The following is a 55,876-nucleotide window of genomic DNA, read 5'->3' as shown; positions in this document are numbered from 1 at the left end:
CTTGCCGCTGACGGTGGTGGGAATGGTGTCGATGGGGATGATGCGGGCGGGCCGCTTGTACGGCGCCAGCTGTGCGCGCAGATGTAGCATCAGCAGGTTGGTGTCCACGGTGGCGCCGGGCAAGGGCTCGACGAAGGCGATGACTTCTTCGTTCTGGTCGGCGGTGGGGCGCCCGACCACGGCCGACAGGCGCACGCCGGGGAACGCGTTGATGACGGATTCGACTTCCAGCGGATAGACATTGAAGCCGGAGCGGATGATCAAGTCCTTGGAGCGTCCTGCGATGTACAGCGCGCCCTGTTCGTCGACGTAGCCGATGTCGCCGGTGTTGAGCCAGCCGCCGGGCAGCAGCGCCTGCGCGGTTTGTTCGGGATTGCGGTAGTAGCCCAGCATGACGCCCGGGCCGCGGATCAGGATGTCGCCGCGCTCTCCGGGTGCGGGCGCGCCGTTGTCGGGGTTGCCGATCCGCATTTCCACGCCTTCGACCGCATGGCCGGCCGAGCAGTCGCTGCGCGGCGCATCGATGCGGGTGACAAACATGGAGCCCGCGTATTCGGTGATGCCGTAGCCGTGGTGCATGGCGACGCCGAAATAGCGCTCGGCGTCGCGCTTTAGCGTGGGATCCAGCGCGGCGCCGCCCGTGTACAGGTAGCGCAGGGCAGGGGCGCGCAGCTCCGCGCGCGGCGGCGCCACGGCCATCATGCGGCTGAACATGGTGGGCACGCCCTGCAGGATGCTGACGCCGGGATGGGCCAGGGCCTTGAAGGCGTCGGCGGCGTCGAAGCGGCTGCGCAGCACCAGGCTGGCGCCGGCGTGCACCGTGGCCATCAGCACGGTGGCGATGCCGAAGATGTGCGACATGGGCAGTGCGGCGTAGCCGATGTCCTGTGGCGTCAGGCGGCGCGAGGCGGCGGACACGCGGGCGAAATGCAGCAGGCCGCGGTGCGGCACGAGGACGCCCTTGGGCGCGCCCGTGGTGCCGGACGTGTAGATCACGGTGGCCACTTCCGCGGCCGTGTCGCCAGTTTCGGCCTGCGTGGGCGCATCCGCTCTTGCGGTCTGCATGCCTGGGCCCCAGACGTCCGGGTCGGCGTCGGCGGCGCCGGCGTGCTCGGCATGGGCTGCGGCGGCGGGCGAGACGCCGCTGGTGTAGAGCAGCAGTTCGGGCTGCGCGTGAACGCGGATGGCGTCGATCTCGCGCGCGGACAGGCGCGCGTTCACGCCCACCGGCCAGGCGCCCCCCACGCTGCAGGCAAACAACGCGGCGACCATGGCCGCGCAGTTTTCACCGGCGATCAGCACGCGGTGCCCGGGACGTACGCCCTGTTCTTCGAGCCATGCGGCCGCGGCCTGCACGCGCCGCCAGAACTGCGCGTAGCTCAGTTTGCCGCCGCCTTCCTCGTACAGAAAGGTGGCGTCGGGCCGCTGGCCGGCTTGCTGCGCCAGCAATTGATGGATGCGGGTAAGAGGGGCTGCCGGGGACATGGTTGCGTCGCTCAAAGCGTGGCCTGGGTGCCCAGGATGGCGGTGGATTGGCTGGACAGGGTGCCGCCGTTGCCGTGCACCAAGGCCAGATGCGCATCGGCGACCTGGCGCGCGCCGCATTCGCGGCGCAGCTGGCGGACGGCCTCGATCATGATGAAGACGCCGTACATGCCGGGATGCACGCAGCACAGCCCGCCGCCGTTGGTGTTGACCGGCAGCGCGCCGCCAGGGGCGATGGCGCCGCCCGCGATGAAGTCCTTGCTTTCGCCCTTGGCGCAGAAGCCCAGGTCTTCCAGGAACAGCAGGGTATTGATGGTGAAGGCGTCGTACAGTTCCACCACGTCGATGTCCCGGGGCGCAACGCCTGCCATCTCGAAGGCCCGCTTGCCGGACTCGGCCGCGGCGGTCACGGTCAGGTCTTCCATGGACGAGATCTGGCGGTTCCAGACCGCGGTGGCGTTGCCCAGCACGTAGACCGGCGGACGCGGCAGGTCGCGGGCGCGCTCGGCGCGCACCAGCACGTAGGCGCCGGCGCCGTCGGTGACCAGGCAGCAATCGCGCACGCTCAAGGGATCGGACACCATGCGGGCCGAGAGGATCTGGTCCAGCGTGGCGGGTTCGCGCAATTGCGCTTCGGGATTCAGCTGGGCCCATTGGTTGGCGGCCAGCGCCACCTGCGCCAGGTGCTCGCGACGCGTACCGTATTGATGCATGTGGCGCGCGGCCGCCAGTGCGTAGGAGGACAGGGGACTCAGCGGCTCGTAGGGCGTTTCGTACGGCTGTGGATCGAACTGCTTGCGGACCCGGCCGATCTCGGCGCGGCTCAAGGTGGAAGTGCGCTGCGTGCTGCCATAGCAGACCAGCACCGCGTTGCACTGGCCGGATGCCAGCGCGTGCAGCGCGGGCAGCAGGTGCGCGACGAAACTGGAGCCGCCCAGCATGGTGCTGTCGATGAAGCTGGGGCGGATGCCCAGGTGTTCGATGACCGGCATGGCCCACATGGGCGCGGCCACGCTGGCGGTGCAGATGCCGTCGATGTCGCGCATGGTGAGGCCGGCGTCTGCCACCGCGCGCTGCGCGGCCTGCACCAGGATTTCCATTTCGGTGTAGCCCGCGGCCTGGCCCAGGCCCGCGTGGCCCACGCCGGCCACCGCCACGGCGCCGCGCAGATCGTTCAGCGTCATTGCGCCTCCTGGTTGGGTCGGAAGATCAGGAGGCCGCGGCCGTCCTGCTGCGCCACCTGCGCGCGCACCGCCATGCCGATATGCACGGCGTCCGGCGCCACGCCTTCGACGCGGCTCATCAGCCTGACGCCTTCCCGCAGGTCTATCAGCGCCACGTTGTAGTCGCCGCCCGCCTCGGGCTTGCGGCGCACCACGGTGGTGGAATAGACCTCGCCGCGCCCGTCGGGCTCGGTCCAGGCGAGTTTGTCCGCGCCGCAATGCGGGCAGATCATGCGGGGGTAGAACACGGCGCGGTCGCAGCCCGCGCAATGCTGGATGAGGAAGCGGCCTTGGTCCAGCGCCTGGCGGTATTGCGCCTCGACGCCTTGCGGCGCGACGGCCTGCTGATCGGGAACGGTCATGATGCCTACGGGTTCCAGTGGATGACGCTTGCAAGTGTCGGCACTGGCGGCGGGTTCGGCCATTCTTCATTGCTGAAGCTGGCCTTCTGCCGGCCCGTAGTGGGGCGCCCTATGTCCTGCGCGAAGCCCGTCTTCGGAAGAGGCAGATTGTCCGGCGTGCCCCCGCGTGGCTAGATATCGGAAAAGGAGCCCGACCATGAATCTGACCTGGACGCCGCAGGAGCGGCTATTCCGCGAAGAAGTGCGCGCCTTCGCCACGGACAAGCTGCCGCAGGACATACGCGACAAGGTGCTGCGCCACCAGCGGCTGGAGCGCGAGGACTACGTACGCTGGCATAACATCCTGGCCGACCAGGGCTGGGGCGCGCCGAACTGGCCGGTCGAGCATGGCGGCACCGGCTGGAATGCATTGCAGCGGCTGATCTTCGAGGTCGAATGTTTCAAGGCCGGCGCGCCGCGCCTGTTGCCATTCGGCCTGTCCATGATCGGCCCGGTCCTGATGAAGTACGGCAGCGCCGAGCAGCAGGCGCGCCTCTTGCCTCGCATCATCCGCGTGGAGGACTGGTGGTGCCAGGGCTATTCCGAACCGGGGTCGGGGTCCGATCTGGCCTCGCTCTCGACCCGCGCCGTGCGCGACGGCGACGAATACGTCGTCAACGGCCAGAAGACCTGGACCACCCTGGCTCAGTACGCCGATTGGATGTTCTGCCTGGTCCGCACCGACCCCGAGGCCCGCGCGCAGCGCGGCATCTCCATGCTGCTGCTGGACATGCGTACGCCGGGCGTGACCGTGCGCCCCATCCGTACGCTGGATGGGGGGCACGACGTGAACGAGGTCTGGCTGGAGAACGTGCGCGTGCCCGTGGCCAACCTGGTGGGCGTGGAGAACCAGGGCTGGACCTATGCCAAGTACCTGCTGGGCCACGAGCGCACCGGCATCGCAGGCCTGGGCCATTGCCACCGCGAACTGGGCGTGCTCAAGCACATGGCGGTGCAGGCGCAGTCCCGGGGCAAGCCCCTGTTGGCCGACGGCCGGTTCCGCGACCGCATCTCGCGCATCGAGGTGGACATCATGGCGCTGGAAATGCTGCTGCTGCGCGTGGCCTCCAGCAACGACGGCACGCCGGGGCCGGAAGCGTCGGTGCTGAAGATCCGCGGCTCCGAGATCCAGCAGGACCTGGCCATGCTGCAGATGGAGGTGGCGGGGCCGGACGCCTGGCCCTATGACCCCGATTGGCTGCAGGCAGACCATGGATACAGCGGTCCTGGGCCGGAACTGGCGGCTGCGGCGGGCGCCGGCTATGCCGACATGCGCAAGACCTCGATCTACGGCGGCACTACCGAAGTGCAGAAGGGCATCATCGCCCGCCTGGTGCTGGGCCTGTAGGCCCGGCCTCGCGCAACCCGACAGGAAGACGACGCATGGATTTCATCTATACCGAAGAACAACGCATGCTGGCCGACAGCCTGCGGCGACTGGTGGACCAGGAATGGACGCACGCGCGCCGCCGGGCCCGGCAGGCGGCGGGCAAGCTGGATGCCGACGCCTGGGCCGCGCTGGCTGAACTGGGCGTTCTGGGCCTGACCATCCCGCAGGATTTCGGCGGCTTCGGCGAAGTGCCCGCCAGCCTGCTGCCCGTGCACGTGGAACTGGGACGCGGATTGGTGTCCGAGCCGGTCATTCCCAGCGCGGTCATGGGCGCGGCGCTGATCGAAGCCTGCGGCGGCGAAGCGCGCGGCTTGTGGCTGCCGGCCATCGCCTCGGGCGACGCCGTGGTCAGCGTGGCGTACCAGGAGCCCGGCCGCCGCTACGACACCGATCCGCGCGATTGCCGCGCCAGCAAGACTGCCGATGGCTGGCGGCTGGACGGCGCCAAGCATCTGGTCTGGCACGGCGCGGCGGCCACCGCGTGGCTGGTCAGCGCGCGCGGCGACGGGGGGGAGACCCTGTTGCTGGCGGTGCCGGCGGATACGGCAGGCGTGAGGATCACCGATACGCCCACGCTGGACGGCGCGCGCTGCGCCCGGCTGGATCTGAACGCGGTCAATCTGGCGCCCGAGGCCTTGCTGGCGCAAGGGACCGCCGCCGACCAGGCGCTGGCGCAGTCCTTGCAATGGGGCACGGCCGCGCTATGCGCGCACGCCGCGGGCGCAATGGAGCGGCTGCTGGAAATCACCGTCGACTACCTGAAGGCGCGCAAGCAGTTCGGCCAACCGCTGGCCTCGTTCCAGGCCTTGCAGCATCGCCTGGCGGAAATGCTGGTGGCCAAGGAACTGGCTTTGTCCATGGCTTATGTGGCGGTGGCGGCGCTGACCGAAACCGACGCTGCGCAGCGCCGCCGCATGATCGCCTCCGCGAAGTTGGAAGCCGCGCGCGCCGGACGCCTGGTGGCGCAACTGGCGGTGCAGCTGCATGGCGGCATGGGCATGACCGACGAGCTGGACGTGGGCGATTACTTCAAACGGCTGACCGTCGTGGACCAGCTGCTGGGCGATACGGCCGAGCAACTGGCGGTGCTGGAGGAACTGGCATGAGCGCAGCGGCGACGACACAGGTCGAAGGCGGCTACACCCAGATCCGCTTCACGCTGGAGCGGGGCGTGGGCGTCATCACACTGAACCGGCCCGACCGGTTGAACAGTTTCACGGAAGTCATGCATGCCGAGCTGGCGCGGGCGCTGGATGCCATGGAGGCGGACAGCGGCCTGCGCGGACTGATCATCACGGGCGCGGGCCGGGGCTTTTGCGCTGGGCAGGACCTGGGCGAGCGCAAGCCGGCTGAGGACGGAGCGCGTCGCGACCTGAGCCTGATTCTTGAGCAGTGCTACCGACCGCTGATCACCCGGCTGCGTAACTTGCCGGTGCCGGTGGTGTGCGTGATAAACGGCGTCGCGGCCGGCGCAGGCGCCAGCCTGGCGCTGGCTTGCGACGTGGTGTTCGCAGTGGAGTCGGCGCGCTTCATTCAGGCCTTCAGCAAGATCGGCCTGCTGCCGGATGCCGGCGGCACCTGGTTCCTGCCGCGTTTGGTGGGCTCTGCGCGGGCCATGGGCGCCGCGCTGTTCGGCGAAGCGCTCAGCGCCAGGCAGGCGGAAGCCTGGGGCCTGATCTGGCGTGTGGTGCCAGACGCCGCGCTGGCGGACACGCTGGCCGAAGTCGCCGATACGCTGGCGGCCGGACCTACGCGCGCCTATGCGGCTACCAAGGCGGCGCTGCACGCGTCCAGCGGCAACACGCTGGCGCAGCAGTTCGATCTGGAATGCCGCTTGCAGCGCGAACTGGGCTACACCGACGACTACCTGGAAGGCATGCGGGCGTTCGCGCAGAAGCGCCCGCCGGCGTTCACCGGCGCCTGAGCTTTGCAGACGGCCGTCAGGGCGTCCGCGCCGCCTGGATCTGTTCTATGAGTTCGCGCGCGCAACCCGGCAGAGCGTCGATGTCGCGCACCAGCAGCTTGCGTTCGCGCACCACCCAGGGCTCGTCCAATTCGACCACGCGCAGCTTCATGTCGGCGCCATAGCGCCGCGCGGCGGAGTCGGGGATGACGCCGATGCCCACGCCCGCCTGCACCATCCGGCAGATGGAATCGAAGCTGTAGAGCTGGATGCGCTGGGGCAGGCGCTGGCCCACCTGTTCCAGCTGGTCGCGCAGGAAGGCGACCAGGGTGGAACCTTCGTGCATGGTGATGAAGGGGTAGCGCACCGCCTCGGCCAGCTTGATCTTTTCCTGATCCTGCAGCGGGTGGCCATTGGGCACCACCAGCACCAGCTTGTCGGTGCTGAAGTGGATGGTCTGCAATTCGGGCGCATCCACCGGGCCGGCCACGATGCCCAGGTCGGTGGTGCCGTCCAGCACGCCGCGCACGATGTCGCGGGTCAGGCGTTCCTGCAGGTCCACGGTGACGCCAGGGTGGCCGGACAGGAATTGCGCCAGGATGTCCGGCATGAATTCCGTGACCGCCGTGGTGTTGGCGAAGATGCGGATGTGGCCGGCGTCGCCGTCGGCCTGCTCCTGGAAGTCATGTTTCAGGTGGTCCACCTGGCGCATGATGACGCGCGCGTGCTGCAGCAGCTTCTGGCCCGCAGGCGTGATCTCCACTCCGCGGCTGTCGCGGTACAGGAGGCGGGTATTGAGCTGGTTCTCCAGCGCCTTGATGCGCACGCTGACGGCTGCCAGGGACAGGTGCGCCCGCTTGGCAGCCTGGGTCAGGCTGGGGGATTCGGCGATGTGGATGAACAGGCGTAGGTCGGCGAGGTCGAAGTGCATGGGCCATATATTACGGCGCGAGGCGTCGGGCCGGGAGGCAGGGGTGCGATTCAGGCAGCGCAAACCCCGCCTTGAGCAAAAACGAATTCACAAGCGGGACGGCTTGCGGGCATGCTTCAGTCTGTAAAAACCCCAGCAGAGGATATCGGCATGACATCTACAGATCCGGCCGCCTGGATCGGCAGCGGCGAACGCAGGGCGGACGCCATGGATCCTGGCCACGCCGCGCGCATCGCGGCAACCCTGGGCGGTCCGGCGCCGGTCCAGGGCGATGCCTTGCCGCCGCTGTGGCAATGGGCGTTCTTCATTTCCACGGTGGACATGGGCGGGCTGGGGACGGATGGCCATCCGGCGCGCGGCGGCTTTTTGCCGCCGGCCCAGGACCGCAACCGCATGTGGGCGGGCGGCCGGGTCGAGTTCCGCCGGCCGCTGTTGGTCGGCGTGCCCGCGGAGCGCGAATCCACGGTGATCGATGTCAAGGAAAAGGCAGGGCGCACTGGCGCGCTGCTGTTCGTGACCGTGCGCCACGCGTTCCGCCAGGAAGGCGAGGTCGCCATCCATGAGGAGCAGGACATCGTCTATCGGCAGCCGACGCCGCCCAAGCTCACGGGCAGCGAGCCCGCGCCGCAGGCGCAGTGGCGCGATACCGTTGAGCCGTCGCCGGTGCTGCTGTTCCGCTACTCGGCGGTGACCTTCAACGGCCATCGCATCCACTACGACCATCCCTACGTGACGGGCACCGAGGGCTATCCCGGGCTGGTGGTGCACGGCCCGCTCATCGCCACCGAGATGGTTGCCGCCTTCTCCCGCGCCCATCCGCAGGCGCGCCTGACCCATCTGTCGTATCGCGGCCTGCGTCCGCTGATTGCGCCCGCACCCTTCCAGGTGGCCGGCCGCTTGACCGAGCCGGGCGTGGCCCAGCTCTGGGCTGAGCAGGACGGCACGCTGGCCCACCAAGCTGAACTGAGGTTTACAGAATGAGCATAGAGGCCCCCCGTCCCCTGGACGGCATCACCGTCGTCAGCCTGGAGCACGCGATCGCCGCGCCGTTCTGCACCCGCCAGCTCGCGGACATGGGCGCGCGCGTCATCAAGATCGAACGTCCCGGCGGCGGGGACTTCGCCCGCGGCTACGACGAGCGCGTGCGCGGCCTGTCCTCGCATTTCGTCTGGACCAACCGGTCCAAGGAAAGCCTGACGCTGGACCTCAAGCGCGAAGAGGCGGGTGGCGTCATGGAGCGCCTGCTGGAGACGGCCGACGTGCTGGTGCAGAACCTGGCGCCCGGCGCCGCTGCGCGTCTGGGACTGTCTTTTGACGCCCTGCACAAGAAGTATCCGCGCCTGATCGTCTGCGATATCTCGGGCTATGGCGAAGGCGGGCCCTATCAGGACAAGAAGGCCTACGACCTGCTGATCCAGAGCGAAAGCGGTTTCCTGTCCGTGACGGGTACCAGGGACGATCCGGTCAAGGCCGGTTGCTCCATCGCCGACATCGCGGCCGGCATGTACGCCTATTCCGCGATCCTGAACGCATTGCTGCTGCGGCAGAAAACGGGCCTGGGCAGCCGCCTGGACGTCTCCATGCTGGAGAGCATGGTGGAGTGGATGGGGTTTCCCATGTACTACGCCTTCGACGGCGCCACGCCGCCCGTGCGCGCGGGCGCGGCCCACGCCTCCATCTATCCCTACGGGCCGTTCCCCGTGGGCGACGGCGCCACCATCATGCTGGGCCTGCAGAACGAGCGCGAATGGCGCGTGTTCTGCGCCCAGGTGCTGCGCCAGGCGGAACTCGCGGAAGACCCGCGCTTCATCTCCAATTCGCTGCGCACCGCCAACCGCGACGACCTGCGCGCGCTGATCGTGGCCGCCTTCGCCGACCTGTCCATCGAACAGGTGACGCAGCGGCTGGAGGACGCGCAGATCGCCAATGCGCGCGTCAACGACATGGCCGGCGTCTGGGCCCATCCGCAATTGCAGGCCCGAGGCCGCTGGAGCCTGGTGGACAGCCCCGCCGGCGAGCTGCCCGCGCTGCTGCCTCCGGCCAGCAGCAACGCCTTCGCGCCGCGCATGGCCGCGGTGCCCGCGGTGGGCCAAAACACCGATGCGGTGCTAGCATCATTGGGATACGCGCCCGATCAGGTGGCGCAGTTCCATGCATCGGAGGTCGTGTGACGCATCCCGTTGTCCGTAGCGCGCTGTTCGTGCCGGCGTCGCGCCCCGAGCGCATCCCCAAGGCGCTGGCCGCCGGCGCCGACGCCGTCATCGTCGATCTGGAAGACGCGGTGGAGCATCTGGCCAAGGCGGCCGCCCGGGAAGCGCTGTGCGATTTCCTGGGGACGAATCCGCGCGCCCGGCTGTGGGTGCGGATCAACGACGCCTCCACTTCCTGGCACGACGACGATCTCAAGGCCTGCCGCGGCAAGCCCGGGGTGGCCGGCGTGCTGCTGCCCAAGGCCGAGAGCCTGGCGCAGGTGCGCCATGTGGTCCAGGCGGGCCTGCGGGTGATTCCCATCCTGGAAACCGCCCAGGGCATCCTCAACGTTGCGGAAGTCGCCGCCACGCCCGGCGTGGAGCGCCTGGCCTTCGGCAGTCTGGACTACGGCCTGGACCTGGGACTGACGCCCGATACGCCGGGGGCGCAAACCGTGCTGGACCAGGCGCGCGTGCAGGTGCTGCTGCACAGCCGCGCAGCCGGACTGGCGCCCGCGCTGGATGGCGTGTTTCCGGGCATCCAGGACCAGGCCGGGCTGGCGCATGCCGCCGGCCGCGCGCAGCAAATGGGCTTTGGCGGCATGCTGTGCATCCACCCCACGCAAGTGCCGGTGATCCACGCGGCCTTCGTGCCCGCGGCGCAGGAACTGGCCTGGGCGCGCCGCGTCATCGCCACGCATCGCGACACTTCGGCCGGCACCTTCATGCTGGACGGCAAGATGGTCGACGCCCCAGTCATCGCACGCGCGCGACTGGTGCTGGCGCAGGCGGGCGAAACCACCGGCATCTAGGCCGGTTCCGATCACTACTTTCCGGCAGCTCCATGGGCGAAGCGCTCTTCATCGGACACACTTATATCGACGTCACCGTGCTGGCGGACGAATGGCCTACGGGCGATGAAAAAAGCGTGGCGCGCGACTACGCGGTGTCCTTCGGCGGCAACGCGGTGACGGCCGCGTTCGCCTGCGCGCGGCTGGGCACGCCGCCGGACCTGATCTGCTCGCTGGCATCGGACTGGCTGGGCCACATGTACACGGACATGGCGGCGGCGCACGGGGTGTCGCTGCATGCGCGCAAAGTGAGCCGTTCGTCCCTGTCCTTCATCATGCCCAATCACGGCAAGCGCGCCATCGTGCGTGCGCGCGACGTGGACTACCTGAACGACTTTCCGCGGCTGGACATCGGCGGCTACCGTGCCTTGCACCTGGACGGGCATCAGCCCGACGCCGCCCTGCATTACGCGCAGGCATGTCGGCAGGCGGGCGTGCTGACCTCGCTGGATGGCGGCGGCGTGCGCGAGAACACCGACGAGCTGCTGCGCCACGTCGACGTGGCGGTCTGCGCGGAGCGCATGTGCGAACAATTGGGGCTTGCGCCGTCGGGCCTGCTGGAACTGCTGAAGGCGCGCGGCTGCCGCATCGGCGCGGTCACCATGGGCGAGCGCGGCATGCTCTGGTACGACGAGACGGGAACGGTGGATGTCCTGCCCGCGCTGGACGTGCCGGCCGCCAGCATTGTCGATACCTCGGGGGCCGGGGACGTGTTCCACGGCGCCTACGTCTGGTCCTATCTGAACCGGCCGGAACTGCCGTGGGCGGAGCACTTCACCTTTGCGCGCGCGGCTTCGGCCCACAAGATCCAGCATCTGGGCAATGAAGCGGGCCTGCCGCAGGTCGAGGACGTGGAGCGCGTGCTGATGGCCTACGCGCCGAAGGAATAGCGGGCGGGCTTGGCCGCCGGCGTTCAGTCCGCGATGCGCGTTATCGGCTGGTCGTGGATCGCGGCGATCCAGTCGCCGATGGGCTTGCCTTGCAGCGCCAGGCCGGGAGCCAGGTCGCGCAGGGGCAGCAGCACGAAGGCGCGCAGGTGCATGCGAGGGTGGGGCAGCGTCAGCCGCTCATGGTCCAGCACGGTGTCGCCGTACAGCAGCAGGTCCAGATCCAGCGTGCGCGGCGCATTCTTGTAGGGGCGCTCGCGGCCGTGCCGGTTTTCCAGCGCCTGCAGCGCATCCAGCAGGGCCAGCGGGGTCAGATGCGTGTCCAGCGCCGCCACGGCGTTGACGAAGTCGGGGCCGGTGGCTTCGACCGGCGCGCTGCGGTAGAACGGCGATGCCGCCACCGCGGCGATGCCGCCGGTTTCCTGCAATTCAGCCAGGACACTGCGCAGCGTGGCTGCGCCGTCGCCCAGATTGGCGCCCAGCGCGACGTAGGCGCGCACAGGAGCGGTCATGACTTAACCCGCTGCGGGCGGCGTGCCACGCGAGGGCGAACGGCGCGGACGGCGGCGCTTGCGCGGGGCGGAGGAGGCGTCGCCGGCATCGCGCGGTTGGCGGGACACCTCCTCGATCATCTCGCTGCGGGTGACGTCGTCGGCGTTGGCCAGGTCCATCCACCATTGCGCCAGCACGCTGTCGAACTCGCCGGCGGCGGCGCGCAGTTGCAGGAAGTCGCAGGCGGCGCGGAAGCGCGGCTGTTCGATCATGCGGTAGATGGTCTTGCCCATGCGGCGCTCGAAACGTGGCTGCATGAACCAGATCTCGCGCATGTCGGACGAGAAGCGGCGCTGGATGGCGAGCTTTTCGGTCTGTTCGTCCAGCACCGAATCGGCGGCTTGCGACAGGGCGGGGATGGTGTGCTCGCCCTGCGCGCGCAGCTGCTTCCAGCGCGCTTCCACCTGTTGCCATAGCAGCGCGGCGAACAGGAAGCTGGGGCTGATGGTCTTGCCCGAGCGCACGCGCGCGTCGGTGCGTTCCAGCGCAAGCTCCACGAAATGCTCGCCGCCGGGTTGCTCCAGCACCACGTCCAGCAGGGGCAAGAGGCCCTTGTGCAGGCCGTCGGCGCGCAGCTGGCGCAGGCAGTCCATGGCATGGCCGCAGGTCAGCAGCTTGAGCATTTCGTCGAACAGGCGCGAGGCCGGCACGTTCTCGATGAGCTCGGCCATGGTGCTGATGGGCTGGCGCGTGGCCGGGTCGATGGTGCCGTTCAGCTTGGCGGCGAAGCGCACGGCGCGCAGCATGCGGACGGGGTCTTCGCGGTAGCGCTTGGTCGGGTCGCCGATGATGCGGACCTGGCGCTTTTTCAGGTCGGCCACGCCGTTGTGGAAGTCAATGACTTCCTCATTGTGCGGGTCGTAGTAGAGCGCGTTCATGGTGAAGTCGCGGCGCGCCGCGTCTTCTTCGTGCGAACCGAACACGTTGTCGCGCAGGATGCGGCCGTGTTCGTCGGTCTCCTGGTCTTCCGAGGCGGGGGCGCGGAAGGTGGAGGTTTCGATGATTTCCTGGCCGAAGACCACGTGCACCAGCTGGAAGCGGCGGCCGATGATGCGGGCGCGGCGGAACAGCGGACGGATCTGCTCGGGCGTGGCGTTGGTGGCCACGTCGAAGTCCTTGGGCTCCAGGCCCACGATCAGGTCGCGCACGGCGCCGCCGACGATGTAGGCGTCATAGCCGTGCTGGCGCAGCACCTCGCAGACCTTGATCGCGTGGCGCGAGACGTTGCGGCGGTCGATGCCGTGCTTGTCGCGCGCGATGCGCAACGGCCCCCGGGCTGCCGGCGCGAATAGTCGGCCGACGAATTTTTTTATGGTTTCAGTGATCATTTAGGACTTCGAATCTTCCATGTGGTCGAACAAGTCGATCACCTGCCAGCCGCGCTCCTGGGCGATGCCGCGCAGGGTGGGGCTGGGGTTGGCTGCGATCGGACGGGTCACTTTCTCCAGCAGGGGTACATCGTTGACCGAATCGCTATAGAAAAACGATTCCGAAAAATCCGCAAGTCCCAAACCCATGCCGGCCAGCCAGTCGTTGACGCGCACCACCTTGCCTTCCTTGAAACTGGGCGTGCCCAGGATGCGGCCGGTGTAGCGCCCGCGCAGGTATTCCGCGTCGGTGGCCACGAGGTGGGGCACGCCGAAGGCGCGCGCGATGGGAGCGGTGACGAAGCTGTTGGTGGCCGTGACCACCGCGCACAGGTCGCCGGCTTCCAGGTGCGATTGCACCAGGTCGCGCGCGGCGGGCGTCATGGACGGGCGGATCACTTCTTCCATGAAGGCTTCATGCCAGGCCGCCAGGTCGTAAGGCGTGTGCGCGGCCAGCAGGCCGAGCATGAACTCGGCCGCCTGCTCGGCGGTGAGCTCGCCGCGGTTGTAGCGATCCATCAGATCGTCGTTCTGGCGGCGGGCTTCGGCGGGATCCCCGGCGCGGCCCGTGCGTGCCAGATAGTCGGCCCATTGGTAGTCGCTATCCAGCGGCAACAGGGTGTGATCCAGGTCGAACAGGGCGAGACGTCGGGAGGTCATGTGCGTTGTGAATCAGGATCTGCGAGCATGGCCCGCAGCAGAGGTAGGGTGATGGGACGGCCGGTGGCCAGGGAATAGCGGTCCAGCGCGTCGATCAGCTCCGCCAGCTTGCGGATGTCGCGCTCGTGGTGCGTGAGCATCCAATTGATGATTTCGGGCGCCAGGTGCATGCCGCGGGCAGCCGCCTGGGCCGACAGGGCGGCCAGCTTGTCGGCGTCGGACAGCGGGTCCAGGCGGAAAACCAGGTCCCAGCCCAGGCGCGTGCGCAAGTCCTCGCGCAGCGGCATCGACAGCGGAGCGCGGTCGCCCGCCAGCGCCAGCGCGAAGGCGCGGCCGGTGGCGGCGGATTCGCGCCAGCGGTTGTAGAGCGCGAACAGGGCGGCCTGGCGGCTGTCGTTCATGCGGTGCACGTCGTCGACCGCCACGAACTTGGGCATGGGCGACTTGGAATCGGCTTCGGCCAGGCGGCGCAGCATGTTTTCGCCAGTCTCGGCGTCGATATAGACGGCGTCGGGGCGGGCGGTCAGCGCGCGCAGCAGATGGCTGCGGCCGCAGCCCGCGGCGCCCCAGATGTACAGGGCGCGGCCAGGAAGCAGCGCGCGCACTGCCGCCAGCGCTTCCCCGTTGGGGCCGGCGATATAGTTGTTCAGCGATGGCGCTGGCGCGGGAAGAACGTCAAGCAGCAGCTGGCGGTTCATGGGAGCTTACAGGGTGCCGAAACGAGGCGGGTAGTACGGGTCAATACGGCTACAGGTCAGTACAGCGGGTCAAAACGTCGCTGGCCGGGCGCGAAACTCCGGGGTTTGCACCACGGAACCGACAAAATCAATACCGGCCAACCCTACACTTTAAACCACCTGGGGCCAGGGTGTCGCGTCGATGGGCCTGGGCTGGCTTGGGTTTGCGCCGATCCGGCCCCTCTTGCCCGCCCTGGCCGGGCGAGCCGGCGCGGTCGCCGTCCGGACCGCTTTGGCGGCGCCGATCCCTGCTAGTCCCCGCAACATCGTAAAATGCAGGGCGTTCCACCAAAATCCCAGCAATTGTTACATACCCCACGGCATTTCTCATGACGAATCAACCTACCGCCCCTATGACCTACCGCGATGCCGGTGTCGACATCGACGCAGGCGACGCCCTGGTCGACCGTATCAAACCGCTTGCGGCGCGCACCATGCGTCCCGGGGTGCTGGCCGGTATCGGCGGCTTTGGCGGCCTGTTTGAAGTGCCGAAGTCGTACAAGGAACCCGTGCTGGTCTCGGGCACCGACGGCGTGGGCACCAAGCTGCGCCTGGCGTTCGACTGGAACCGCCACGACACCGTGGGTATCGACCTGGTCGCCATGAGCGTCAACGACATCCTGGTGCAGGGCGCGGAGCCGCTGTTCTTCCTGGACTATTTCGGCTGCGGCAAGCTTTCGGTGGATACGGCGGCGGCCGTGGTGGGCGGCATCGCCAAGGGTTGCGAGCTGTCGGGCTGCGCGCTGATCGGCGGTGAAACCGCCGAAATGCCGGGCATGTATCCGGACGGCGAGTACGACCTGGCCGGCTTCGCGGTGGGAGCGGTGGAAAAGTCCGCCATCATCACCGGCCAGTCGATCAAGACCGGCGACGTGGTGCTGGGCCTGGCTTCCAGCGGCGCGCACTCCAACGGCTATTCGCTGCTGCGCAAGATCCTCGAACGCGCCAACGCCAAGCCCGACGACGATTTCCACGGCCAGCCGATGGTCGACGTGGTCATGGCGCCGACGCGCATCTACGTGAAGCAGGTGCTGGCCGCCCTGGCCAAGCACGGCACCAGCATCAAGGGCCTGGCCCACATCACGGGCGGCGGCTTGCTGGACAACGTGCCGCGCATCCTGCAGCCCGGCCTGTCGGCCAAGCTGCACCGCGCCAACTGGGAAATGCCCAAGCTGTTCCAGTGGCTGCAAGAGCAGGGCCAGGTCGAAGATACCGAGATGTACCGCGTTTTCAACTGCGGCATCGGCATGGTGCTGGTGGTGGATCCGGCGCAGGCCGAAGCCATCGCCGCCACGCTGCGCGAGCAGGGCGAGACCGTCAGCACGCTGGGCGAGATCGTCGAGCAGAAGGAAGGCATGGCGCAGACCTTCGTGGTGTAAGCCACGCTGTCCGCAACGAAGAACCGCGCCACGGCGCGGTTTTTTTGTGTCTGGCGCCTGGCTAGGCGCGTCCCGCCAGCGCGACGGCCATCGCGTCTATGGTTTGCGCCACGGCGTCCGCCGCCAGGCAGTCGACGATGACGCGCTCGGGCTGCGCGCGCAGCCAGGTGATCTGGCGCTTGGCCAGCTGGCGCGTGGCGGCGATGCCTTGTTCGCGGGCGGTGGCGAGGTCGACCTCGCCGTCCAGGTGCGCCCACATCTGCCGGTAGCCCACGCAACGGACCGAGGGCAGGCCGGTATGCAGGTCGCCCCTGGCGCGCAGGGCGCGGACTTCGTCGAGCAGGCCGCGGTCCAGCATGGCGTCGAAGCGTTGCTCGATGCGGGCATGCAGCGCGGCGCGGTCGGAAGGCTCCAGGCTGATGGTGAGGTACTGGTTGCCCGTCGCGTCGCGCGGACGCTGGCTGCGCAGCAGCAGGGCCGACATGGGCTGGCCGGACAGCATGCAGATCTCCAGCGCGCGCTGGATGCGCTGGCTGTCGTTGGGGGCCAGGCGTGCGGCAGTGACGGGATCCAGCTGCGCCAGTTCGGCGTGCAGCGCGGGCCAGCCCTGGACGGCGGCGCGCGCTTCCAGCTCGGCGCGCAGCGCCGGATCGGCCTGCGGCAGATCGTCCAGGCCGTCGCGCAGCGCCTTGTAGTACATCATGGTGCCGCCCGCCAGCAGCGGGATGCGTCCGCGTGCGCGGATCTCGTCTATCAGGCGCAGCGCATCGGCGACGAAGTCGGCTGCGGAGTACGACTGGATGGGGTCGAGGATGTCCAGCAGATGCTGCGGCACCTGCGCCTGTTCCTCGGGCGAGGGCTTGGCCGTGCCGATGTCCATGCCGCGATAGATCGTGGCGGAATCGACGTTGACGATTTCCAGCGGCCAGCGCTCGGCCAGCGCCAGGGTGGAGGCGCTCTTGCCGGCCGCGGTGGGGCCGGCCAGGCAGATGACCAGCGGCGTCGCGTTGGGGGAGGAGGACGGCGACAAGCTTATTGTCCGCGCAGGAAGAGCTTGTCCAGGTCGGACACCGACCACTGGATCCAGGTGGGGCGGCCGTGGTTGCACTGGTCGGCGCGTTCGGTTGCTTCCATCTGGCGCAGCAGGCCGTTCATTTCTTCGATGGTGAGCTTGCGGTTGGCGCGCACGGAACCATGGCAGGCCATGGTGGACAGCAGCTCGTTGCGCTGTTCCGTCAGCAGGCGCGACACGCCCACGGCGCCCAGGTCGCGCAGCACGGCGCGGGCCAGCGTTTCGATGTCGCCGCGGGCCAGGATGGCCGGCACCGAGCGCACGGCGATCGAGGTGGGGCCGGACGGGCGCATTTCGAAGCCGAGTTCGTTCAGCTGCTCTTCGTATTCCTCGACCAGCGCCACGTCCTTTTCCTGGGCATGGAACACCACGGGTACCAGCAGATCCTGGCGCGGCAGGCTGCGCGCGTCCAGGGCTTGCTTGAGCTGTTCGTAGACCACCCGCTCGTGCGCGGCATGCATATCCACCAGCACGATGCCGCGGCGGGTCTGCGCCAGGATGTAGATGCCGTGCAGCTGCGCCAGCGCCATGCCCAGCGGATGTTCTTCGTCCGCGGGCAGGGCGGCGACGGGAGCAGGCACGGGTTCGCGCAGCGGCGCGGTCTTGGCGGCCGAGTCGTCATCCAGCGGGCGGTAGAGCGATTGCCAGTCCGCGGCCGGAATGCCGGCGGGTTCGGCGTGCAGGCGGAACGGCACCTGGGTGTGCGGGCGCTGCGGCGCGGGCGATGGGCGCAAGCCGTAAGACGATGATGATGAGTTGCCGCCGGCGTAGGCGGGCCGGGGCGCGTCCGTCATGGGCCGGGGGCTGCTGGCGGGCGCGTAAGGCGAGGCTTGCGGCGCGGCGTCGGTCGCCGCGGCGGTGGCGGGCCGGGCCACGGTTTCGAACCCGGCGTCGTCCGCGTCGTCGTTTTGCGCCGCGGGGGCTGCGGCGGACGCGCCGCCCGTCTGCGCCAGGGTCTGGCCGACCGCATGGGACACGAAGCGATGCACCGCGCCGCTGTCGCGGAAACGGACCTCATGCTTGGCCGGGTGCACGTTCACGTCCACGGCGGCCGGGTCGATGTCCAGGAACAGCACGTAGGCGGGCTGGCGGTCGCCATGCAGTACGTCCGCGTAGGCGGCGCGCAGGGCGTGGCTGACGGTGCGGTCGCGCACGTAGCGGCCGTTCACGTAGAGATACTGGCGGTCCGCGCGGGCGCGGGCTGCGGTGGGACGGGTGATCATGCCCGCCAGGCTGACCGTGCCGACCGAGTGCGACAGCAGCAGGCCGTGTTCGGCGAATTCCGCGCCCAGCACGTCGCGGATGCGCTGCGGCGGTTCGGCGGGCAGCCATTGGCGCTGCGCGCGGTCGTGATGGAACAGGCGGAAGGCGATCTGCGGATGCGCCAGCGCGATGCGCTCCATGGCGTCGACGCAATGGCCGAACTCGGTGGCCTCGGAGCGCAGGAATTTGCGGCGGGCCGGCACGGCGTCGAACAACTGGCGCACGTCCACCGTGGTGCCCGGAGGACCCGAGGCGGGGCTGACCTGCATGCTGCCTGCATCGATCTGCCAGGCGTGCTCGCCATCGCGGGTGCGGGAAATGATGGTGACCTGGGCCACGGACGCGATCGAGGCCAGCGCTTCGCCGCGGAACCCCATGGATGCCACAGATTCCAGTTCGTTCAAGGAGCGGATCTTGCTGGTGGCGTGGCGCGCCAGCGCCAGCGGCAGCTCTTCGGGCGGAATGCCGCCGCCGTCGTCGGTCACGGCAATGCGGCGTATGCCGCCGCCTTCCAGGCGCACTTCAATGGCGCGTCCGCCCGCGTCGATGGCGTTTTCGAGGATTTCCTTGAGCACGGATGCCGGCCGCTCGATCACCTCGCCGGCGGCGATCTGACTGATCAGCAGGTCGGGAAGCGCAAGAATGGAGCGGCGTTCGGTCATGTGGCTGGCGTTCAGGTATGGCTATGTGGACGATTTTAGCGTCATGGGCGGGTGGGCTATAGTCGCGGACTGATATCCCATTCCGCTGGCAGGGTTGCTTCAATGCTCGAATTCTTCAATATGGTGCTCCACATCGACAAGACGCTCGGCGTCTGGGTCGCGCAGTATGGCGTGTGGGTGTACCTGGTGCTGTTCCTGATCGTTTTTGCGGAGACGGGGCTGGTCGTGCTGCCCTTTCTGCCGGGGGATTCGCTGCTGTTCATCGCGGGCGCGTTCGGCGCGACCGGACACATCGATCCGTTCCTGATGGGCGGGCTGCTGATCGTCGCCGCCATCACCGGCAATACGGTGAACTACTTCATCGGACGCTATATCGGGCCGCGCGTGTTTTCGATGAACCTGCGCTTTCTGGACCGCGGCGCGTTGATGCGCACGCACGCGTTCTATGAAAAGCACGGCGGCAAGACCATCGTCATGTCGCGCTTCATCCCGGTCGTGCGCACTTTCGCGCCCTTTGTCGCGGGCGTGGCCGACATGCCGCAGTCGCGCTTCCAGCTGTTCAACATCCTGGGCGCGCTGCTGTGGGTGGTGAGCCTGGTGGCCGCGGGCTACTTCTTCGGCAACATCCCGCTGGTGCGCGAACACTTGAATACCATCGTGCTGCTGGGGCTGGCCGCCGCCATCGTGCCGGTGATCGGGGCGGGCCTGTTCAAGCTGATCAAGGCCAAACGCGGCGCGTGAAGCGCCGCAGCGCATGCTGCGGCACACGCGTCACATTGAAAAGGGCGTTGCGCCGTGAAGCGCAACGCCCTTTTTCATGCGGCGGCAGACGTCGCCGTCAGCTCACATCGCCCAGCCGCGCCAGCGGCGGGTTGGCGGTGAAGTAACGCTGGATGCCCGTCATCATGGCCTGCGCCAGCTTGTCCTGATGCGAGGTGCTGCGCAGCAGGGCTTCTTCCTGCGGGTTGCTGATGAAGGCGGTTTCGACCAGCACCGAAGGAATGTCCGGTGCTTTCAGGACCGCGAAGCCGGCCTGTTCGACGCTGTTCTTGTGCAGGCGGTTGATCTTCTTGATTTCGTCCAGGAAGGCGCTGCCCACCTTCAGCGAATCGTTGATCTGCGCGGTGGTGGACAGGTCCAGCAGTACCTTGGCCACCTGGCGGTCGTGGCTGCCAAGGTTGACGCCGCCGATCAGGTCGGCCGCGTTTTCCTTGTCCGCCATCCAGCGCGCCTGGGCGCTGGTGGCGCCGCGCTGCGACAGCGCGAACACCGACGAGCCATTGGCCGAAGGCTTGATCCAGGCGTCCGCGTGGATCGAGATGAACAGGTCCGCGTGCACGCGGCGCGCCTTCTGCACGCGCACGTGCAGGGGCACGAAGTAGTCGTCGTCGCGCGTGAGATAGGCGCGCATGTAGGGCTGGCTGTCGATCAGCGCCTTCAGGCGCCGGGCGATGCGCAGCACCACGTCTTTCTCACGCAGGCCGCTGCTGCCGATGGCGCCCGGGTCCTCGCCGCCGTGGCCGGGATCCAGCGCGATGGTGACCATGCGCTGCTTGCCGCGGCTGGCGGTGGCGGGCGGAGGCTTGGGCGCGGTGGGCAGCGGGGGCGCCGGCTGCTGGCCGCGCACGCGCGGCGGCTCGGGCGGATCGGCGCGGGTCACCGGGTTGCGCTGGATGTCTTCCAGGATGCGCGCCAGCGGGTCGTCCACGTCGGGGCCGGTCTGCTTGTTCAGGATCGCGACCAGCGGATCCTGGGCGATCTTCGGATACAGGTCCAGCACCAGACGGTACTGGTAGTCGGCCACGGGCTTGAGCGTGAACACCTGGGGCGCCACGGGCTGCTTCAGGTCGAACACCAGGCGCACCACGTTGGGGCGGTTTTGCGCCACCCGCAGGCTCTGGATGTAGGGGTCGTCAGGCCGGACCTTGGAAACCAGGTCGTTCAGGGCCGCGCTGATGGTCAGTCCCTCAATGTCCACCACCAGGCGGTGGGGGTTTTCAAGCGTGAACTGCTCAGCCTTGAGCTCGCTGTCGAGCTCCAGCGTGACGCGGGTGTATTCGTCGGCCGGCCAGGTGCGCACAGCCAGGATGGTCGCCGCCTGCGCCAGGCGCGGCAGGACCGGCAGGACGAGCAGGGTGGCGGCGACGCTGATCAGGCGGCGCCGGGTGGCGCCTGCCGAGGGGAGGGCGCCGACTGGGGCGGGGGGACAATCGCGTTCAACCATGTTTGTCCTCGAGCGGTGTACGCGGTCAGGGTGGCGTCGCGTCCGTCGCCTGCATAGGCTAGGGAAATCAGCAGGTCGGGAGGGGGCAAAAGGCCCCCGGCCCGCTCCGGCCATTCGATCAAAACGACTGCGTCGTCACGCAGTAAATCCCGGAATCCTGCGTCCAACCATTCTCGCGTATCACTAAATCTATAAAAATCAAGGTGATAGAAGTATAAGTTAGAAACTTTATAGGATTCAAGCAGCGCGTAGCTGGGACTTTTGATCCGTCCCGTGATGCCGCTTTCCCGCAACAGGGCCCGTGTGAAGGCCGTTTTCCCCGCGCCCAGGTCCCCCTGGAGGTGGATATGTCCCCCAGCCGGACCGGCCTGGCCGCCGGAAACCAGGGGGGCGAGCTGACGTGCCAGCGATTCCGTGGCGGCTTCGTCGGGCAGGTGCAAGGTCAGGCTGCAAAGAGGGGCGGACATGGCGCGGGGCGAGTGGTAAAAACGGTGGAGGGAGCACGGATGTTTGCGCAATTATAGGAATGCGGGTTTCTGCTAACCTATAACTGATTGTCATTCTCAACATTCTCGCGGCTGGCGCGCTGCCGTCAGCCGTAATCGACGTCGCCACGGAGTAGCACGCGCCATGAAGACCCGCATTGAAAAAGACACGTTTGGTCCCATCGAAGTCCCTGAGGATCACCTCTGGGGCGCCCAGACCCAGCGTTCGCTGCATTTTTTCGCGATTTCCACCGAGAAGATGCCGGTCCCCCTGGTCGAAGCGATGGCGCGGCTCAAGCGCGCGGCGGCCAAGGTCAATGCCGATCTGGGCGAACTGGATCCGAAGATCGCCGATGGCATCGTCCGCGCCGCCGATGAAGTCATTGCCGGTAAATGGCCCAACGAGTTCCCGCTGTCGGTCTGGCAGACCGGCTCGGGCACGCAAAGCAACATGAACATGAACGAGGTGCTGGCCAACCGCGCTTCGGAACTGATGGGCGGCGTGCGCGGCGAAGAACGCAAGGTCCACCCCAACGACCACGTCAACCGCGGGCAGTCGTCCAACGATACCTTCCCGACCGCCATGCACGTGGCGGCGGCGGTGCAGGTCGAGCATCATCTGCTGCCCTCGCTGAAGGCGCTGCGCGCCACGCTGGCGGCCAAGAGCGCCGAGTTCTACGACATCGTCAAGATCGGCCGCACCCACCTGCAGGACGCCACGCCGTTGACGCTGGGTCAGGAGCTGTCGGGCTACGTGGCCCAGCTGGACCTGGCCGAGCAGCAGATCCGCGCCACCCTGCCTGGCCTGCACCAGCTGGCCATCGGCGGCACGGCCGTGGGCACGGGCCTGAACGCGCACCCGCAGTTCAGCGCCAAGGTTTCCGCCGAACTGGCGCATGCCACCGGCACTGCCTTCGTGTCGGCGCCCAACAAGTTCCAGGGCCTGGCTTCGCACGAAGCGCTGCTGTTCGCGCACGGCGCGCTGAAGTCGCTGGCAGCCGGCCTGATGAAGATCGCCAACGACGTGCGCTGGCTGTCCAGCGGTCCGCGTTCGGGCCTGGGTGAAATCAGCATTCCCGAGAACGAGCCGGGCAGCTCGATCATGCCGGGCAAGGTCAACCCGACGCAATGCGAAGCCATCACGATGCTGGCGGCGCAGGTGCTGGGCAACGACGTGGCCATCAATATCGGCGGCGCCAGCGGCAACTTCGAACTCAACGTGTTCAAGCCGCTGGTGATCCACAACTTCCTGCAATCGGTGCGCCTGCTGACCGACGGCATGGCCAGCTTCAACGAGCATTGCGCCGCCGGCATCGAACCCAATCGCGAGCGCATCGCCGAACTGGTCGACCGTTCGCTGATGCTGGTGACGGCATTGAATCCGCATATCGGCTACGACAAGGCCGCGCAGATCGCCAAGAAGGCGCACAAGGAAGGCCTGTCGCTGAAGGAATCGGCGTTGGCGCTGGGCTACGTGACCGAAGCGCAGTTCGCCGAATGGGTGGTGCCGGCTTCCATGACCAACGCGCACAAGTCCTAGTAAGCGGGCCTGTGCGTGTATGAAAAAAGACCGCCGCGGCGGTCTTTTTTCGTTGTCGGGCCTTGCCGCTCAACCTGCGCCGGTGAGCATCAGCCACAGCGGAATCGTCAACGCCGAAAGCAGCGTGCCCAGCGATATCAGCACGGCCACCATGCGGCCGTCGCCGCCCATGCGCATGGCCAGCACATAGGCCGCGGACGCGGTGGGCAGGGCCGCGAACAATAGCAGCATCTGCGATTCCAGCGGCGGCAGCGCCAGCAGATGCGCGATCAGCAGGGCCGCCGCGGGCAGCGCCAGCAGCTTGACCCCGAGCATCCAGGCGATCAGCGCGCCATGGCCCTTGCCGCCTTCCCATGAAAGGCTGGCGCCCACGCACATGATGCCCAGCGCGAGCGCGGCAGCGCCCAGGCGTCCCAGCGCCGTGTCCAGCGGGCCGGGCAGATGCACGCCGGCCAGATTGCAGGCCAGGCCGGCCAGCGTGGAAATGACCAGCGGGTTGCGTGCCAGTTCGCGCAGCAGGTTGCCGCCGCTGTGGCGCGCCAGGCCGTAGACCGCCGCCATGTTGGCCATCGGCACGGCGAACCCGACGATCAGCGCCATGACCGTCTGGCCCTGGGCGCCGCCCAGGCTGGCCGACAAGGCCAGGCCGAGATAGGTGTTGAAGCGGTAGCCGCATTGCGCGGACGAGGCCAGGCTGAGCGGCGACGGCCGCAGCGCCCAGCGCGCCAGCCAGGTCAGCGCGACGCCGGTCGCGATGACGGCTGCGCAGGCCTGCAGCAGCATGGCGGCGTTGCCGGCGGTGATGGGGGTGCGCAGGATGGACTGGAACAGCAGTGCGGGGAGCAGGACGAAGTAAACCAGGCGCTCGGTGCCGGCGAAGAATTCGCGCGAGAAATCCAGTTTGTGACGCAGCGCCCAACCCAGCGCGACCAGCATGAAATCAGGGAAAACCAGAAGGGCAACGGACATGTGAGAGCAGGTATTTGATGCGCGTCAGAAGGGGATCCCGACGCTATGCGTCTGTAAGCATTTGCTGCTATTCTCCGTCATTCTGGCGGGCGCATGTGCCACAAGCAACCTATAAAAGCAGTGCTCTCCCTGCGCACAGAACTTGCGCCCTCCCGCCGTTCATTGCTGACCTGTCTACAGGCAGGCGCATCACACAACGGTCCGTACACACACGGGCTCGCATATTGGAGGAAACACACCTATGAATAAAGTCCGCTCCCTGGCCGTGGCCATTGCCCTGGCCTCCGGCGTTGCCGGCACCTTTGGCGCCTCCGCCGCCTTCGCTGCCGACAAGTACCCGAGCAAGCCTATCCGCGTGATCGTTCCGTTCGCGCCTGGCGGCTCGACCGACATCATCGCGCGCCTGGTGACGCAGCGCATGAGCCAGGAACTGGGCCAGCCCATGGTTGTGGAAAACAAGGGCGGCGCCGGTGGCGCCATCGGCGCATCCGAAGCCGCGCGCGCCGATGCCGACGGCTACACGCTGTCGATCGCCACCGTGTCGACGATGGCCGTGAACCCCGCTTGCCGCCCCAATGACCTGCCCTACGATCCGATCAAGGACTTCCAGCCGGTCACCAACTTCGCCAACACCGCCAACGTGGTGGCCGTGAACCCGAAGTTCCCCGCCAAGGACTTCAAGGGCTTCCTGGAAGAGCTGAAGAAGAACCCGGGCAAGTACTCCTACGGCAGCTCGGGCACTTGCGGCGTGCTGCACCTGATGGGCGAATCGTTCAAGATGGCCACCGGCACGGACATCGTGCACGTGCCGTACAAGGGTTCGGGCCCGGCCGTGGCTGACGCCGTCGGCGGCCAGATCGAAATCCTGTTCGACAACCTGCCGTCGTCGATGCCGCAGATCCAGGCGGGCAAGCTGCGCGCCATGGCCATCGCGTGGCCGACCCGCATCGATTCGATCAAGGACGTGCCGACCTTCAAGGACGCCGGCTTCCCGGTGCTGAACCAGCCGGTCTGGTACGGTCTGCTGGCGCCCAAGGGCACGCCGATGGAAGTCGTGAACAAGCTGCGCGACGCTGCCGTGGTGGCCCTGAAGGACCCCAAGGTCATCAAGGCGCTGGACGACCAGGGTTCGGCGCCGTCGGGCAACACGCCGGAAGAATTCGCCAAGGAAATCAAAGAGCAGTATGACTGGGCGAAGGACGTCGTGAAGAAGCAGAACATCAAGCTGGATTGATGCCGCGCGGGGCGGGCGCTGCCTGCCCTGTCTGCACGCAATGACGGGCGCCTTCGGGCGCCCGTCTTTTTTTTGTGCGCCGGCCGCCTCAGGCCGCGGCGTCGAGTCCGGCCTGCAGCGCTTCGCAGGCGGCGCGCAAGCGTTCGATGAAGTCGCGGTGCAGCGCTGATAGCGGATCCTGGTTGCGCACCATGATGCTGATCGGCACGCGCAGCGCGGGGTCCAGCCGGCGCAGGTTCATGCCGGGACGCAGCATCGCCTGCGCGGTGATGGCGTCCACGATGGCGTCGCCGCAGCCTGCGTCCACCAGCGCGCAGGCCACGTAGTGCGTTTGCACCTGGATGGCGACTTGCGGATCCAGGCCCTGCGCGTCCAATGCCATCTGCAGCAGGGCGCCGGAGGCGTCGGCCGCGTCCAGCACGATCAGCGTGTCGCCCGCCATGGCCGTCAGCTCCGCCAGCGGCAGCGGTCCCGTGCCTTCCTTGCGGCTCAGGTGCACCAGCTCCGTGTGGCCCAGCCCCATGCGGGTCAGGCCCGGATAGTCGTTGGTGTCGAAGGTGATGGCCAGGTCCAGTTCGCGCGTCAGCAGCCCCTGTACGAGTTCGGTGCTGTGATGCGTGTGGATGTCGAAGGTGATGCCGGGCTGCGCCTCGCGGCTGTCGCGCACCACGCCGGGCAGCAGCCCCAGGCCCAGCGCTGGCGCGCAGCCCAGTCGCAGGTGGCCGTTGGGATGGTCGCGCAGGCTGGCGGCCAGCCTGCGCACGCTGTTGAGGTCCTGGTTCAGGCGCGCGACTTCGGGCGTGAGGATCTCGGCTTCGCGCGTGGCGACGAGCCGGCCCTTGACGCGCTCGAACAGCTTGAAGCCCAGCTGCGCCTCGGCGTGCGCCAGGAGCTTGCTGGCCGCGGGCTGCGAGATATGCAGCGCGGCCGCGGCCTCGGTCAGGGATCCAGTACGGCGGATCGCTTCGAAAATCTCGATGTGGCGCAAACGCATGGCACGGTGGGGACGGTGGGCGGAAACCGCGATTCTAAGCCGGATGCGGCTGGCGTCGCGACAGCCGCGGGCGCCTTGACTATCATGAACCCCTGCCGGAAAGCCGGCGCACACTGGAGCTTCCCATGCGCGCACCCCGCCACGCCGCCGCCCTCATGCTTGCCGCCGCGCTTGCCGCCATGCCCGCGGCCTGGGCCCGCACGCCGCAGGCCGCCGAGGACCTGAACCCCGAGGCCGCCAGCGGCATACAGACGCGCCAACTGGTGCGTGCGCCGCATTTCATGATGGCATCGGCCAATCCGCTGGCGACGCAGGCGGGCGACGAGATGCTGCGCCGGGGCGGCAGCGCGGTGGACGCCGCCATCGCCGCCCAACTGGTCCTGAACCTGGTGGAGCCGCAATCGTCGGGCATCGGTGGCGGCGCCTTCATGGTGGTGTATTCGGCCAAGAGCGGCCGTATCCAGACCTACGACAGCCGCGAGACCGCGCCCGCCGCGGCCCAGCCGCAACGTTTCCTGGATGCGGACGGCAAGCCGGTGCCATTCGCCCGCGCGGTGAACAGCGGCCTGGCGGTGGGCGTGCCGGGCTTGCTGCGAGGCTTGGAGCTGGCGCACAAGGAGCAGGGCGCGCTGCCCTGGGCCGACTTGTTCCAGCCCGCGATCCGGCTGGCCGAACAAGGTTTTGCCGTGTCGCCGCGCTTGCATAAGCTTTTGGCCGGCAACAAGGAACTGCGCACGCAAGCCGCGGCCGCGGCCTACTTCTACGCGCCGGACGGCGCTCCCTGGCCGGTGGGCCACGTGCTGAAGAACCCGGAATTCGCGCGCACGCTGCGCGCGGTGGCGGAGCAAGGCGCGGACGCGTTCTACCAGGGCGACATCGCCCGGGATATCGTTGCCGCCGTACGCGGCCACGCCGTGCCTGGCGACCTGACCCTGGCCGACCTGGCGGGCTATCGCGCCGAGACGCGCGATCCCGTGTGCGGCGCCTATCGCGGCTACCAGCTGTGCGGCATGGGGCCGCCCAGCAGCGGCCCGATCGCGGTGCTGCAGATGTTGGGCGAACTGGAGCAGTTCCCCCTCGCCCGCTACAAGCCGGGCAGCCTGGAGGCGGTGCATTACTTTTCGGAAGCTGGCCGGCTGGCGTTCGCCGACCGCGATTTCTACGTGGCCGATCCGGACTTCGTGCGGGTGCCGGTGCGCGCCATGCTGGACCCCGCCTACCTGCGCGCGCGCGGCGCGCTGATCCAGCCGGACCGCAGCATGAAGGTGGCGCTGCCCGGCGATCCGGAAGGCAAGCTGCTGTCGCTGGGCAAGGACGACGCGTGGGCGCTGCCCTCGACCAGCCATCTGGTGGCGGTGGACGCCCAGGGCAATGCCTTGAGCATGACGACCACCATCGAAAACGAGTTCGGCAGCAAGATCTTCGTGCGCGGCTTCCTGCTGAACAACGAGATGACGGATTTTTCCTCGTCCTACAAGGATCCCGAGGGCCGCCTCGTCGCCAACCGCGTCGAACCGGGCAAGCGCCCGCGCAGCTCGATGGCGCCGATGATCGTGCTGCGCGATGGCAAGCCCTATCTGCTGGTGGGGTCGCCGGGCGGTAGCGCCATCATCAACTATGTGGCCAAGACCATTGTGGGCGTGCTGGACTGGGGCCTGGACATCCAGGCGGCCATCGACCTGCCGAACATGGGCAGCCGCAACAAGGAGACCGAGCTGGAGAAGGGCACCGCGCTGGAGGCGCTGGCGCCAGAGCTTGAGCGCATGGGGCATCCGGTGCGCATCACCGAATTCCCCAGCGGCATCCACGGCATCGTGATCGATGCTGGCGGCCTGCAGGGCGGCGCCGATCCGCGCCGCGAAGGCGTGGCCCAGGGCGGCTGAGGCCGCACGGGCCTATTCGCCGGCGTCGGCGGGACGCAGCGTCGGCGGCAGCTTGCGCAACGTGGCTGGCGTGCGCGACAGCTTGATCGGCGAACCCACGCCGCGATAGTCGCCTTGCTCCAGCACCATGCCGCGATGGCGGGTATGTGGATGCGCCAAGGCCTGGTCCACGGTCTGTACGGCGGCGGCGGGGACGCCGCCACGCAGCAGACGGTCGGCCAGCGCAGCGGCGTCGTGGCCCGCCAGCAGCGCGGACAGGTCGTCGCGCAAGGATGAGCGGTTGCGCAGGCGGTCGGCGTTGGTGGCGTAGCGCGCATCGTCCGCCAATCCTGGCGCTTCCAAAGCCTGAGCCAGCTGCGCGAACTGGCGGTTGTTGCCGACCGCGAGAAAGATCGGGCCGCTGGCCGTGGGCAGCGTTTCGTAGGGCGCGATGTTCGGGTGCGCGTTGCCGCTGCGCGCGGGCACCTTGCCGCTGTAGAAGTAATTGGGCGCGTGCGGATGCAGCAGCGACAGGGCGCAGTCGTACAGCGTGATGTCCAGGAACTGTCCCAGGCCGCTGCGGGTACGCTCATTGAGCGCCAGCAGGATGGCCACGGCCGCGTTCAGGCCGGTCACCATGTCCACCACCGGCAGTCCGACCCGGGTGGCTTCGCCGTCCGCATCGCCGTTCACGCTCATCAGGCCGCACATGGCCTGGGCGCAGGCGTCGTAGCCGGGCAGGCCGCCCAGCGGACCGTCCGCGCCGAAGCCGCTGACCCGGCAATGGATCAAAGCGGGGAAGTCGCGGCTCAGCGTGTCGTATCCCAGGCCCCATTTCTCCAGCGTGCCGGGCTTGAAGTTCTCCACCAGCACATCGGCGTCGGCCAGCAGATGGCGCAGCAATTCCTGCCCAGCGGGCTGCGACAGGTCCAGCGTCATGCCGTCCTTGTTGCGGTTCACGCCGATGAAGTAGGACGCCGTATCGCCCAGGAAGGGGGGGCCCCAGCCGCGCGTCTCGTCGCCGCCGGGCGGCTCGATCTTCAGCACGTCGGCGCCGTGGTCGGCCAGGATCTGCGTGCAATAGGGGCCGCCCAGCACGCGCGACAGGTCTATCACTTTGCAGCCGGCGAGCGCGCCGGCGTTGGGCAGGGTTGCAGCCATGTGGGGTCCGTTCAGTCGATGGAAACGTGGGCGCTCTTGATGAGGTCGCGCCATTTGGGCACTTCGGCCGAGATGAAGGTCGCCAGGCCCTGCGGCGTCTGGTCCTGGGCTTCGACGATGCCCTGGCTGCGCAGCGTCTGCGCGACCTCGGGATCGGACAGCGCGGTCTTGAAGGCGCGGTTCAGCGTGTCCACTACGTCAGCCGGCGTGCCCTTGGGCGCGACGATGCCGAAGAAGACGCTGACGTCGTAGCCCTTGAGTCCCTGCTCGGAAAGCGTCGGCAGGTCGGGCAGCGCATCCGAGCGCTGGGCGCTGGCCAGGCCGATGGCGCGCAGCTTGCCCGCCTTGATGTAGGGCAGCGCGGTGAGGATGTCGGTGAACGACATCGACACCTGCCCGCCCAGCAGGTCATTGAGGGCCGGTCCCGTGCCTTTGTAGGGGATGTGCATGATCTGGGTGCCGGCCATATTGTTGAAGAGAATGCCGGCCAGGTGCGACGAGGCGCCGTTGCCCGACGAGGCGTAGCTCAGCTTTTCCGGATTCTTCTTGGCGTAGGCGATCAGTTCCTGCGCATTGTTGGCGGGCACCGACGGGTTCACCACCAGGATGTTGGGCAGGTGGCCGATGCGGATGATGGGCGCGAAGCTGGTCTCGGGGTTGTAGCCCTGCTTCTTGTACAGGCTGACGTTGATCGCCAGCGGCCCCGAGGTGCCGAACAGCAGGGTGTAGCCGTCCGGCTTGGCGGTCGCCACGTACTCGGAGCCGATGTTGCCGCCGGCGCCTGCGCGGTTTTCGACGATGACGTTCTGGTTGAGCGGTTGCCGCAGCTTGTCGGCCAGCCTGCGCGCCAGGGCGTCGGTGGGACCGCCCGGCGGGAAGGGCACGATCAGCGTCACGGGCCGGGCCGAGGGATAGGCGTCCGCGGCCAGCGCGGGTGCGGCGGGGGCGATGGCGGCGGCAGCCGCCAGCAGCAAAGGGGCGAAGGTTCGGTTCATGCTTGTCTCCAGTGGTTGCGCGCCGGCTGTGCCGCCGGCGTCGGTTCTTACAGCGCGTATTGCAGGATGGCGCGGCACGCCGTGCTTTCGTCGGCCGCAATGGCATAGGGATCGCGCGGGCCCAGGCGATGCTGCAGCACCTGGTCGGCCAGCAGCGCGCGGCTTTCCAGGCCGGGTTCGGTGGCTTCCCAGCGCAGGGCGGCCATGGAAACCGCGTGGTACAGCAGCGAAGCCGCCTGGCGCGCCAGCTCGGGGCGGTCGGCCTGCGCGGCGTGTTCGGCCAGGGCATAGGTCTGCTCCAGCGCGCGCGCCTGCATGTCGGCCAGTTCGGGCGGGCAGGGGCGGCCTGCGGCCAGCAGGCCGTCGATATGGCTGCGCAGCGCCGGCAGCGAGTTTTCCCGGGTGATGGCGCGCAGCACGTCCAGCGCCACGATGTTGCTGGTGCCTTCCCAGATGGAGCCCAGGTGGGCGTCGCGCACCAGACGCGGTTCGGTCCATTCCTCGATGTAGCCGCAGCCGCCGCGCACTTCCATGGCGTCGCCGGTCACCTTGCGCGCATCGCGGCAGGCGCGAAACTTGATCAGCGGCGTGAGGATGCGCGCCAGCGCCGGATCGGCCGCGCCCTGGTCCGCGTCGGCCAGCGCACGCGCCGTCTGGAACATCACGCTGCGGGCCTGTTCGGCCCAGACCGTCATCTTGACCAACTGGCGCTGCATCAGCGGCATGTCGATCAGGCGCTTGCCGAAGGCGCGCCGGTGCTGCGAGACATAGACCGCCTCGGTCACGGCGCGGCGCATCAGGCCGGCGGCTCGCATGCCGTTGGACAGGCGCGAATTATTGATCATGTCGGCCATGTGCTTGAAGCCGCGGCCGCGCTCGCCCACCAGCCAGGCCACCGCGCCTTCCAGGCGGATCTCGCCGCTGGCCATCGAGCGCGTGCCCAGCTTGTCCTTCAGGCGCAGGATGCGGTAGTGGTTGTGCGTGCCGTCGGCCAGGTCGCGCGGCAGCAGGAACAGCGATACGCCCTTCAGGCCGGCCTGGGCTTCGCTGCGCGCCAGCACCATGGCGTAGCCTGCGTCCGGATTGGAGCAGAACCATTTGTCGCCGTGGACGAGCCAGGTGCCGTCGTCCTGCGCCGTGGCGGTCACTTCGGTGGCGCTGACGTCGGACCCGGCGCCCTGTTCGGTCATGAACATGGCGCCCTGGCGCAGCGCATCGAAATCCTGCGAGGTCACTTCGGGCAGGACTCGCTCGACCAGTTCCGGGTCGCCGAACTTGCGCAGGGTGCGAGCCAGCGAGTCGGTCATGCTGACCGGGCAGCACAGGCCGAACTCCGCCTGCACGAACAGATGGCTGAGCGCGTACTTGGCGGCCGCGGGCATGGGTTCGGGCCAACCCAGGACGCCGCCGCGGTGCGACAGCGCCGCCAGGCCGAATTCGCTGTAGGCCAGGCGCTCCAGTTCGACGTAGGCCGGATGCTTGTCGATGCGGGACTCGTCGGCGCCGGCGCGGCTGCGCACGGACAGCGTGGGCGGGTGCTTGTCGGCGGTGGCGGCCAGTTCGTCCATGACGCCGCCTGCCAGCGCGCCCAGCCGTTCCAGGTGGGGCAGCAGGTGGGCGTGCAGCGCGGGCGGCAGGTAGCGCCGGCTGAGCGCCTCGGCGTAAGGGTCCGCGCTGAACAGGTTTTGTCCGCGCGAATCCGGAACGGGCGTGGCGGCGGTGGGCGCGGTCTTGACGGGGGTATCCATGGCGGCATCCTGCTGAAGACGGGAACGATGCCTGTGATGGTGCTTGCATGGATTAATCTATACAAATACTGTTTGTGTGTAGAACAATCCAAAAAAAGTATGGATTGCAGTCCCAGGGGAGACAAATGGACCTGGATCCGCGCCTGTTGCGCTATTTCATTGCCGTGGCCGAAGAACGCCACTTCAGCCGCGCGGCCACGCGGCTGCACATTTCCCAGCCGCCGCTCAGCTACGCCATCCGCCAACTGGAGGACAACGTCGGCGCGCGCCTGCTGACCCGCACCAGCCGCCACGTCGAGCTGACCGACGCCGGCCAGGTGCTGTACCGGGAAGCCCTGACGTTGCTGCGCCAGGCGGAAGAGGTGCGCACACTGGTGCAGCGCGTGGACGCGGGCCTGCGCGGCCGGCTGCGCATCGGCTTCGTCGGTTCCATGCTGTACCGCGGCCTGCCGGCGCTGCTCAACGCCATGCGCGCCGAGCTGCCCGACGTGGAACATGTGCTGACCGAATTGAATTCCCATGACCAGATCGAGGCCGTGCGCCGCGGCGAGCAGGATCTGGGCTTCATCCATGCCAATCCGGTGCCGCCAGGCGTGCTGGCGCGCGACTTGATGGCCGAGCCTTTCGTGGTGTGCCTGCCGCAGGCGCATCCCCTGGCCGGCCGGGAATCCCTGCGGTTGGCGGAATTGGCCGCGGACGACTTCGTGTTCTTCGCCCGGGCCGCTTCGCCCAGTTATTACGAGACGGTGCTGTCCATGTGCGTGTCGGCGGGCTTCATGCCCGTGATCCGGCACGAGGTCAGGCACTGGCTGAGCGTGGCGTCGCTGGTGTCGCAGGGGCTGGGCGTGTCCATCGTGCCGGCCTGCCTGTCGCGCAGCGGGCTGGCGGGGACGCGCTTCATTGCCTTCGAGCACGCGGCCCGCTCGGTCAGCCAGATGATCTGGCCCGAGGCTGCGCGTTCGCCGCTGCAGGAAAAGGCGGTGGAAATGGCGGCGCGCCAGTTCCCGCTGGGGGCAGGCGCGCCCGAGGATCCGCCGCCAGGCGAATCCGCCGGACGGCGATCCGCAAGCTGAGGATCAGCGGAAGACGACGGTCTTGTTGCGGTTGAGCAGGATGCGGTGCTCGACGTGGCTGCGCACGGCGCGCGACAGCACCAGGGATTCGATGTCGCTGCCGACCTGGGTCAGGTCCTGGGCGGTCATCGTGTGGTCCACGCGTTCGATGTCCTGGTCGATGATGGGGCCTTCGTCCAGGTCCGAGGTCACGTAGTGGGCGGTGGCGCCGATGATCTTGACGCCGCGCGCATGCGCCTGGTGGTAGGGGCGGGCGCCCTTGAAGCTGGGCAGGAAGCTGTGGTGGATGTTGATGGCGCGGCCGTTCAGCGCGCGGCACATGTCTTCCGACAGGATCTGCATATAGCGGGCCAGCACCACCAGGTCGATGCCTTCCTGATCGACCAGGGCCAGCACCTGCTTTTCCTGTTCCGCCTTGGTGTCGGCGGTGACCGGCAGGTGGTGGAACGGGATGCCGTAGGACGCCGCCAGGCTGGCGTAGTCGTTGTGGTTCGAGACGATGGCGGCAACTTCGGCGTGCAGATGGCCGCTGTGCACGCGGAACAGCAGGTCGTTCAGGCAGTGGCCCTGCTTGCTGACCATGATCAGCAGGCGTTCCTTGCGGCGGGCGTCATGCAGCTTCAGCTCCATGCCGTATTCCGCCGACATCCCGTCCAGCCGCGCCCGCAGGTCGCTGGCGGCTACGCCCACCGGGACGTCGAAGTGCACCCGCAGGAAGAAGCGCCCGGTCTCTTCGTCGCCGAACTGCTGCGAATCCAGGATGTTGCAGCCCAATTCGAACAACAGGCCGCTGACGCGGTACACGATGCCCGTGCGGTCGGGGCAGGACAGGGTCAGGATGTAGTCGTTGTGCTGCATGGTTCAGGGAGAGGAGAAAAAGGAGAAGAGGTGACAGTATTTGTTGATGGCGCCACGCGCGGCATGCGCGGCGTGGGGATCATCCGTTCAGACGGGCCAGGGTCTCTTCGGCCAGGGCCAGGCTGGAGGTCAGCCCCGGGGATTCTATGCCGAACAGGTTCACCAGGCCGGGCACGCCATGCGCGGCCGGGCCGGCGATGACGAAATCGGCCGCGGGCTCGTGGGGGCCGGAGATCTTGGGGCGGATGCCGGTGTAGCCGGGCGCTAGCGCGTCATCGGGCAGGGCCGGCCAATAGCTGCGCACGGCCTCGTAGAAGACGTCGGCGCGGGCCGGGTCCAGCGTGTAGTCCTCGGTTTCGACCCATTCGGTGTCGGGGCCGAACTTGGCCTGGCCGCCCAGATCCAGCGTCAGATGCACGCCCAGGCCGGCATGCTGCGGCACAGGGTAGATCAGGCGCGAGAACGGCGCGCGTCCGGACAGCGTGAAATAGCTGCCCTTGCACAGGTAATCCTTGGGGATGCTGGACGCAAGCAGACCGTCGATGCGGCGCGCCAGCGCCGGCGCGTGCAGGCCGGCTGAATTGATCAGCACGTTGCAGCTCAGGGTCATGGCGTCGTCGCCGCCGAATTGCAGCTCGAAGCCGCCTTCGGGGCGGACCCGGCCGGACACCAGCGGCGTGTGGAAGACGCACTGGGCGCCGGCGTTTTCGGCGTCGCCCTGGAACGAGAGCATCAGCGCATGGCTGTCGACGATGCCGGTGGACGGCGAGGACAGCGCCGCGGTGCAGCGCAGCGCGGGCTCCAGGCGCATGGCGTCCTCGCCGGAAATGAACTGCAGGTCGTCCACGCCGTTGGCGCGGGCGCGCTGGGCAATGCCCTCCAGCTGCGCGGCCTGTTCCGTCGTGGTGGCGACGATGAGCTTGCCGAGCCGCTTGTAGGGCACGCCGCGCTCGGCGCAATAGGAGTAAAGCAGGTGCTTGCCGCGCACGCAGAGCCGGGCCTTGAGGCTGCCCGCCGGGTAGTAGATGCCGGCGTGTATGACTTCGGAGTTGCGCGAACTGGTGCCGGTGCCGATCGCCTCGGTGGCTTCCGCCACCAGCACCTCGCGTCCGGACTGGGCCAGCGCGCGCGCGATCGCCAGGCCCACCACGCCCGCGCCGATGACGACGCAATCCACATCCACGCTCATGGCGTTTTCCTTTCCGAACGGGCGCCAGCCGGGGTCAGGTCGAAACCGCCGGCATGGAAGACCAGCGGCGGCTCGCCGCTATGGCCGCAGCGCTCCACTTCGCCCACCATGATGACATGGTCGCCCTCGACGTAGCGGCTGCGGTTGTGGCATTCGAACCAGGCGGCGCAGTGGCCGTCCAGCATGGGCGTGCCGCCCGGCGCGCGATGCACCGTGAGGCCTGCGTAGCGGTCCGGCGTCTTGCCGGTGGCGAAGCGGCGCGCCAGCGCGATCTGCTCCGCGCCCAATACGTTGACGACGTAGCGCTCGCACTGCTCGAAGGCGGCCAGCGACGACGAACTGCGCGACAGGCTCCACAGCACCAGTGGCGGGTTCAGCGACACGGAGTTGAAGGAGCTGACCGTCAGGCCGATGGGCGCGCCATCGGGGTCGGCGGTCGTCACGACGGTCACGCCCGTGGCGTAACGGCCCAGCGCGGTGCGGAAAAAGGCGGCGTCAAAATCAGGGGAGGAGGCGGTCATGCAATCGTTAATTGGGGGCGGGCGCGCGGCGCCCGGCATCAAGGCGACAGGCGTTCGATCTTCCAGGCCTGGCCGTCGGCGACATAGCGCAGGCGGTCATGCAGGCGCGAGGGCCGGCCTTGCCAGAATTCGAAGGCGGTGGGCTTCAGGCGGTAGCCGCCCCAGTGCGGCGGGCGCGGCGGCTGTTCGCCGAAACGCTCGCGGAATTCCCGTTCGCGGGCTTCCAGCTCTTCACGGGTGATGGGCTGGCTCTGGCGCGAGGCCCAGGCGCCGATGCGCGAACCGGCGGGGCGGCTGTGGTAGTAGGCGTCCGACTCGTCGCCGGCCACTTTTTCGACCACGCCTTCGATGCGGACCTGGCGCTCCAGCGGCTGCCAGAAGAACAGCAGGCTGGCGCGCGGCTCGGCCTGCAGGTCCAGGCCCTTGCGGGATTCGTAATTGGTGAAGAACGTGAACCCGCGCTCATCGAAGCCCTTGATCAGGACGATGCGCGCGCTGGGCTGGCCGCTGGCGTCCACCGTGGCCAGGGTCATGGCGTTGGGTTCGGGGACCTTGGCGGCCAGGGCCTCGTCGAACCAGCGGGTGAACTGCTCGAACGGGGAGGCGGCGGCCTGGCCTTCGAGCAGCACGTTCTTGTCGTAGCTTTGACGCAGATCAGAGACGGACATGGGGCTAGTAGTTCAGCGTTGATAACAAGGAGTTTATACCGCCTGGGAGGCGGTACCCTCATTGACCCCGCTCAGGGCGCAGGCAAGATTTCCCGAGGCCGGGCCTCAGGCGCCTTCCGGCAGGGTGTGCCCGTCCAGCTCCAGCCGGCGCGCGATGGCGTCCAGGCGGGCGTCATGGATGCCGGCGGCGCGCAGCGCCTGGGCGGTCTGCACCACGTATTCGGTGCAGGGGCCGTAGCGTCCGGCGGCGCGGCGCACGATGGCCAGCAGCTCGGGTTCGGGCAGGGCGCGGATGTAGGCCGGATTGTCCCGGTTCATGATGAAGACCAGCGCCCGCACGGTGCCGGTATCGGTGGCGCAGTTGATCCAGCGGGGCAGATAGGCGCCAGTGGACATCTCGCGCTCCCAGAGCGCGGGGAAATAGGTTGGCACCTGGTCGCCCGCCAGGCGGTAGACCACCCCGCGGCAGGAGCCTCCCCGGTCCAGGCCGAATACCAGACCCGGGCATTCCGGGGTGCCGCGGTTGACCCGCGACCACAGGCACAGCGCCCTGTGGTGGCCGCGCAGCGTTGCCAGCCGGCGCTCCACGAAGTCGAAGTCGGGCCGCCAGATCAGGGAGCCGTAGCCGTAGACCCACACGTCTTCGCCCGATTGCCAGTGGCGCAGCGCCTCGTCCAGTGATTCCTGCCGCTCTTGCGCAGTCCAAAGACGAAAGGGCAGGCTGGCGCCGGAATTGCCGGCGGCGGGAGGAGAGGACTGCATGTTCACGGCTACGCTTTGCGTTCAGATTCGATCGGGGGATTGCGGTTGGCCCAGCCTCCGGCCATCAGGGCCACGGAGTACGCCCAGAAGAGGGGGGCAACGCCAATTACCGCACCGAGCGCGCCGAAGGTCAACGGCAGGGACACCTGCGAGCCGTTGATCAGGGCCATCCGCAGGCCCACGGCCTCGGCGGCGCGGCCCGGCGGCGAATGCTGGTGCAGCAGGGAAAGCATACTCGGCTGACAGCAGCCCAGGGCCAGACCAAGGATGAAAGACAGCACGATCAGGACGTTAACGTCGGTGAACAGCGGGTAAAGCATGAAATCAATGGCGGCTGTCGCCATCGCTACCCGCACCAGCGTCCAGGACCGCACACGGCGCTGGATGAAGGGCAATATCAGGCGGATAACGAAAGTAGCCGCCGCGAAGGACGCAAGAATGACGCCAATGGTGGTGGCCGACAGGCCGATGGCGACGCCGAAAATGGGCACGACGAACAAATGGGTGTCCCACGCGCCGGACAAAATCGTGTTGACCATCAGGATGCGGCGCAATGCCGGCACTTCCAGCAATTCAGTAACGCGCCGCTTTTCAGCCTCTTTTTTACCTGACAGCTGCGAATCCACCGCCTTCAATTGGTGACGCAAGACATAAAGGCCGCCCGCCGAAAGCAACGGACCCAAGGTCAGCAGGCCGAAGGCCAGACGCGTGCCCAGATGGTCGATCGCGAGCCCGGCGATCAGCGGGCCCGAGAATCCGGACCCCGCCAGCGCCAGAGACATAAAGGAGAAATTGCGCAGCCGTTGAGCCGGTTCCGCGTGGCCCAGCAGGTCTTGCGTGGCGACCTGATGCAACATGAAGCCGATGCCGATGCAGCAGGAGGCTATCAGCAGGGCGAACTGGGTCTGTGAGATGAAGGGCAGCGCGGTGCCCGAGGCGACCAGGGCCGTGCCGATGACCAGCGGCCGCACAATGCCGACCCGGTCGACCCAGCGGCCGGCGCGCACCGAGAACAGCATGGGCAGCACCGCGAACACCGCGACCAGCGTGCCCACCTTGAAGGTCGACAGCCCCATCTGCAGCGCAGTGAGGGAAACCGTGATCCGTCCCCCAGTGAGCGCCACGTGATTCATCATGGCCAGCAGGCACAAAAGCACCGCCCCGGAAAATTCTGGGGAACTGGGTGACGAAGAGGGGGATCTATGAGAAATGGACACGGATACGGCGTAACTGCGTTCATTCTGGCCATATCGTCGCCCTATGTCGAGGCGCTGCTGTTTTGCAGCGCCGCAAACGTATTTTGGCGCCAATCGCATGATGCCGGCTATCTAGGGGCGAAGTCGCATGCTTATGGCGCAAGATGGCGGCACGTTCGCCGCATCTGCGTGCGAGGGCTTGCGTGGGGGACGGACAAAGCGTTGTATCGTTCATGCAACGGAACAATCACGCGGACCTTGACGTTCCGTTCCGCTTTACTGTTTTTCACCGTTTCGCCACAGATCGTCGATGGTTCGGACGCACTAGACGTTTAGGATGTGCAGGCAGCGTGGGCAAGCCTCCCCTTGTCCGGTCCGCAATTCGCAATACCGGCGCTGGCTCGATTTCCAGCGCCACATCCGACAGGTTCAATGAAAAAGTCTCGCAGCAAGTTCAAGCGCTACGCCCTGATCGCCGTTTTTCTGCTTTTAGCCGGGTTCGGCGTGCGCGCCGCATTCTTTTCCGCGCCGCCGCCGCCTACTTTCGCGGTGGCCGAGGTCACCCGGGCCGACCTTGAAGACAGCGTGCTGGCCAGCGGCACCATCGACGCCATCGAACGCGTCAGCGTCGGCGCCCAGGCTACCGGCCAGCTCAAATCCCTGAAGGTGGCGCTGGGCGACCGCGTCAAAAAGGGCCAGTTGGTCGCCGAGATCGACGACATGACCCAGCAGAACGAGCTGCGCAACGCCGAGGCCGCCTTGCAGACCCGGCGCGCCGAGCGGGCCGCCAAGGTCGCCACGCTGAAGCAGGCCGAGCTGGCCTTCCGCCGTCAGCGGCAGATGCTGGCGGCCGACGCCAGTTCGCGCGAGGCCTACGAGAGCGCCGAGGCTACGCTGGGCGTGACCCGCGCCGAAATCGCCTCGCTGGAGGCGCAGATCGCGCAGGCCGAGATCCAGGTCGACACCGCCCGGGTCAACCTGGGCTATACGCGCATCGTCTCGCCCATCGACGGCATGGTGGTCGCGGTGGTGACCAAGGAAGGCCAGACCGTCAACTCGATCCAGAGCGCGCCCACCATCATCAAGGTGGCCCAGGTGGACACCATGACCATCAAGGCGCAGATCTCGGAAGCCGACGTGACCCGCGTGAAGCCCGGCCTGCCGGTGTACTTCACCATCCTGGGCGAACCCGACGAGCGTTACCGCGCCGCCCTGCGCGCCGTGGAGCCGGCGCCGGATTCCGTGCAGAAGGACGACGCGGCGTCTTCGCTTACCGGATCGACCAGCGGCAGCTCCACCACCGCCGCCGTCTACTACAACGGCCTGTTCGACGTGCCCAATCCGGACGAGAAGCTGCGCATCTCCATGACCGCCCAGGTCTTCATCGTGCTGGGCGAGGCCAAGAACACGGTCGTGGTGCCGGCCTCGGCGCTGGGCAAGCGCGGCGAGGACGGCCGCTACGCCGTGCGCGTGGTCCTGAAGGACAACAAGACCGAAACGCGCCAGGTCAGGATAGGCATGAACAACAACGTCCAGGCGCAGGTGCTGGAAGGGCTGGAGGTGGGCGAGCGCGTCGTGTCGGCGGATGCCGCGCCGGCCGCGGCTGCGCCGGGGGCCTGACATGAGCGGGCCTTTGATATCGCTTACGGGCGTGCGCCGCGAGTTTCCCGCGGGCGAACAGACCATCGCGGTGCTGAAGGACGTCAACCTGGCTATCGAGGCCGGCGAGATGGTGGCGATCGTGGGTGCGTCCGGGTCGGGCAAGTCCACGCTCATGAACATCCTGGGCTGCCTGGATCGCCCCACCCGCGGCGAGTACCGGGTCGACGGGCGCAGCACGGGCGAGCTGGACCCGGACGAACTGGCCGAGCTGCGCCGCGAGCACTTCGGCTTCATCTTCCAGCGCTACCACCTGCTGTCCGATCTGACCGCGCAGGGCAACGTCGAGGTGCCGGCCGTCTACGCCGGCAAGCGGCGCGAGGCGCGCCTGGAACGCGCCGATGAACTGCTCAAGCGGCTGGGATTGGGCGACAGGTCCGGGCACCGGCCCGGCCAACTGTCCGGCGGCCAGCAGCAGCGCGTCAGCATCGCGCGGGCGCTGATGAACGGCGGCGACATCATCCTGGCCGACGAGCCGACCGGCGCGCTGGATACGCACACCGGCCAGGAAGTGCTGCGCATCCTGGAAGAACTGAACGCGGCCGGCCACACCATCATCATCGTCACGCACGATATGAATGTGGCGCGCCACGCCCAGCGCATCATCGAGATCAGCGACGGCGAGATCGTCGCCGACAAGCGCAATCCCGACGCGCCGCGGCGCGAACGCGTCAAGGAAGATGCGCCGGCGCTGGCCGCGCGGCCTGTGTGGCAGGCCTACCTGGACCGTTGCCGCGAGGCTTTGCGCATGGCGTTGCTGGCGATGAATGCGCACCGGCTGCGCACCTCGCTGACGATGCTGGGCATCATCATCGGCATCGCGGCCGTGGTGTCGGTGGTGGCGCTGGGCGAAGGCTCGCGCCGCAAGATCCTGGACGACATCAGCGAGATCGGCACCAACACGGTGGAGATCTTTCCGGGCAAGGACTTCGGCGACGAGAAGGCCGTCAATATCCGCACCCTGGTGCCGGCCGACGCCGACGCCCTGGCGCGCGAATCCTATGTGGACAGCGTTACGCCGGAAGTCTCCACCAGCAACACGCTGCGCTATCGCAACGTGTCGGTGACCGGCGTGATCCAGGGCGTGGGCGAGCAATATTTCCGCGTGCGCGCCATCAAGCTGGCCCAGGGCAAGTTCTTCGACGAGACCAGCGTGCTGCGGCGTGCGCAGGAAGTGGTGATCGATGACGCCACCCGGCGCAAGCTGTTCGGCTCGCATACCGAGCCCATCGGGCAGGTGGTATTCCTGGGGTCGATGCCGGCGCGCGTGATCGGGGTGACGCAAAAGAAGGAAACCGTCTTCGGCAGCAATGATTCGTTGAACGTATGGGTCCCCTACACCACGGCGCTGTCGCGCGTGCTGGGCCAGCAGCATCTGAAAAGCATCACGGTGCGCGTCAATGACGCCTCGCCGCCCGCCGCGGCGGAGCAGGCCATCGTGCGCGTGCTGACGCGGCGCCACGTGACCAAGGATTTCTTCGTGTTCAACACGGACGCGATCCGCAAGACCATCGAACGCACCACCGCCACCATGACGCTGCTGGTGTCCATGATTGCCTTGATCTCGCTGATGGTGGGCGGCATCGGCGTCATGAACATCATGCTGGTGTCGGTGACCGAGCGCACCCGCGAGATCGGCGTGCGCATGGCGGTGGGGGCGCGGCGCAGCGACATCATGCAGCAGTTCCTGATCGAAGCGGTGCTGGTGTGCCTGATAGGCGGCGCCATCGGCATCGTGCTGTCCCTGGGGCTGGGCGTGCTGGTGTCCAAGGCCACGGGCGGGTCGTTCCAGATGATCTATTCCACGACATCGATGGTGGCGGCGTTCAGCTGCTCGACGCTGATCGGTGTGCTTTTTGGCTATTTGCCGGCGCGCAATGCCGCGCGCCTGGATCCCGTCGAGGCCCTGGCCCGGGAATGAGGAAGATGAAAGCGGTTTCCCTGATCTGCAAACCTGCCGCCCTGGCGCTGCTGCTGGCCCTGGCCGGTTGCGGCAGCCTGCTGCACACCGACTACGAGCCGCCGCTGACGTCCATTCCAGCCGCCTGGACCCATGCGCCCGCAGGCGACTTCCAGGCCGGGCCGCTGGCCGATGGCGGCCAGTGGTGGCGCAATTTCAACGACCCGACGCTCAACGGCCTGGTCGACGCCGCGCTGGCGCGCAACAACAACCTGGCCGCCGCCGCGATCCGCGTGCGCCGGGCGCAGTACCAGGCTGGAATCACCGAGGACAAGCTGCTGCCGCAACTGGGCGGCAACGCCAATGTGACGCGCAACCGCAATCTGTACGGCGATCGCGCGATCTCTCGGACCAACGCGGCGGAGTTGACTGTCAGCTACGAAGTGGACCTGTGGGGCAAGCTGTCCAGCCAGCGCGACGCGGCGCAGTGGGATGCGCTCGCGACCGAGCAGGACCGCCAGAGTGCCGCGCTGTCCCTGGTGGGCACCACGGCCACGCTGTACTGGCAGACCGCCTTCATCAACCAGCGCATTGCCAGCAGCGCCGAGAGCATCGCGTACGCACGCAGGACGCAGGACCTGGTGCGCGCCCAATACGCGGCGGGCGGCGCGTCGGCGCTGGAAATGGCCGAGGCTGAACAGACCGTGGCCAGCCAGGAAGCCGCTCATACGCTGCTGGTGCAGCAACGGGTGGAATACGCCAACGCCCTGACCATCCTGTTCGACGGCCCGCCGGACCGCATGATGGCCGACCCGGCGCGATTGCCGGGCTATCCCTTGCCGCAAGCGCGCGCCGGCGTGCCGGCCGACTTGCTGGGCCGCCGTCCCGACTTGCGCGCCGCCGAGCTGCGCCTGCGCCAGTCCCTGTCCACCGTCGACGCAACCCGCGCCAGCTTCTACCCGCCGTTGACGCTGACCGGCGCCTTGGGAAGTTCGAGCCCCACGTTGTCCGATGTCCTGAAGAACCCGGTGGGCTCGCTGGGGGCGGCGCTGACGCTGCCGTTCCTGCAATGGAACCAGATGCAGCTCAACATCAAGATCTCCAAGGCCGACTACGAAGAGCGGGTGGTGAATTTCCGGCAGGCGCTGTACCAGGCGATGGCGGACGTGGAAAACGCGCTGTCCAATCGCACGCAACTGCGCTTGCAGGCAGAGCAGCTGGACGCGTCTCTGCGCGCGGCGCGCGAGGCCGAGCGTCTGTACGAAGTGCGCTACCGGGCGGGGGCGGTGCCGTTGAAGGACTGGCTGGACGCGCAGGAGAAGCGGCGGGTGGCTGAGGTTTCTCGGGATGAGAATATGTTGAATCGGTTGGTGAATCAGGTGACGGTTTATCAGGCGCTCGGGGGGGATGATGTTGTTGGCGGTGGTGCTGCTGAGTCTGCTGCTGGCGCAGCGGCGGGTTCTTAATCCGTCTGGCGCGTCGGTGCGCTGGGGCGCGCGGGGCAACGATTGCGGTCCGGAGCGTTCGCTCCGGACTTCCCCGTCGTCATCGTCGTCCAGGCCTTCGGCCTTCCCTTCCGATTCCCTCGGGCTTATCGACGCCCCGCGCGCCCCAGCGCACCGACGCGCCAGACTCCGCTTTTGAAACTTGGCGTCAGCTGGGGTGCCTGGTCTTCGTAGGATTCTCGCCGACGGTGGGGGTTGGGCGATGGTCTTGCGGGGCCCGCCCCAGGCCGGCCGCCCGGGCGGCCTTTTGGGGCTTACGCGGCGTCTTGCGATTGGTGATGCCGCTGTGCGCTGATGATGATCTGCGCTTGAGCAGGAATCGTTGCTGGGCGACGGATTGCATATGAGTGCATGCCTGCACCCGCGCGCAGCGCCATCCGTACAACTGACTGCAACCATATGCCAAAGAAGGCCGCCCGCGCGGCCGTCTTTGGCGTCCCCGCAAGATCTTTCTCTCTTCCTCGTCGGGGAGAAGAACGCCAAGCACACCACCCGTCCCAGCGACCGGCAAGATTCAATCAGCAGAGCCTGGCGCGGCGGCGCCTGGGGTGGCGCGGGGCGTCGATAAGCCCGAGGGAATCCGAAGGAACCGCCGGAGGCGGTGACGAGGATGACGCAGGGGAAGTCCGGAGCGAACGCTCCGGACCGCAATCGTTGCCCCGCGCCACCCCGGGCGCCGCCGTGCCAGGCGTCTCAAGAACCAGCACCCGTCCCCTAACACCCGCCTGCAATAAAATACGCCCTCATGAACACCCCAGAACCCCAAGCCGACCTCGACCGCCGCTTCGGCAGTCTTTCCCGCCTCTACGGCCCCGAAGCCCCGACCCGCCTGCGCAACGCCCATGTGGCAATAGCAGGCCTGGGCGGCGTGGGTTCCTGGACCGTCGAAGCCCTGGCGCGCTGCGGGGTCGGCGCGTTGACGCTCATCGACCTGGACCACATCGCCGAATCCAACGTCAATCGGCAGATCCACGCCTTGACCGAGACGCTGGGCCAGTCCAAGGTCGATGCCATGGCCGAGCGCGTGCTGGCGATCAATCCGGAATGCCGGCTGACGCGGGTGGATGACTTCGTTTCGCCCGAGAACGTCGCCCAGGTCCTGCCCGGCCCGTATTCGGTCATCATCGACTGCACCGACCAGGCCGCGGCGAAGATCGCGATGATCCTGCATGCGCGCGAAGTCGGCGTGCCCATGCTGTTGTGCGGCGGCGCTGGAGGCAAGACCGATCCGCTGGCGCTGCGCGCCGGCGACCTGTCGGCTGCGGTCAACGATGCACTGTTGTCCAAGCTGCGCAACAAGCTGCGCCGCGAACACGGCTTTCCGCGAGCTTCCGATCAGAACGGCAAAGCACTGAAGCGCGTGCCGAAGATGGGCATCCATGCCCTATGGTTCGACCAGCCCGCCATCCTGCCCGACGCCTGGACTCGCCCCACGGAAGGCGAGGACGACATGGGCGCTTCGGGCCAGACCCTGGCGCCGCAAGGCCTGTCCTGCGCCGGCTATGGCTCGGTCGTGACCGTCACGGCCGCCATGGGCATGGCGGCCGCCAACGAGGCGCTGCGCCTCGCGGTCTGACAAAGACGCTACAACGCCACGAACACCACGCCGTCCTCGATCCTGACCGGATAGGCGGCAATGTTCTCGCGCAGCGGCGAACAGAGCGCGCGCCCGTCGCGCACGTCGAAGCGCCCCTGATGCAGCGGACATTCGATCTCATGCCCCTCTAGAAAGCCGTCGCACAGCCGCGCATTGCCGTGCGTACAGAGATTGGCGGTGGCGTAGACCTCGCCGTCCACGCCATACAGCGCGATCTCGCGGCCGCCGGCCTGCACGGCGATGACGTCGTCTTCAGGCACCTCGTCCCGCGCGATGGCCTTGATCCATTGCGTGCTCATTGCTGTCGTGTCCTTTCTCAAATGGGGTAGATAAGCGAATTCGGCACCAGCTCGCTGTCGAAGATGCAGAGCCGCGATTCGAACTTGAGCCCGTCGGGGCCGCGCCGGACCACGTCCAGATAACGGCCCACGTTGAACACCGTGGTCAGTTGGCTGGGCTTGGTGCGGAACACGGCGTAGTTGGCCTCGGACTCGATGCGGTCGCCCTGTACCGACAGCACTCGCGGCGCGCCCACCACGTGGCGCTGGTAGTAGGGATCGTGGAAGATGGTGTCGGTGGCGCCGTAGATGCGGTCCTTCAGCATGCCGCGGCTTTCGAAGGACATGGTTGCCAGCGGATAGCCGCGCTCGTGGTTCTCGCGCGGCAGCACCTTGTACACGCAGTCTTCCAGGAAAAACTCGGGCCACTTTTCCCATTGTTCCGCGTCCAGCGCGGCGGCGTAGTCGTTGTACAGGCAGGTCAGTTGGTAGTAGAGCGGAAAGTCCAGCATCGTCAGGCCTCCATGACCCGACGCCAATACGCGTACATGCCGCGGATCAGCGTTTCCGTGACCATGTGGTCGGTGTTTTCGGCGGTCTTGCCGCCCAGTTCCGCCACGCTGCGGTGCCAGGGCTTCTGTTCGAAGCCGGATTGCGAGAACTCGATGACCTCGCCGTCGTCCGCCGACACGAAGCCCGCCGGGCCGAACAGATTGGCCTGGCGCAGCCGGCGGCGCGTCATCTCGGGCGTGTCGTCGGCGAAACCGAAGTGCGTCCAGACGAAGTCGAAGGCGTCGTGGCCCACCGGCTGGATGTGGCGCGTGGACAGCGAGTTCACCTGCTGCTGGATGATGACGCTGGGAAACAGCGTCATCAGCACGGCGGTGGGGCCGTTCCACCAGGGCTCCGGCACGATGTCGAGAAAGCGGTCGTCGTTCAGCGACATCTGCTCCTTGAAGCTGGACACGCCGCTGGTCACGCTGCCCTTGCCGCCCTGGCCGCGCGTCGAGATCATGGCGGCGTGGCGCAAATGCCGGTCCATCTTCAGCTCGGAGCGGTTGTCGGCCCGCCACAGGCCGAAGGTGACGAACCAGGTGTGCAGCAGGCCCGGATGATACGGATCCTTGATGTTTTCCTGCATCAGCTTCCAGTTGCCGGGGATGCGCTGGCGGCTGTAGCCGTGGATCACCAGTTCGCGGCCGTCGAAGACGCGGTCGAAGTAATGCAGGATGTCCGGCCCCAGATAATCCTCCAGCGGCTCGACGTCGTGGTCGAACGAGGCGAACACCACACCGTTGCGGCAGGCCACGGCCAGCTTGGTCAGGCCGTGCTCTTGCGGGTTGAAGTCGGGCGGCATGCCGCCGTTGACCTTGCCGTCCTGCTTGACGCCGCGGCGGAACGGCACGCCGATCAGATTGCCCTGCAGGTCGTAGTTCCACTGGTGGTACGGACAGACGAATTCGCTGCGGTTGCCCGAACGTTCGCGGCAGAACTGCACGCCGCGGTGGGCGCACACGTTTTCCACCACGCGCACCTGGCCGTCGTTGTCGCGCAGCAAGATGACAGAGCGTTCGCCCACCGCAGTGCGCTTGAAGTCGCCCGGGTTCGGGATCTCGGCTTCCAGGCCCACGTAGCTCCAGTGCGCGCGGTAGAAGAACCGCTCCATTTCGCGCTGATGCAGGGCGGCGTCGGTGTAGACGCCGAAGGGGATGCGGTGGGATCCGTCGTCCTGCCAGCGCGGGGCGAATTGGATGGGCCGCTCGGGGGCGTTCATGATCCGCTCCGGCGACAGGGCGCGGCGGCGGACAGCGTACAGGTACGCATGGCGTGTCTCCTTGGTTCGGCGGACCGCGGGCGCGATCCAGCAGAGCCGGCGCGGCATGGGCGCTGGCGTTTTTTGCATCATCGGGCAGAAGGTGAAATAAATAAATAGAATCTGCTTGATGAGATAAATCACCAGAATCAATATTGGTGGAGACAGCCCATGAACCTGCAAGACGTGGACCTGAACCTGCTGGTCGTCTTCAACGAACTGCGCAAGCACGGCCGGGTGTCGGCCGTGGCCGAGAGCCTGGGCATCTCGCAGCCGGGCGTCAGCAATGCGCTGGGCCGGTTGCGCAAGCTGTTGGGCGACGAGCTATTCCTGCGGACCTCGCGCGGCATGGTGCCCACGCCCTACGCGCAGGATCTGGCGCAGCCCATCGCCGCCGCGCTGGAGGCGCTGCACAGCACCCTGAACGCGCGCGCCGCGTTCGACCCCGCGCATAGCGGTCGTGCCTTCGTGATCGGCGTGAACGACGTGGGCGAGACCTATTTCCTGCCGCGGCTGATGCGCGCCCTGGACCGCGCCGCGCCCGGCGTCACGGTGCGCACCGTGCGCACCACCTCGATCGACGTGAAGGACGAGATGGAGCGCGGCCGCATCGATCTGGCCATGGGCTTCCTGCCCGATTTGAAGAGCGGCTTCTTCCAGCGGCTGCTGTTCCGCCAGCCATATGTGTGCATCTTCCGCCGCGACCATCCGCTGGCGCGCACCGGGGTCTCGGCGCGGCAGTTCCGCGCGGCCGAGCACGTGGCCATCGCCTCGGAAGGCACGGGCCACGGCGTGGTCGACCAGGTGATAGGGCAGGCCGGCATCCGGCGGCGCCTGCGCCTGACGGTGCCGCACTTCATTGCGGTGGGGCCGGTGCTGGCCGCCACCGACATGATCGCCGTGGTGCCGCAGCGCTTTGCCGACTGCGCCTGCGGTCCGTTCGGCCTGGCAACCGCGCCCTGTCCGGTGAAGATCCCGGAGTCCGTCATCAACGTGTTCTGGCATGCCCGCAACCACCGAGAGCCCGCCAACCAGTGGCTGCGGCAGGTGGTGGTCGACGAGTTTGCGGATTAAGTGTCGCGCAGCGTTACCGGAAACCAGCCGCGCAGCGCATTGGACAGGCGGATTTCCTCGGCGGCATGCAGGTCGGCCAGGGTCAGGACGCGTTCTTCCACCTTGCCTGTTTCGAGCAGTTCGGCGCGCTGCACGCCGGGCAGGCAGCCGCTGTCCACGGGCGGCGTGTACCAGTCGCCATCCAGGCGCAGATAAACGTTGCTGCGGCTGCCTTCGCAGAGTTCGCCGCGCTCATTCAGGTAGAGCAGATCGAAGATGTGCGGATGCGATGGCAGCCATTCGATGGTCTTGGTGTACCAGGGGCGGTAGGTGGTCTTGTAGCGCAGCAGCGGTTCGGATGAACGCAGCGCTTCGGGCGCCAGCATGGCTTCCTGTGCGGGTTGCAGGGGCGGCAGCGGCGCGGTCTGGATGTTGCGGCTGCCGTCGCGCGCCACCAGCAGGCGCAGCCGGTGCGGCCCCGGCGTGGCCAGGCCCAGCGCGGTGATCATGATGTCGGCTTCGACGGCCCGGCCTCCCCAGCCGTAGCCCAGGGCCTTGCAGGACGCTTCCAGACGCTTGAGGTGGCGCCCCAGCAGCGGCACGCGTCGTTCGGCATCGACCAGGATGGTCTCGATCAGTTCGGGTTGCATGGGACTCTCCTGGCGTAAAGGCGCGCTGCGGCCGCGCTCTATCCTACTACCGATGGCGGCCGGCGCGCAGGGGCGCCGGACATCCGGACTGTGGCCTCAGGCCCGCAAGATCCGGGCCTTCCAATGGCATTCCTGCCATTCCTCGGCCGGGTCGGAATCGTGCACGATGCCGCCGCCCACGCTATAGATGCCGTGGCCGGCGTGGTCCAGCACCAGGGTGCGGATGGCGACGTTCAGCGAGAAGTCGCCGTCCGGCGCCAGCCAGCCGATGCTGCCACAATACAGGCCGCGCGGCGCTGTTTCCATCTGGCGGATGCGGCGCATGGCCGCGACCTTGGGGGCGCCGGTAATGGAGCCGCAGGGAAACAGCGCGCACAGCACCTCTTCCAGCGAGGCGTGCGGCGCCAGCGCCGACACTGTGGACGTCATGGTCCAGACGGTGGGATAGCGCTCCAGCGAGAACAGCGCGTCGACCCGCACCGAGCCCGGCTCGGCCAGCCGGCCCAGATCGTTGCGCAGCAGGTCCACGATCATCAGGTTTTCGGCGCGGTTTTTTTCGCTGGCCAGCAGCGCCTGGCCCAGCCGTTCGTCCTCGGTCGGATCGGGGTCGCGCGGGGCCGTGCCCTTCATCGGGCGCGTGGTCAGGCGCGGGCCGTCGCGGCGCACGAACAGTTCGGGCGAAAACGACAGCACCGTGCGTTCGCCGTCCTGGATGAACGCGCCGTGCGCCACTGGGTTGCGGGCGGCGATGCGCCGGTACAGGGTGGCCGCGTCGCCCTGGAATTGCAGGTCCAGCGGCTGGGTGTAGTTCACCTGATACAGCTCGCCGTCGCCGATCAGGCCGCGGATGGCTTCGATCTGGCGCACGTAGTCGACCTCGGTCATGCGCGGCGCGGGCAGGCTGATGGCGGCCGGCGCGCTGTCTGCATCCGGCGCGTCCCAGGGCGCTTCGTCGTGCTTGCTTTCGAATGCAAGCGCCGTCAGGCGTGGCCTGCCGTCGTCGCGCGGCGGCGTCCAGGGGCCGGCGGGCGGCGCCAATGCGGCTTCGGGCAACAGCCATTCGCCCAGTTCGTAGTCCAGCAACAGGGCGATCCAGCGCCCCTGCCGTCGCTGCGCCTCGATGGCGGCCAGGGCCGGGGCGACCTCGGCGGCGCAGCGCGCCTCGATCCGCGAGCACAAGCCCTCGAATCGCAGCGCGCGGCCGGCCAGCCGGTCTTCAAAGCGACATTCCATGCTTCTTACTGCTGTTGATGTGCCAGGAATTCCTTCAGGACCCGCCCGGTATGGGAATGGTCGCTCAGGGTCATGACGTGTTCGGGCGAGCCTTCGCCCACCAGCTTGCCGCCGCCCGTGCCGCCTTCGGGGCCCAGGTCCAGCAGCCAGTCGGCTTCGGCGATCACGTCCAGGTTGTGCTCGATCACCACCACAGTATTGCCGGCTTCCACCAGCCGGTGCAGCACGTGGATCAGCTTTTCCACATCGGCCATCGACAGGCCGACGGTGGGCTCGTCCAGCACGTACAGCGTATGCGGGATGCGCGAGGCGCGGCCGGTCTTGATCAGACCGTCGGTGAGACGGGCCTTGGACAGCTCGGTCACCAGCTTGATGCGCTGTGCTTCGCCGCCTGACAGCGTGGGGGAGGGCTGCCCCAGCGTCAGGTAGCCCAGACCCACGTCCTGCATCAGCTGCAGGGGACGATGGATCTTGGGATGCGCGGCGAAGTAGCCGATGGCGTCGTCCACTTCCATGGCCAGCAGTTCGCCGGCGTTCTTGCCGCGCATCTGCACGCTGAGGGTGTCGTTGTTGAAGCGCGCGCCGTTGCAGGCGTCGCAAGGCACCTTCACGTCCGGCAGGAAGTTCATCTCGATGGTGCGCATGCCCTGGCCTTCGCAGATCGGGCAGCGGCCGTCGCCGGTGTTGAACGAGAAGCGCGCCGCGGTCCAGCCGCGCATGCGCGATTCCCGGGTGTCGGCGAACTGCTTGCGCACGTCGTCCCAGAAACCCACGTAGGTGGCCGGGCAGGAGCGCGGCGTTTTGCCGATAGGGGTCTGGTCCACTTCCAGCACGCGGTCGATGGCTTCCCAGCCCTTGATGCTGTCGCAGCCGGCCCAGCCCGGCGCCTTGCCTTGCGACACGGCCTGCATCAGGTTGTCCAGCAGCACTTCGCGCGCCAGCGTGGACTTGCCCGAGCCCGACACGCCGGTCACCACGCTCAGGCGGCCGACCGGGATCTTCGCGTCCACGCTGCGCAGGTTGTGCAGCCGCGCACCCTTGATCTCGATCATGGGCGTGTCGGCCTCGACCGGCCGGCGGCCTTGCAGAGGATGCTGCAAGGGCTTGGCCAGGTAGCGGCCAGTGACCGATTCGGGCGCTTCGATCAGGTCCTGCGCGCTGCCCTGGGCCACCACGCGGCCGCCGCGGATGCCCGCGCCCGGACCGATGTCGATGATGTGCGAGGCGCGGCGGATGGTGTCGTCGTCGTGCTCCACCACCACCAGCGTGTTGCCGTTGCCTTCCAGGCGCGCCAGCGCGTCCAGCAGGATGCGGTTGTCGCGCGGATGCAGGCCGATGGTCGGCTCGTCCAGCACGTAGCAGACGCCCTGCAGGTTGGAGCCCAGCTGCGCGGCCAGGCGGATGCGCTGCGCTTCGCCGCCGGACAGCGTCGGCGCGGCCCGGTCCAGCGCCAGGTAGTTCAGGCCCACTTCCTGCATGAAGTTCAGGCGTCCGCGGATTTCCGTGAGAATGTCGCGGGCGATCTCGCCTTCGCGGCCGCGCGCCACCAGTCCGGTGAAGAAGGTATGTGCGTCCGACACCGGCAGCGAGGCGAGTTCGGCGATGGACTTGTCGCGCCAGCGCACGGCGCGGGCCACGCGATTCAGGCGGTCGCCATCGCACTGGGTGCAGACCTTGGCCTCGCCTTCGTACCACGCGTTCCAGGCGGTTTCCTCGCCGGTCTGCTCTTCATCGAAGCCTTGCAACTGCAGGCCGGTGCCGTAGCAGCCCGTGCACCAGCCATGCTTGGAGTTGTACGAGAACAGGCGCGGATCCGGTTCGGGGAAGCTGGTGCCGCAGGACGGGCAGGCGCGCTTGACCGAGAAGTGCTGCTGCTGCAGGTCGCTGTCCAGCGCTTCGTGCAGCTTGTTCACAGGCCAGACCACGGACATCACGCCCTGGCCGTTTTCCAGCGCGTTCTTGACCGCCGCGCGCAGCTCGGCCTCGTTGGCCGGATCCACGACCACGTCCGCGATCGGCAGTTCGATGGTGTGTTCCTTGTAGCGGTCCAGGCGCGGCCACGGGGCCACGGGAATGAACTCGCCGTCCACGCGCAGGTGCGAGTGGCCCTTGGATCCGGCCCATTTGGCCAGGTCCGTGTAGTAACCCTTGCGGGCCGTGACCAGCGGCGCCAGCAGGCCGATGTGCACGCCCTTGTGCTCGCGCAGCAGACGCGCCACGATCTGGTCAGTGTTCTGCGGCTCCACCGCCACGTTGCAATCCGGGCAGTATTGCGTGCCCAGCTTGACGTACAAGAGGCGCAGGAAGTGATGGATTTCAGTCATCGTTGCCACGGTGGACTTGCGTCCGCCGCGGCTGGTGCGCTGCTCGATGGCGACCGTGGGCGGGATGCCGAAGATGGCGTCCACGTCCGGCTTGCCGGCCGGCTGCACGATGGCGCGGGCGTAGGCGTTGAGCGATTCCAGGTAGCGGCGCTGCCCTTCGTTGAACAGGATGTCGAAGGCCAGCGTGGACTTGCCCGAACCGGACACGCCGGTGATGACGGTGAACTTGTCGCGCGGGATTTCCACGCTTACGTTCTTCAGGTTGTGTTCGCGCGCATTGCGGATTTCGATCGCCATATTGGCCTGGCGGCGCTCGCGCATCAGGGACTGCAATGGGCGGCCGACGTCCGCGTTGTAGGTTTCGCCGGGCTCGGCGATGCGGGCCGTCAGGCCGGCCTGCTCGACTTCCTGCGCGTCGGCGTCGGTGCTTACCACCACGTCGGCCGGCAGGATGCTGACTTCGTAGTCGCGCAGGGCGGCGCCCGTATGCGACTTGGGGTTGTCCATCAGGTCCTGTGGCGTGCCGGTGCCGATGACCAGGCCGCCGGCGTCGCCGCCTTCGGGGCCCAGGTCAATCAGCCAGTCCGCCGCGCGGATCACGTCCAGGTTGTGCTCGATCACCAGCAGCGTGTGGCCGGCGGCCAGCAACTTGCGGAACGCGCGCATCAGTCGCGCCACATCGTCGAAGTGCAGGCCGGTGGTGGGCTCGTCGAACAGGAACAGGCTGCCCTTCTTGGCGACCTTGGCGGTGGAGATGCCGCTGCGTGCGGCTTCGGCCAGGTGGCCGGCCAGCTTCAGGCGCTGAGCCTCGCCGCCCGACAGGGTGGGCACGGGCTGGCCCAGCCGCACGTATTCCAGGCCCACGTCGGCCAGCGGCGCCAGGCCCGTCTGCACGTCGCGCAGGCCCTTGAAGAAGTCCAGCGCCTCGCTGACCGTCATCTCCAGCACTTCATCGATGGACGCGCTCTTGCCCAGATGCTCGACGCGCACTTCCAGCACTTCCGGGCGGAAACGCTTGCCGTCGCAGTCCGGGCAGCGCAGGTACACGTCCGACAGGAACTGCATTTCCACGTGTTCGAAGCCGGTGCCGCCGCAGGTGGGGCAGCGGCCGTCGCCGCCGTTGAAGCTGAACGTGCCGGCCGTGTAGGCGCGCTCGCGCGCCAGCGGTGCCTGGGCGAACAGCTTGCGGATCGCGTCGAACGCGCCCACGTAGCTGGCCGGGTTGGAGCGCGCGGTCTTGCCGATAGGGGTCTGGTCCACCATGACCACATCGGCGATCTGTTCGGCGCCCAGCAGGCGCTCGAAGGCGCCCGGCGCTTCCGATGGCTTGCCCTTCTGCTTGAGCAGGGCGGGGTAGAGCACGTCCTGCACCAGCGTGGACTTGCCCGAGCCGGACACGCCGGTCACGCAGACCAGGCGGCCCAGCGGCAGCTCGACGGAGACGTTCTTCAGGTTGTGCGCGCTGACGCCTTCCAGCAGCAGGCGCGGCGTGTTCGCCGCCACCGGCATGGGGCGCGGCGCTTCCACGCGCTGGCGGCCGCCCAGGTAGTCGCCCGTCAGCGTGCGCGCCGAGCGCAATTGCGACGGCGTGCCGTCGAAGACGATCTGGCCGCCGCGTTCGCCGGGGCCGGGGCCGATGTCGATGATGCGGTCCGCGGCGACCATGACCTGCGGATCGTGCTCCACCACCACCAGCGTGTTGCCGGCGTTGCGCAGCCGGTGCATGACTTCGACGACGCGGTGCATGTCGCGCGGGTGCAGGCCGATGGAGGGTTCGTCCAGCACGAACAGGGTGTTTACCAGCGAGGTGCCCAGCGCCGTGGTCAGGTTGATGCGCTGCACTTCGCCGCCAGAAAGCGTTCGGCTCTGGCGGTCCAGCGTCAGGTAGCCCAGGCCCACGTCGCACAGGAACTTGAGGCGCGCGCGCACCTCGGTCATGAGCAAGTCGGTGGCGGCGTCCAGCGCGCCTGAGAACGACAGCGTGTCGAAGAAGGTCCGCACCCGTTCGATGGGCAGCAGCATCACGTCATGGATGGACAGGCCGCCCAGGTTGTCGAGCTGCTCGCGGCTCCAGTTGGCGCTCACCGGCATGAAGCGCTTGTAGCGGCCGTCTTCCGGCTGCAGCACGGTGTCGGCTTCTTCCTTGGTGCCCAGGCGCCAGAGCAGCGCGTCGGGCTTGAGGCGCGCGCCATTGCAGGTGGGGCAGGGCGTGTAGCTGCGGTACTTGGACAGCAGCACGCGCACGTGCATCTTGTAGGCCTTGGTTTCCAGCCAGTCGAAGAAGCGCTGCACGCCATACCACTGGTGCTTCCAGGCGTCGTTGCCGCCCTTCCAGTCGGGAGTGCCATAGAGCACCCAGCGCTTGTGCTCTTCGCTCATCTTTTTCCAGGGCACGCCCAGCGGCACGCCGGCCTTGGGCGCGTATTTCTGAAGTTCGTCCTGGCATTCCTTGTACGACGGCGTGGTCCAGGGCTTGATGGCGCCTTCCAGCAGGGTCTTGTTTTCGTCCGGAATGACCAGGCCGAAATCGATGCCGATCACGCGGCCGAAGCCGCGGCAGGCCTCGCATGCGCCCAGGGGCGAGTTGAACGAGAAGCTGCTGGGCAGGGGATCGGTGTATTCGATGTCGCAGTCGGCGCAATGCAGGCGGTCGCTGTACTTCCAGATGTGGGCGTTGCCGCCCTCGGCGTCCATGACGTACACGGCCAGGTGGCCGGCGCCCATGCGCAGCGCCGTGTCCAGCGCTTCCATGATGCGTTCGCGTTCGGTGCCGGCGAAGCGGAAGCGGTCCTGCACCACGTGCAGGATGCGGCGTGATTCAGTGCTGCCTTTTGCGGCCTTGGCCTTCTTGGCGCCCTTGGCCGGGGCGGCTGTGCGCGGCGCGGCGTTTTCCTCGGCGTGCACGCGGGTGTAGCCCTGCTGCTCCAGGAAGCCGCGCACTTCCTCTTCGGTGAAGTTGGCGGGAACGGCAATGGGAAAAGTCACCACCAGCCGCGGATCGCCGGCGGCGGCGGCGCGTTCGGCCAGCGAGTGGTACACGGAATCCGGCGTGTCGCGCCGCACCACCTTGCCGCACCCGCGGCAATACAGTTTGGCGCCGCGCGCGAACAACAGCTTCAGGTGGTCGTTCAGTTCCGTCATCGTGCCGACCGTGCTGCGCGAGCTGCGCACCGGATTGGTCTGGTCGATGGCGATGGCGGGCAGGATGCCTTCGATGCGGTCCACCTGCGGCTTGTCCATGCGGTCCAGGAACTGGCGCGCATAGGGCGAGAAAGTTTCCACATAACGCCGCTGCCCCTCGGCGTACAGGGTGTCAAAGGCCAGCGAACTTTTGCCGGACCCCGACACGCCGGTCACGACGACGAGTTCGCCGGTGGCGATGGTCAGGTCCAGGTTCTTGAGATTGTTCTGGCGGGCGCCAACGATGCGAATT

Annotated in this window: 47 protein-coding genes (2 of these 47 cut by a window edge); 18 read left to right on the top strand and 29 right to left on the bottom strand. The window is 67.7% G+C overall.

What is annotated here, in order from left to right; all coding sequences use genetic code 11:
- The 3 genes in view from AC1RHV_RS24535 to AC1RHV_RS24525 are tightly spaced (at most 11 nt apart) and all read right to left on the bottom strand, a layout consistent with a single transcriptional unit that may run on beyond the window.
- Positions 1–1,485: the 5' portion of a class I adenylate-forming enzyme family protein gene (locus tag AC1RHV_RS24535; protein WP_492302184.1), read on the bottom strand. Its footprint begins 36 nt before the window's first position; 1,485 of the gene's 1,521 nt are visible here — the first part of the coding sequence; it begins with the start codon at positions 1,483–1,485; the stop codon falls past the left edge of the window.
- An 11-nt stretch (positions 1,486–1,496) separates the two neighbouring features.
- Entirely contained in the window at positions 1,497–2,669 is a 1,173-nt protein-coding gene (locus AC1RHV_RS24530) for a thiolase family protein (protein ID WP_054457495.1), read from the bottom strand.
- On the bottom strand, positions 2,666–3,070 hold the full coding sequence (locus AC1RHV_RS24525) for a Zn-ribbon domain-containing OB-fold protein (RefSeq protein WP_192492661.1): 405 nt from the start codon (positions 3,068–3,070) through the stop codon (positions 2,666–2,668). Before AC1RHV_RS24525 ends, AC1RHV_RS24530 begins: the two co-directional genes overlap by 4 nt.
- A gap of 196 nt (positions 3,071–3,266) precedes the next feature.
- Here AC1RHV_RS24525 and AC1RHV_RS24520 point away from each other — a divergent pair, with 196 nt between their 5' ends.
- The 3 genes from AC1RHV_RS24520 to paaG are packed head-to-tail and all read left to right on the top strand — an operon-like array spanning position 3,267 to position 6,423.
- Complete coding sequence (locus AC1RHV_RS24520; RefSeq protein ID WP_125473198.1) at positions 3,267–4,457, top strand: acyl-CoA dehydrogenase family protein; 1,191 nt, start codon at positions 3,267–3,269, stop codon at positions 4,455–4,457.
- A 35-nt stretch (positions 4,458–4,492) separates the two neighbouring features.
- Positions 4,493–5,605 carry an acyl-CoA dehydrogenase family protein gene (locus AC1RHV_RS24515; RefSeq protein ID WP_054457490.1) on the top strand — a complete coding sequence of 371 codons (1,113 nt, stop codon included), beginning with the start codon at positions 4,493–4,495 and terminating at the stop codon, positions 5,603–5,605.
- Positions 5,602–6,423, top strand: coding sequence for a 2-(1,2-epoxy-1,2-dihydrophenyl)acetyl-CoA isomerase PaaG (paaG, locus tag AC1RHV_RS24510; protein ID WP_492302183.1), 822 nt, complete (start codon positions 5,602–5,604; stop codon positions 6,421–6,423). The genes AC1RHV_RS24515 and paaG overlap by 4 nt, the downstream gene beginning before the upstream one ends.
- Positions 6,424–6,439: 16 nt before the next feature.
- Here the strand turns inward: paaG and AC1RHV_RS24505 are convergent, their stop codons facing one another.
- Positions 6,440–7,333 (bottom strand): LysR family transcriptional regulator, encoded by an 894-nt coding sequence (locus tag AC1RHV_RS24505; protein WP_054457486.1) that lies wholly within the window; start codon positions 7,331–7,333, stop codon positions 6,440–6,442.
- Between the two features lie 150 nt (positions 7,334–7,483).
- On the opposite strand from AC1RHV_RS24505, the gene AC1RHV_RS24500 reads away from it, so the two are divergent.
- From AC1RHV_RS24500 to AC1RHV_RS24485, 4 genes are read left to right on the top strand one after another with little or no spacing between them, the layout of a single operon-like run.
- Positions 7,484–8,314 carry an HTD2 family dehydratase gene (locus AC1RHV_RS24500; RefSeq protein WP_492302182.1) on the top strand — a complete coding sequence of 277 codons (831 nt, stop codon included), beginning with the start codon at positions 7,484–7,486 and terminating at the stop codon, positions 8,312–8,314.
- The gene (locus tag AC1RHV_RS24495) at positions 8,311–9,504 is read left to right on the top strand and encodes a CaiB/BaiF CoA transferase family protein (RefSeq protein ID WP_492302181.1); all 1,194 of its coding nucleotides are present in this window, start codon (positions 8,311–8,313) and stop codon (positions 9,502–9,504) included. Before AC1RHV_RS24500 ends, AC1RHV_RS24495 begins: the two co-directional genes overlap by 4 nt.
- Positions 9,501–10,334, top strand: a complete 834-nt coding sequence (locus AC1RHV_RS24490; RefSeq protein ID WP_054457480.1) for an HpcH/HpaI aldolase/citrate lyase family protein — start codon at positions 9,501–9,503, stop codon at positions 10,332–10,334. The genes AC1RHV_RS24495 and AC1RHV_RS24490 overlap by 4 nt, the downstream gene beginning before the upstream one ends.
- A gap of 32 nt (positions 10,335–10,366) precedes the next feature.
- Positions 10,367–11,263, top strand: coding sequence for a sugar kinase (locus tag AC1RHV_RS24485; RefSeq protein ID WP_054457478.1), 897 nt, complete (start codon positions 10,367–10,369; stop codon positions 11,261–11,263).
- A gap of 23 nt (positions 11,264–11,286) precedes the next feature.
- Here AC1RHV_RS24485 and AC1RHV_RS24480 read toward each other — a convergent pair whose 3' ends face one another.
- From AC1RHV_RS24480 to hda, 4 genes are read right to left on the bottom strand one after another with little or no spacing between them, the layout of a single operon-like run.
- Positions 11,287–11,772, bottom strand: a complete 486-nt coding sequence (locus AC1RHV_RS24480) for a 2-amino-4-hydroxy-6-hydroxymethyldihydropteridine diphosphokinase (protein WP_054457477.1) — start codon at positions 11,770–11,772, stop codon at positions 11,287–11,289.
- A gap of 3 nt (positions 11,773–11,775) precedes the next feature.
- Positions 11,776–13,140, bottom strand: a complete 1,365-nt coding sequence (pcnB, locus tag AC1RHV_RS24475) for a polynucleotide adenylyltransferase PcnB (RefSeq protein ID WP_492302180.1) — start codon at positions 13,138–13,140, stop codon at positions 11,776–11,778.
- Entirely contained in the window at positions 13,141–13,839 is a 699-nt protein-coding gene (locus AC1RHV_RS24470) for an HAD family hydrolase (RefSeq protein WP_013391641.1), read from the bottom strand. It abuts the gene before it with no gap.
- Positions 13,836–14,537 (bottom strand): DnaA regulatory inactivator Hda, encoded by a 702-nt coding sequence (hda, locus tag AC1RHV_RS24465; RefSeq protein WP_054457473.1) that lies wholly within the window; start codon positions 14,535–14,537, stop codon positions 13,836–13,838. The genes AC1RHV_RS24470 and hda overlap by 4 nt, the downstream gene beginning before the upstream one ends.
- 368 nt (positions 14,538–14,905) lie before the next feature.
- On the opposite strand from hda, the gene purM reads away from it, so the two are divergent.
- The gene (gene purM, locus AC1RHV_RS24460; RefSeq protein WP_054457472.1) at positions 14,906–15,955 is read left to right on the top strand and encodes a phosphoribosylformylglycinamidine cyclo-ligase; all 1,050 of its coding nucleotides are present in this window, start codon (positions 14,906–14,908) and stop codon (positions 15,953–15,955) included.
- A gap of 61 nt (positions 15,956–16,016) precedes the next feature.
- On the opposite strand, the gene miaA is transcribed toward purM, so the two are convergent.
- Both miaA and mutL read right to left on the bottom strand, forming a co-directional pair.
- On the bottom strand, positions 16,017–16,985 hold the full coding sequence (gene miaA, locus AC1RHV_RS24455; protein ID WP_054457470.1) for a tRNA (adenosine(37)-N6)-dimethylallyltransferase MiaA: 969 nt from the start codon (positions 16,983–16,985) through the stop codon (positions 16,017–16,019).
- A gap of 2 nt (positions 16,986–16,987) precedes the next feature.
- A complete protein-coding gene (gene mutL, locus AC1RHV_RS24450) occupies positions 16,988–18,952 on the bottom strand; it encodes a DNA mismatch repair endonuclease MutL (protein ID WP_175163799.1) in 1,965 nt (654 codons plus the stop codon).
- A gap of 102 nt (positions 18,953–19,054) precedes the next feature.
- Here mutL and AC1RHV_RS24445 point away from each other — a divergent pair, with 102 nt between their 5' ends.
- Positions 19,055–19,693 (top strand): VTT domain-containing protein, encoded by a 639-nt coding sequence (locus AC1RHV_RS24445; protein WP_082401223.1) that lies wholly within the window; start codon positions 19,055–19,057, stop codon positions 19,691–19,693.
- Positions 19,694–19,790: 97 nt separating this feature from the next.
- Here AC1RHV_RS24445 and AC1RHV_RS24440 read toward each other — a convergent pair whose 3' ends face one another.
- Together AC1RHV_RS24440 and tsaE are read right to left on the bottom strand one after the other, a co-directional pair.
- A complete protein-coding gene (locus AC1RHV_RS24440) occupies positions 19,791–21,176 on the bottom strand; it encodes an N-acetylmuramoyl-L-alanine amidase (RefSeq protein WP_054457465.1) in 1,386 nt (461 codons plus the stop codon).
- A complete protein-coding gene (gene tsaE / locus AC1RHV_RS24435; RefSeq protein ID WP_054457463.1) occupies positions 21,104–21,643 on the bottom strand; it encodes a tRNA (adenosine(37)-N6)-threonylcarbamoyltransferase complex ATPase subunit type 1 TsaE in 540 nt (179 codons plus the stop codon). The genes AC1RHV_RS24440 and tsaE overlap by 73 nt, the downstream gene beginning before the upstream one ends.
- 163 nt (positions 21,644–21,806) lie before the next feature.
- Here tsaE and fumC point away from each other — a divergent pair, with 163 nt between their 5' ends.
- Complete coding sequence (fumC, locus tag AC1RHV_RS24430; RefSeq protein WP_054457461.1) at positions 21,807–23,201, top strand: class II fumarate hydratase; 1,395 nt, start codon at positions 21,807–21,809, stop codon at positions 23,199–23,201.
- 69 nt (positions 23,202–23,270) lie between these two features.
- On the opposite strand, the gene AC1RHV_RS24425 is transcribed toward fumC, so the two are convergent.
- Complete coding sequence (locus AC1RHV_RS24425) at positions 23,271–24,170, bottom strand: AEC family transporter (RefSeq protein WP_175181109.1); 900 nt, start codon at positions 24,168–24,170, stop codon at positions 23,271–23,273.
- Positions 24,171–24,411: 241 nt separating this feature from the next.
- Here AC1RHV_RS24425 and AC1RHV_RS24420 point away from each other — a divergent pair, with 241 nt between their 5' ends.
- Entirely contained in the window at positions 24,412–25,404 is a 993-nt protein-coding gene (locus tag AC1RHV_RS24420) for a tripartite tricarboxylate transporter substrate binding protein BugE (RefSeq protein WP_054457457.1), read from the top strand.
- 88 nt (positions 25,405–25,492) lie between these two features.
- On the opposite strand, the gene AC1RHV_RS24415 is transcribed toward AC1RHV_RS24420, so the two are convergent.
- Entirely contained in the window at positions 25,493–26,398 is a 906-nt protein-coding gene (locus AC1RHV_RS24415; RefSeq protein WP_054457455.1) for a LysR family transcriptional regulator, read from the bottom strand.
- A gap of 125 nt (positions 26,399–26,523) precedes the next feature.
- On the opposite strand from AC1RHV_RS24415, the gene ggt reads away from it, so the two are divergent.
- Positions 26,524–28,281, top strand: a complete 1,758-nt coding sequence (gene ggt, locus AC1RHV_RS24410) for a gamma-glutamyltransferase (RefSeq protein WP_492302179.1) — start codon at positions 26,524–26,526, stop codon at positions 28,279–28,281.
- Between the two features lie 12 nt (positions 28,282–28,293).
- Here the strand turns inward: ggt and AC1RHV_RS24405 are convergent, their stop codons facing one another.
- From AC1RHV_RS24405 to AC1RHV_RS24395, 3 genes are read right to left on the bottom strand one after another with little or no spacing between them, the layout of a single operon-like run.
- On the bottom strand, positions 28,294–29,421 hold the full coding sequence (locus tag AC1RHV_RS24405) for a CaiB/BaiF CoA transferase family protein (RefSeq protein ID WP_054457452.1): 1,128 nt from the start codon (positions 29,419–29,421) through the stop codon (positions 28,294–28,296).
- An 11-nt stretch (positions 29,422–29,432) separates the two neighbouring features.
- Complete coding sequence (locus tag AC1RHV_RS24400; protein ID WP_054457449.1) at positions 29,433–30,416, bottom strand: Bug family tripartite tricarboxylate transporter substrate binding protein; 984 nt, start codon at positions 30,414–30,416, stop codon at positions 29,433–29,435.
- Between the two features lie 47 nt (positions 30,417–30,463).
- Entirely contained in the window at positions 30,464–32,164 is a 1,701-nt protein-coding gene (locus AC1RHV_RS24395; protein ID WP_492302178.1) for an acyl-CoA dehydrogenase family protein, read from the bottom strand.
- A 125-nt stretch (positions 32,165–32,289) separates the two neighbouring features.
- On the opposite strand from AC1RHV_RS24395, the gene AC1RHV_RS24390 reads away from it, so the two are divergent.
- Positions 32,290–33,237: a LysR family transcriptional regulator gene (locus AC1RHV_RS24390; RefSeq protein WP_054457446.1), complete on the top strand. Its 948-nt coding sequence runs from the start codon at positions 32,290–32,292 to the stop codon at positions 33,235–33,237.
- 3 nt (positions 33,238–33,240) lie between these two features.
- Here AC1RHV_RS24390 and purU read toward each other — a convergent pair whose 3' ends face one another.
- From purU to AC1RHV_RS24360, 6 genes are all read right to left on the bottom strand, one after another.
- Positions 33,241–34,095, bottom strand: coding sequence for a formyltetrahydrofolate deformylase (gene purU / locus AC1RHV_RS24385; protein ID WP_054457443.1), 855 nt, complete (start codon positions 34,093–34,095; stop codon positions 33,241–33,243).
- 79 nt (positions 34,096–34,174) lie between these two features.
- Positions 34,175–35,284 (bottom strand): NAD(P)/FAD-dependent oxidoreductase, encoded by a 1,110-nt coding sequence (locus AC1RHV_RS24380; RefSeq protein WP_492302177.1) that lies wholly within the window; start codon positions 35,282–35,284, stop codon positions 34,175–34,177.
- Entirely contained in the window at positions 35,281–35,805 is a 525-nt protein-coding gene (locus AC1RHV_RS24375; protein ID WP_492302176.1) for a flavin reductase family protein, read from the bottom strand. The genes AC1RHV_RS24380 and AC1RHV_RS24375 overlap by 4 nt, the downstream gene beginning before the upstream one ends.
- 38 nt (positions 35,806–35,843) lie before the next feature.
- Entirely contained in the window at positions 35,844–36,473 is a 630-nt protein-coding gene (pdxH, locus tag AC1RHV_RS24370) for a pyridoxamine 5'-phosphate oxidase (protein WP_054457438.1), read from the bottom strand.
- Between the two features lie 105 nt (positions 36,474–36,578).
- Complete coding sequence (locus AC1RHV_RS24365) at positions 36,579–37,241, bottom strand: gamma-glutamylcyclotransferase (RefSeq protein WP_054457436.1); 663 nt, start codon at positions 37,239–37,241, stop codon at positions 36,579–36,581.
- Between the two features lie 2 nt (positions 37,242–37,243).
- Positions 37,244–38,371: an MFS transporter gene (locus AC1RHV_RS24360; RefSeq protein ID WP_054457615.1), complete on the bottom strand. Its 1,128-nt coding sequence runs from the start codon at positions 38,369–38,371 to the stop codon at positions 37,244–37,246.
- A 492-nt stretch (positions 38,372–38,863) separates the two neighbouring features.
- On the opposite strand from AC1RHV_RS24360, the gene AC1RHV_RS24355 reads away from it, so the two are divergent.
- The 4 genes from AC1RHV_RS24355 to AC1RHV_RS24340 all read left to right on the top strand — a co-directional run bounded on the left by AC1RHV_RS24355 (position 38,864) and on the right by AC1RHV_RS24340 (position 45,071).
- Positions 38,864–40,051 (top strand): efflux RND transporter periplasmic adaptor subunit, encoded by a 1,188-nt coding sequence (locus AC1RHV_RS24355; protein WP_175181113.1) that lies wholly within the window; start codon positions 38,864–38,866, stop codon positions 40,049–40,051.
- A 1-nt stretch (position 40,052) separates the two neighbouring features.
- Entirely contained in the window at positions 40,053–42,011 is a 1,959-nt protein-coding gene (locus tag AC1RHV_RS24350; protein WP_054457614.1) for a MacB family efflux pump subunit, read from the top strand.
- A 5-nt stretch (positions 42,012–42,016) separates the two neighbouring features.
- Positions 42,017–43,456 (top strand): efflux transporter outer membrane subunit, encoded by a 1,440-nt coding sequence (locus AC1RHV_RS24345; RefSeq protein ID WP_175159402.1) that lies wholly within the window; start codon positions 42,017–42,019, stop codon positions 43,454–43,456.
- A gap of 784 nt (positions 43,457–44,240) precedes the next feature.
- Positions 44,241–45,071, top strand: coding sequence for a tRNA threonylcarbamoyladenosine dehydratase (locus AC1RHV_RS24340; RefSeq protein WP_125472501.1), 831 nt, complete (start codon positions 44,241–44,243; stop codon positions 45,069–45,071).
- 8 nt (positions 45,072–45,079) lie between these two features.
- On the opposite strand, the gene AC1RHV_RS24335 is transcribed toward AC1RHV_RS24340, so the two are convergent.
- The 3 genes from AC1RHV_RS24335 to AC1RHV_RS24325 are packed head-to-tail and all read right to left on the bottom strand — an operon-like array spanning position 45,080 to position 47,144.
- The gene (locus AC1RHV_RS24335; protein ID WP_054457428.1) at positions 45,080–45,391 is read right to left on the bottom strand and encodes a non-heme iron oxygenase ferredoxin subunit; all 312 of its coding nucleotides are present in this window, start codon (positions 45,389–45,391) and stop codon (positions 45,080–45,082) included.
- Between the two features lie 17 nt (positions 45,392–45,408).
- Positions 45,409–45,882, bottom strand: a complete 474-nt coding sequence (locus tag AC1RHV_RS24330; protein WP_054457426.1) for an aromatic-ring-hydroxylating dioxygenase subunit beta — start codon at positions 45,880–45,882, stop codon at positions 45,409–45,411.
- A 2-nt stretch (positions 45,883–45,884) separates the two neighbouring features.
- On the bottom strand, positions 45,885–47,144 hold the full coding sequence (locus tag AC1RHV_RS24325; protein WP_492302175.1) for an aromatic ring-hydroxylating dioxygenase subunit alpha: 1,260 nt from the start codon (positions 47,142–47,144) through the stop codon (positions 45,885–45,887).
- Positions 47,145–47,354: 210 nt separating this feature from the next.
- Here AC1RHV_RS24325 and AC1RHV_RS24320 point away from each other — a divergent pair, with 210 nt between their 5' ends.
- Positions 47,355–48,257 (top strand): LysR family transcriptional regulator, encoded by a 903-nt coding sequence (locus tag AC1RHV_RS24320; protein ID WP_054457424.1) that lies wholly within the window; start codon positions 47,355–47,357, stop codon positions 48,255–48,257.
- Here AC1RHV_RS24320 and AC1RHV_RS24315 read toward each other — a convergent pair.
- The 3 genes from AC1RHV_RS24315 to uvrA form a co-directional block, all read right to left on the bottom strand.
- The gene (locus tag AC1RHV_RS24315) at positions 48,254–48,886 is read right to left on the bottom strand and encodes an aminotransferase class IV family protein (RefSeq protein ID WP_054457422.1); all 633 of its coding nucleotides are present in this window, start codon (positions 48,884–48,886) and stop codon (positions 48,254–48,256) included. The two genes, AC1RHV_RS24320 and AC1RHV_RS24315, sit on opposite strands and share 4 nt — an antisense overlap.
- Before the next feature lie 96 nt (positions 48,887–48,982).
- Complete coding sequence (locus AC1RHV_RS24310) at positions 48,983–50,119, bottom strand: aminodeoxychorismate synthase component I (protein ID WP_492302173.1); 1,137 nt, start codon at positions 50,117–50,119, stop codon at positions 48,983–48,985.
- Positions 50,120–50,124: 5 nt separating this feature from the next.
- A protein-coding gene (gene uvrA / locus AC1RHV_RS24305; protein WP_492302171.1) for an excinuclease ABC subunit UvrA crosses the window boundary here: on the bottom strand, positions 50,125–55,876 show its 3' portion. Its footprint extends 11 nt past the window's final position; 5,752 of the gene's 5,763 nt are visible here — the last part of the coding sequence; the start codon falls outside the window, past its right edge; the stop codon is at positions 50,125–50,127.

This window comes from Achromobacter sp. GW823-FHT04E03 (genome assembly GCF_058796095.1).
Note: the sequence above shows the minus strand (reverse complement) of the source record. Positions and strands in the feature narration are given on the sequence as shown.

Excerpts from the sequence above, each read along its gene's own strand:
- AC1RHV_RS24530 (WP_054457495.1), bottom strand. The coding sequence starts at position 2,669 with ATGACGCTGAACGATCTGCGCGGCGCCGTGGCGGTGGCCGGCGTGGGC.
- AC1RHV_RS24525 (WP_192492661.1), bottom strand. The coding sequence starts at position 3,070 with ATGACCGTTCCCGATCAGCAGGCCGTCGCGCCGCAAGGCGTCGAGGCG.
- AC1RHV_RS24520 (WP_125473198.1), top strand. The coding sequence starts at position 3,267 with ATGAATCTGACCTGGACGCCGCAGGAGCGGCTATTCCGCGAAGAAGTG.
- AC1RHV_RS24515 (WP_054457490.1), top strand. The coding sequence starts at position 4,493 with ATGGATTTCATCTATACCGAAGAACAACGCATGCTGGCCGACAGCCTG.
- paaG (WP_492302183.1), top strand. The coding sequence starts at position 5,602 with ATGAGCGCAGCGGCGACGACACAGGTCGAAGGCGGCTACACCCAGATC.
- AC1RHV_RS24505 (WP_054457486.1), bottom strand. The coding sequence starts at position 7,333 with ATGCACTTCGACCTCGCCGACCTACGCCTGTTCATCCACATCGCCGAA.
- AC1RHV_RS24500 (WP_492302182.1), top strand. The coding sequence starts at position 7,484 with ATGACATCTACAGATCCGGCCGCCTGGATCGGCAGCGGCGAACGCAGG.
- AC1RHV_RS24495 (WP_492302181.1), top strand. The coding sequence starts at position 8,311 with ATGAGCATAGAGGCCCCCCGTCCCCTGGACGGCATCACCGTCGTCAGC.
- AC1RHV_RS24485 (WP_054457478.1), top strand. The coding sequence starts at position 10,367 with ATGGGCGAAGCGCTCTTCATCGGACACACTTATATCGACGTCACCGTG.
- AC1RHV_RS24480 (WP_054457477.1), bottom strand. The coding sequence starts at position 11,772 with ATGACCGCTCCTGTGCGCGCCTACGTCGCGCTGGGCGCCAATCTGGGC.
- pcnB (WP_492302180.1), bottom strand. The coding sequence starts at position 13,140 with ATGATCACTGAAACCATAAAAAAATTCGTCGGCCGACTATTCGCGCCG.
- AC1RHV_RS24470 (WP_013391641.1), bottom strand. The coding sequence starts at position 13,839 with ATGACCTCCCGACGTCTCGCCCTGTTCGACCTGGATCACACCCTGTTG.
- hda (WP_054457473.1), bottom strand. The coding sequence starts at position 14,537 with ATGAACCGCCAGCTGCTGCTTGACGTTCTTCCCGCGCCAGCGCCATCG.
- purM (WP_054457472.1), top strand. The coding sequence starts at position 14,906 with ATGACGAATCAACCTACCGCCCCTATGACCTACCGCGATGCCGGTGTC.
- mutL (WP_175163799.1), bottom strand. The coding sequence starts at position 18,952 with ATGACCGAACGCCGCTCCATTCTTGCGCTTCCCGACCTGCTGATCAGT.
- AC1RHV_RS24445 (WP_082401223.1), top strand. The coding sequence starts at position 19,055 with ATGCTCGAATTCTTCAATATGGTGCTCCACATCGACAAGACGCTCGGC.
- AC1RHV_RS24440 (WP_054457465.1), bottom strand. The coding sequence starts at position 21,176 with ATGGTTGAACGCGATTGTCCCCCCGCCCCAGTCGGCGCCCTCCCCTCG.
- tsaE (WP_054457463.1), bottom strand. The coding sequence starts at position 21,643 with ATGTCCGCCCCTCTTTGCAGCCTGACCTTGCACCTGCCCGACGAAGCC.
- fumC (WP_054457461.1), top strand. The coding sequence starts at position 21,807 with ATGAAGACCCGCATTGAAAAAGACACGTTTGGTCCCATCGAAGTCCCT.
- AC1RHV_RS24425 (WP_175181109.1), bottom strand. The coding sequence starts at position 24,170 with ATGTCCGTTGCCCTTCTGGTTTTCCCTGATTTCATGCTGGTCGCGCTG.
- AC1RHV_RS24420 (WP_054457457.1), top strand. The coding sequence starts at position 24,412 with ATGAATAAAGTCCGCTCCCTGGCCGTGGCCATTGCCCTGGCCTCCGGC.
- AC1RHV_RS24415 (WP_054457455.1), bottom strand. The coding sequence starts at position 26,398 with ATGCGTTTGCGCCACATCGAGATTTTCGAAGCGATCCGCCGTACTGGA.
- ggt (WP_492302179.1), top strand. The coding sequence starts at position 26,524 with ATGCGCGCACCCCGCCACGCCGCCGCCCTCATGCTTGCCGCCGCGCTT.
- AC1RHV_RS24405 (WP_054457452.1), bottom strand. The coding sequence starts at position 29,421 with ATGGCTGCAACCCTGCCCAACGCCGGCGCGCTCGCCGGCTGCAAAGTG.
- AC1RHV_RS24400 (WP_054457449.1), bottom strand. The coding sequence starts at position 30,416 with ATGAACCGAACCTTCGCCCCTTTGCTGCTGGCGGCTGCCGCCGCCATC.
- AC1RHV_RS24395 (WP_492302178.1), bottom strand. The coding sequence starts at position 32,164 with ATGGATACCCCCGTCAAGACCGCGCCCACCGCCGCCACGCCCGTTCCG.
- AC1RHV_RS24390 (WP_054457446.1), top strand. The coding sequence starts at position 32,290 with ATGGACCTGGATCCGCGCCTGTTGCGCTATTTCATTGCCGTGGCCGAA.
- purU (WP_054457443.1), bottom strand. The coding sequence starts at position 34,095 with ATGCAGCACAACGACTACATCCTGACCCTGTCCTGCCCCGACCGCACG.
- AC1RHV_RS24380 (WP_492302177.1), bottom strand. The coding sequence starts at position 35,284 with ATGAGCGTGGATGTGGATTGCGTCGTCATCGGCGCGGGCGTGGTGGGC.
- AC1RHV_RS24375 (WP_492302176.1), bottom strand. The coding sequence starts at position 35,805 with ATGACCGCCTCCTCCCCTGATTTTGACGCCGCCTTTTTCCGCACCGCG.
- pdxH (WP_054457438.1), bottom strand. The coding sequence starts at position 36,473 with ATGTCCGTCTCTGATCTGCGTCAAAGCTACGACAAGAACGTGCTGCTC.
- AC1RHV_RS24360 (WP_054457615.1), bottom strand. The coding sequence starts at position 38,371 with ATGATGAATCACGTGGCGCTCACTGGGGGACGGATCACGGTTTCCCTC.
- AC1RHV_RS24355 (WP_175181113.1), top strand. The coding sequence starts at position 38,864 with ATGAAAAAGTCTCGCAGCAAGTTCAAGCGCTACGCCCTGATCGCCGTT.
- AC1RHV_RS24350 (WP_054457614.1), top strand. The coding sequence starts at position 40,053 with ATGAGCGGGCCTTTGATATCGCTTACGGGCGTGCGCCGCGAGTTTCCC.
- AC1RHV_RS24345 (WP_175159402.1), top strand. The coding sequence starts at position 42,017 with ATGAAAGCGGTTTCCCTGATCTGCAAACCTGCCGCCCTGGCGCTGCTG.
- AC1RHV_RS24340 (WP_125472501.1), top strand. The coding sequence starts at position 44,241 with ATGAACACCCCAGAACCCCAAGCCGACCTCGACCGCCGCTTCGGCAGT.
- AC1RHV_RS24335 (WP_054457428.1), bottom strand. The coding sequence starts at position 45,391 with ATGAGCACGCAATGGATCAAGGCCATCGCGCGGGACGAGGTGCCTGAA.
- AC1RHV_RS24330 (WP_054457426.1), bottom strand. The coding sequence starts at position 45,882 with ATGCTGGACTTTCCGCTCTACTACCAACTGACCTGCCTGTACAACGAC.
- AC1RHV_RS24325 (WP_492302175.1), bottom strand. The coding sequence starts at position 47,144 with ATGAACGCCCCCGAGCGGCCCATCCAATTCGCCCCGCGCTGGCAGGAC.
- AC1RHV_RS24320 (WP_054457424.1), top strand. The coding sequence starts at position 47,355 with ATGAACCTGCAAGACGTGGACCTGAACCTGCTGGTCGTCTTCAACGAA.
- AC1RHV_RS24315 (WP_054457422.1), bottom strand. The coding sequence starts at position 48,886 with ATGCAACCCGAACTGATCGAGACCATCCTGGTCGATGCCGAACGACGC.
- AC1RHV_RS24310 (WP_492302173.1), bottom strand. The coding sequence starts at position 50,119 with ATGGAATGTCGCTTTGAAGACCGGCTGGCCGGCCGCGCGCTGCGATTC.